Below are 57,671 nucleotides of genomic sequence, written 5' to 3' on the forward strand. Positions count from 1 at the left end.
AACTAATTGAGTCTTCAAATAAGAGCTGTTTATCTTTCGAAATTTCAATAATAGAAGAAATAAAAAGAACTAGTATTATCGTTCCAATTAATATGACTTTTTTGTTTAGATATAATACTTTTTTCTTTATAAACAACATCATAAATACGAGAACGATAACAGCCACCATAAGTAGTTTTTTCCAAAAGTGAACTGGTTCAAGTGAGAATCCATATAAAGCATGATACGCACTATGCGGGTTTGGCTCTCCTAGATTAAACCATTTATCAAGAGAAATATGGAAAAAACGATTAAAGGATTGCAAAAAAACATAATTAATTGGGATTAGTAAACAATAAACAAGTAATATAATAGGATAAATGATTTTCCCTCTTATTATGCTGCCAAGTAACATCCCTATCATGAAAGCAATAAAAAATGATCCACTCCAAAATAGACCTATATACTTAAAAACGGATAAAAAATAAAAATAATCAAAAATTGGTTGACCATAAAATAAAACAAGATAAGCTGTAAAAATTATGATTTGGCCTATTATTATATAAATAACTCCAACCAAACACTTTCCTATAATCAAAGTGACGTAACCATGATGAATTAAAGTTGTTAATTCACTCATACTACTTGATTCTTCAATTCTAACAATCCACATCCCTAATAATAGATACGCCAGCATACCAGACATCACCAACTGACTTGAAGTGGTTAACGCTGACGGGGGTGAAAAGGTTTCATATCGATATAAATAGAATGTATAAACAAAATAACAATTTATGAGTATAAAAAGGATTGGAATTAACCATGTTTTTAGAACTAATTTCCACGAAAAAATTGCCGATTGGATAATTTTTATTAAATTCATTTTTACACCTCTATGACAGTCAATTTCATTAATTGACAATATACTGGAAAAAGTTACAAAATAAAATATACCAATCTATTACATAATATAAAATAGAACAAATTCCCTGTTTTTATTTTACTATTTTACATTTTTATGGAATATTACTTTTTGGTGTAAAAGGAGGTGTCAAATAACTTAGAGCGTTTACTTTTTAATAACAATCAAAATTATATTAAAACCAAACTTTGAATAGGAGGCACCTATTTTATGATTAATTTATGGAATAATAATAATAAATCTAAAGAAGCACGTTATGCAGCAGGAATGAATTTTGATCTTGAAGAGATAGAACCCTTTTTAAATCATTTATCAAACTCAATTTTAGACTCAGGCTTGACTCAAAAAAGAAATCAACATGATTCTATCTGAAATAGATGAAATGATTGAGAACAATGAGATAAAAGAGTTTGGAACTTTTGACGTTATGTATAAAGGAAAGCCATCAAAAATAAGGGTTCAAGCTGAAATCCACATTGAAGATGAGGATAAAGAGTTAGTGTTATATATGTATAGTACAAAGAAATTGGTAGACGTTATAGAAAAGGAAATGCTAAAGGTGGAAGAGCAAAGGGAATTTTAAAGGTGGACCAATTTAAATTAGTAAATGGAAATCTATGAATTTAACTTTTGACTGTCAGGTTTTTCCTGGGCAGCTTTCCTTAGTTAACGTATCCGTTTAGCTCAAAAGTTCGTTCATTACTTAGACTAATTATTTACCAGAACTCAATATCACTACAACAATTTCTGGTCGATTAAAAATCCTGAATGGTATAATACTGTTTCCAAGTCCTCTATTTACAATCATTGTCGTATTATCTGATTTGTACTTCCCAGATGTATACTTTGGAAATAATCCTTGGTCAGGAGCAATTAAACCACCAACGAAAGGAATTCTAAATTGTCCACCGTGTGCGTGACCTGAGAAAACAACATCAAATCCATATTCACTATAAAGAGAGAATCTTTCTGGTCTATGTGATAATAGAATTTGATAATTAGTTTCTTCATTTATTCCCTTTATTGAATTCGTGATATTTTCCTCCATTTTTGCACCTTCTACATACGATTCATCTACATTGGCTGGATCATCAATTCCTATAAGTTGTATTTTTTCAGTTCCTATAGCAATTTCTTTTGCTGTATTTCGCATCACTTGTACACCGATGCTTTTTAGCTTCTCTTCTAATGTATTGAATTTCCCTGACCACCATTCGTGATTACCTGTCACATAATATACTGGTGCAATTTGAACCAATCTTTCCATCAAAATTAGACTAGGTTTCTCCTCATATCTGTCTGAATCTATTAAGTCACCTGTAAATACAATCAAATCTGGTTCTATCTTTTTCACTTTTTTAACTAAGTCACTTTGGTTGTTTCCAAAAGACTTACTATGTAGGTCGGATAATTGAACAATTTTATATCCATTAAAGTTATTTGGAAGTTTATCTGATTTAATGGTATATGTACTTGTTACAATTGAATTATTTTGAAAGTAAAAAAAGAAAATTAACAAAACTATTACAATAAAAAAGTATAGACTTTTCTTTTTAGGTATTTTCTTCAATATTTATCTCCTTTAATTTTATTAATCCATAAATTATTGATAAGCAATTTTCCATTTTTAGTTCAATAATAAAGTTCATTCCAAACACAAACTTCTGCATTAAATATCAAAAACTTGTTTGTACTCTAATTAAGCAGGCATTATTCAGGTTTTTGAACACTCTCGAGAAATCAAAATTCCCCCTTAATTTTTACAAGTCTTATCAGCATAATTATCTATACTCTTCCAATTTTTTTATCTCTATATTATCGAGTAATAATTCTTTAGTTCGTAATTCATAATCAGCTTTTGAATATGGACCTATTGTTTCTTGCGTTTTAATGTTAATAATCCAATATTTCATATTATCAGTTTCCGAGATTTCCTGTTGTATAGCTACAATATACCTATTGTCCCACCCAACATGGGTAACCTTTGTTGGAACAATCGGTGTCCCCCAAACATTGTCACCTTCATATGGGGAAATATTTACTTCATTTGCTGACAATCTATTAATAGATAAATTACCTGGAAGATCTATTTCATAGTCTGATGCACCAGCACAACCAGAACAAATACATAATAACAACAATAGACATACCCATATGTATTTTTTGCTAATCATATAATATACCACCTCAAAAATTCTCTTTTGACTAATACATATAATCATATTTTTCCAATTAGATATTTACTAAAACAAGCATATTTTCGAGGAGGAATTAAGGGTAACATAATAATGTTGGTTTCCGTTGTAGGAATGTCCTTAGTTTGGATATTTTCATCCATTATACCATTTTCTTCCTTATTATAAATATATTTATAGAAAAGCTCTTATAATTATCTTCATATACCTACCTTGTCTAACAAGCTTCAGTTCTTTATCAATTCAGAAAGGAAGGAAACTACAAAAGAATCTAATGAGCAGCTTGAATCTTACAATAAAATTCTTAAAGCAAAATATTTAGGGATTTCTAATGGAATACAAAAGCACTTGTACGAGGTAACAAATGGTAATGTAGCTCTTGGAAATTCAAATGTAAAATACACTTGACGTAAAGCAACCTTTACTTCACAATGAATGTAAAGGTTGCTTTACATAAAGGGGGGGAGGCCTGATTTTGAAAAACAATCTACCTGAATATAGGAAGAAAGCTAATTATTCTCAGGATAAGTTAGCAGAACTTTTACAAGTAAGCAGACAAACAATTATCTCGATAGAAAAGGGAAAATATAATCCTTCTTTGCCATTGGCCATAAAAATAGCAAGAATTTTTAATACTAATGTTGAATCAATTTTTTTGTTGGATAATGATTAATAAAATTTAATCAATTCATATTGGAGGGTTAAATAATGAAAATCACTTCACAAAGAAATTTTAATATTTTAGGTGTTTTGTTCGCGTTTATTTTTGCAGTGAGAGTCTTCATGGGTTTGTCTACGAATTCTTTATCTATAGTTGAACTTCTTTCATGGGGAACATTATCTTACTTATCTTTTGCGGCTGGGTATCTTTATCCACAATTTAAAGAAAAAGATGAAAGATCAGAATTAATTAAACAAAAAGGAATGCACTATTCCATGTTCTTTGTTTTAGTTTTTTTCATTGCCACATTACTGGGAAATCAATTTAATATCTTCGGCTTAGAATTAATTGAAATGATTCAAATAGTCATTGCTTTAACCATTATTACGATTTTTACATCTTGGATTATCATGGCGAAGAAATATTAATATAAGGAAGGGTCAATTTTTTAAAAATGGATTCTTTCTGGTTGGATTTTGGATGACATTAATAACAATCCCCCTAGTCATTGATTGTAGTCAATTTTTAATTTTATAAAATAGAATTATATCAATATAATATATTACTTATAGTTCCCTACACTCAATATATTAAAATCCCTTTTTAAAAAGCTACAACCTCTTATTCTTTTCAATCCACAATTAAGCTATATGAATATAAATTTAAGTCAATCTCTTCCTATTATTAAACTCTTACTAAAGACCCCTTCCTCACCGATCATTTCAACGTTTGAATTAAAATAAAAATTTTGCTCCGAAATCCTATATGGAACATTTTTAATGAAAAAAATAGCCGTTTTCCCACCTATTTTTCACATTTTTTCCAGAGTTAAATAGGAAAACCGAGTAAAGATAAGAAATCGGCATGAAAAAGACCCCGAAATCTGAAAAGTTTATTTTCAAAAATCGGGGTCTTAATAGGAAATGTTTATTTTCGGGCTACACCTTCAACACTAACTTCGCAACCGCCTCAACATGCGCCGTATGAGGAAACATATCAACCGGCTGAATATATTCCACGTGATAATCCCTTGATAAATAATCAATATCCTTTGCTAATGTTGATGGGTTACATGATACATAAACAAACTTTTTTGGCTTTACTTGTTTAATGGCATCTAATAGCTTTTTGTCACAGCCTGTTCTTGGTGGATCGACGACGATGACGTCTGGGCGCCAGCCTTCATTTACCCATTTTGGGAGCCAATGCTCGGCGCTTCCGGTAACATAGGTTGCATTGGTGATGCCGTGTTTTATTGCATTTTCGTTCGCATCAATGATGGCTGATTCGATCGTGTCCATGCCGCGAACTTCACTTGCACCAGCTGCAAGCCACATGCCGATTGTTCCTACACCACAGTAGGCATCAGCAATTTTTTCTTTTCCTGTCAGACCTGCTGCTTGCTTCACTTCATCGTATAATTTGACGGTTTGGACTGGGTTTAATTGAAAGAATGCACGTGCTGATAGCTCAAAGCTTAAATCTCCAAGTGTTTCCTGGATGACCTCTTCTCCGCTAAGATGAATTGTTTTTTCACCGAAAATTAATGATGTTTTATTGCCATTTATATTTTGAACAAGTGATTTAACCTCTGGCAATCTCTTTTGAATTTCCGCCATTAATAATTTTTTTCGCGGTACCTCTTTTTGTGTTGTAATTAACACGACCTGAACCTCTCCAGAGCTAAAGCCGGCACGAGTAACGATCGTACGAACAATTCCTTTTCGCTTTCGTTCATCATAGATCGGGATTTGCAGGTCCTCAAGAATTTGTTGCACCCCTTCTGATACTTTGTTTGTTAAAGGATGCTGGACCATACAGTTTTGAATGGGAATGAGCCGGTGTGAGTCTAATCCATAAAGGCCTGCGATGACCTTTCCATTCTGTTGCTGCCCCACCTGGAATTGGCTTTTGTTTCGGTAATTCCATGGTTCTGCCATTCCAATTGTGTCTCTAATGTCTAGCTTTTGTAGTGCAAGCTTTGTATGTCGTTCAAGTGATTGAATAACAATGTCACGCTTTTCCTTTAGCTGCTGGGCATAGGCTAAATGCTGAAGCTGACAGCCACCGCATTCCTCGTAAATTGGGCAAGGTGGCTTGACGCGGAAAGGAGATTGCTTTCTAATTTTCTTAACCTTTCCCTCTGCAAACTTTGGTTGGATTTTTGTCGCTTCAACTAATACCTCTTCACCAGGTAATGCACCAGGTACGAAGACAACCTGTCTTTTAAAGTAGCCGACACCTTCACCATTAATCCCTAAACGCTTAATTGTTAACGGGAAGGTTTGTCCCTTCTCTATTTTAATCGAATGATTTTTTTTCGTTTCTTTCATAGTAAAAAGCTCTCCATTTCTACTGGAACATTCATCTTTTAATCATACTAATAGTTCGTCCTAAAAGCTAGTAACGTTCATTCCTCTTCCTAGCATTTCCATAATCGCTAAAGAAAATGAGGCCAACTCATATCGAGTCAGCCTCATCTCATAACTTATTATTCAGCATTGGTCTTTCTTCTTACTATGAGGAATGCAATTGCACCAGTGATTAAAACAATAGCACCAATTAGTAACGTATTATATGTGCTTGTTGCTGTATCCGGTAATTTTTCACCAGTTGTTTCTTTTTCATTATGAACAGGCTCAACTGTTACATCCTCTGGAGCTTCTGTTCCTGGTGGGTCTGTCCCTGGTGTTTCCTCACCTGGTGGGTCTGTTCCTGGTGTCTCCTTACCTGGTGTTTCTGTTCCTGGCGTCTCCTCACCTGGTGGGTCTGTTCCTGGCGTCTCCTCACCTGGTGGGTCTGTTCCTGGCGTCTCCTCACCTGGTGGGTCTGTTCCTGGTGTTTCCTCACCTGGAGCCTCTGCTGGAATTTCTCCAGTTTCATAATAAGCTTTAATTTCTTCTGCTGTTAATACCTTTGCATCGTATACAAGTAATTCATCCATTAAGCCTTTATATGGGGTGTCCCAGTAGTTTACACCTAAGGCGAATACACCGTTCTCTGTTGTGAAGACGTCTGGGAAGTTTTCACCCGCAAACTTTTCTTCACCATTTACATAGATTTTTATACTACCGTTGTCTACTGAGAATGCAATATGTGACCATTCATTTGCTGGAATTTTCATACCTGTTCCCGCGTCATACCATGCTTCACCTGACCAGAGCATCGTATCATTTGCTACTCCGTCATGGCCCATTGGTAAAAAGCTAATCCATTTTGTGTTACTGCTCCCACCAAAGAATGAAGTTGTGTATTTATTCAATTCCTGCGGATTTAGCCATAATGATACCGTGTACTTATTACTAGAAATCAATCCATCTGGCAAACGAATTCCAGATGCACCGTCAAATACAGCTGCTTGTCCAACTTTTCCTTCTGCAAATGCACTTGTTCCACCTGTATTATCAATACGGTTACCAGTTACTGCACCGTCCGTCACATTTCCCGTGCTATCCTTTAAATTATCCTCAAATGCATAATGGGCAACGAGCTTACCTTCCTTTTGCGGTAAAACGACGACTGTAAATTGCTTCGTATCGGTCATTTCACCTTTAGTTATCGTTGCCGTAAGGGTTACTGTCACCGATTCCTTTCCAACAGGACGAGTTACTTTTCCATCTTCAGAAACGATTTCAGGATGTGATGATTGCCACGTAATTTGTGTCCCACGTAATCCTGTTGTTGGTAATGTTAAATGACTAATGACATTTGTTGTGTCTCCAAGACTTAAATCATTTTTAACCGCCGCAACAATTTCTGCATCTGATTGTGATGCTGTTTTACTTCCCCAAATCGCAATGCCTTCATTTGATAGTGCAGTAAATGTTAAAACATATTTTTCAGAGGTTGGATCCCATTGGCGAACAAACACACCTTTATATGTTTTACCATCAACCTGTAAAGTCGCTTCATTTTCACCAGATAAACTCCATTCACCTGTTACGTCACCAGAAATCGTTCCATCGTCATTTAACGTAACTAGCACTGATTGTTTAATTTCTGCTGAAATATCTTTTCCATGATTAATAAATTTATAGTCTCCGCTTATATCTGATGCTTCAACCCTTTCTAACGATTCGCCCGCATAACGATATGGCGAAACAACCGGCCAACCATCTTCATTCATATACATTTTATGTACACGAACCTGATGCATTTCACCTTTTTCAGGGAAACGAGTATGGAAAATTAAATATTGTTCGTCTGTTGCTTCATCATAGTAAACAGAATTATGACCTGGCGAAACATAGCCTGTCCCAATTCCAGTTCCAGCCTCACCAACTTCTCTTTTGAATAAGTGACTGCCCATTAATTTCACACCATATGGTTCGATTGACGCATCATCAAATATCGGAAGGTCTGGATTAGCCTTGACATTAATCATGTCATTGCCTTCTGCATCATAATATGGACCATCAGGATTTTCCGAACGAACAACACGCATGTTATAGCCGCCAGTTGAATCTAGTCCGCCAAATGATAGGTACATATAGTAATAATCCGTTTCTTTGCTATATTGGACATATGCTCCTTCAATACGACTATGGTTTCCACCGAGTAATTTTTTCCCATAGCCTTGGTTTGGCAATGGTTCACCTGTTTCAGGGTCCATTTCCATAATGAAAATACCACCAGAGTATGAACCGTACATCATCCAGAGCTTGCCATTTTTATCAAAGAATACATCTGGATCAACGGCATTTGGATGAATTCTTGCATCATAAATCGTTCCATCTGGGCTTACTTCATCCCACATCCCGGATTTCAGGAAGATTCCTTGATCTTTGTAAGGGCCTTCAATATTGTCTGCAACGGCAATCCCCATCGCTGAACGAGGAGAATCTCCTTTACAAGCGTTATAATACATATAAAACTTCCCATTTAATTCAATCACATCTGCTGCCCATAATGTATCAGATTCTGCCCAGTCAAAAGTTTCCTTTAATTCCTCAACAACGTTTTCAAATAACGGGTTATCGGGATTAACTAAGTTTGCTACTTCATCCCATTGCATAAAATCCTTTGTCTTTGCAGCTGCTAAGTGAGAGCCAAAAACATAGTACGTGTCACCTGTTTTAATGACTGACGGATCGTGGACAGATACATCTTTAAAAACAGGTGCTTCTGCTTGCTCGCTTGCTGCCCCATCATTTTCAATGGCGAACGCTAAATTTGGAACAAGAAGTACAAGTGTTAAAAATAAAGCTAAAAATCTACGAGATAATTTCTTTTTCATACTTTCATACCCCTCCTTTTTGTATGAAACGAAGTATTTACCCAAGAGTTGTATGCGCATTCATTATTTGGGATAAAAAGGGATGTACGTACAAAATTGAAGCTAACACCCTTGTAAATGTACGAAATCTAGTTTTCTATCTTTATCATACCCATGCAAAAAAATCGCTATATCCCGATGAAATGCGACAAACCTTAAGCTAAATACATACGTTTCTATTCATACATGGGTTAGAAAACTGCACATTTTTACAAAAATTCACTGAGAGGATGTTTTCCAAAAAGATGATAGGAAGAATTTTTTGTATTGTAAGCGCTTATCCTAACCAATATTTATCCTATTACACACGTTCGTACATGTCAATATGTTTTCTATCAATTCGGAACTTGTTTATCCAATCACATAAACATACGTACAAGTTGACACAAAAGAGAGTGATTTACAGCAAAAGCTCTCCCCCTCAAACCCAAACAATCAATATCTTTTAACTAGAGTTTGCTGGAGAGTCTTCCAATGTTAAGTCACTCTCTACGCATTCACTTATTCAATACTTCTCCACAAATAAAGCGATGCATAGCTTAAATAAGGATGCCATTGCTCACTGTACATGTCCATTTCTTCACTTGTAGGCTTCCTCTCTAGGTTAAAATGCTTTTGAATCGCCTTTTGTATCCCAATGTCTGCTTTAGGAAACAAATTAGGTCTTCCTAATCCAGTTAACAAAAGATTTTGTACAGTCCATGGACCAATCCCACGAATTTTTATTAGCTTTTTCATTACTTCATCATCAGATAAGCGTTCAACTTGCGATAAATCTAAGCTCCCTTCAGCAATAAGCCGAGATGTATCAATCACATATTCAGCCTTCCTCCTGCTGAATTGCATGTTCATTAGCTCCTCAACCTCTAAAGCAGCGACCGTTTCTGGTTTTGGATAAAACCAAACATCATCAATCTCATAACCAAATGCTTTAACAAATCGTTCTGTTAACGTATGAGCAAAAGATAAATTTAATTGCTGATGAATAAAGCATTTCATTAAACAACGATATAAATCAAATTCCAATACAAGCGGCGTCCCCTCATGCTGCTGAAAAATATCTGAAAGATTTGACGTTTTGAAATGATTATTTAGTTTATCTAACGGAAAATCCCATTGAAAAATTCTAATGAGCTCAGCTTTAGCTTGTTCTTTTATATCATTATCGTGTCCCTTTAGCTCAAAGCGTGGATTTTCTAAAGTACCAACAGCCTGCACTTCGATGACATGTCCTTTTTCATTTATAATAAGTGGAACCTTCACCGATTGTTGTTCCTGATTTACGTTATTTAACGGATCAAGTGATAGCCTGCTTATCACACTGCCGAAATGATATGGTCCGTCTGCTTCAATTATTTCCTTCCACATTTTTATTCACAGCCTTTATACTCTTTTTGCCAATTATAGCATGGTTTTGTTTTGTCAATTAGGTTAATTTCAATGTGAGGATTTGCTTCGTTTTTAATACTAATCTATTGTCTAAAAAATATCTCCCTTGGTTAAAGGGAGATTAAGTCAGGATTGTCGATTATTTTTTGAAGCATTAAGTCGTCTAAGCTTTTGAAGATGTAGCCTTGTTTCTGCAATTCAACAATGGCGTTGTCCAGTCCTTCGGCATTGTCCTTTGATACGGTATGGAGAAGGATAATCGCTCCAGGGTGGATTTGTTGCATAATGTTTTCGTACGAATATCTCCAGCCTCTTTGCGCGTCTATTTTCCAGTCAACAAAAGCGAGGGACCAGAAGACAGTTGTGTATCCTAAATCTTTGGACGTTTGCAGCACCCGTTCACTAAAAATACCTCTCGGCGGCCTTAAGTAGTTCATCCCTTTTTGGTCTGTTAATTCCTCCACTTTCAGGCGAACAGATTCTAGCTCTTCTTTTATTTCTTCATCACTTTCTTTTGTGAGGTCAGGATGATACCATGAATGGTTTCCGACGATATGACCTTCCTTCACCATCCGTTTTACTAATCCTGGTTCGGATTCAATATAATGACCTGTTACAAAAAATGTTGCTGGAACCTCTCGTTTTTTTAAAACGTCTAACACCTTGCTCGTATAGCCATTTTCATAGCCATTATCAAAGGTTAAGTAAATTTCCTTCTTCGTTGTATCTCCTATATAGAAGGAGCCGTACTTGCCAAGAATTTCGTCATATTCCTCTCCAGCAGAGGCTGGTTCGTGGTTTTTACTTTTTTTAAAGCCCCAATGAATTGGTTTATTTGATATCGCATATGCTTCGTTCGAAAATAAAAAAATTAGACAGCATAGGATTGTCATGATAGACAATTTTTTCATCATACTCTCTCCTCATGATCGTTATATATGTATAGTGTTTATTTATGAGAGCATTCCATACTGGAAAAAATTACATTAAGTCCCTTTTCTAAAATATAGTTGTTTTTAAGGTACTCCTTGGACGCTTGGGAAGCGATAATGCAGTGGAAAACAACTTCTAATAAAAGCATCAAAGTTTTACGAAAACTGCCTAAATAAAAAAAGCGTGCCTTTAAAATCAGGGAAATTCCTGATTCAGGCACACTTATTTCTTTTAAAACAAACGTTTATTTAAATACCGGATCCTTAAATTTAGAGAGCTTTTCTAATGATGATTTATCGACATCGGCGTGAAGGCTGTTTCCATGTGAATCCATTGTAACTACAGCTGTAAAGCCTTCAACCTTAAGATGCCACATTGCTTCCGGAATTCCAAATTGCATGAGGTCTACACCTTCTACTGATTTAATACAGTCAGCATAATATTGCGCAGCTCCTCCAATTGCATTTAAGTAGACACCACCGTGTTCTTGAAGCGCCTTTAACGTTTTTGGTCCCATTCCACCTTTTCCGATAACAGCGCGAATACCAAATCGCTTCATAATATCGCCTTGGTATGGCTCCTCACGAATACTTGTCGTTGGTCCTGCTGCTTTAACGTGATACTTTCCATCCTCATCCTTCATCATAACTGGTCCACAGTGATAAATGATTTGTCCATTAAGATCAACTGGGGAGTCGTTTTCTGATAAGTATTTATGGATTGCGTCTCTTCCCGTATACATCATTCCATTAATGCGAACGACGTCACCAACTTTTAACTCTCTAATTTGCTCCTCTGTAATTGGTGCTTCTAGGACAACTTCACGAACCGATTGCTGTTGCTCTTCAGTAGAAGTAGCCTCAGCTTGCCCAAAGTCAACCTCATCTCCGTCTTGATATAACCATTCGTTAATTGCTCCTGTTTCAGGATTTAAATATACACCTAAGCGGCGATAAGCCCAGCAATTGTAAGCAACTGATACGAAGAAGCTTGCTGGAATACGATTGATGACACCAATTTTACAACCTAGTAATGTTGTTTCTCCACCAAATCCCATTGTTCCAATTCCAAGCTCATTCGCATGCTCAAGAACATATTCCTCAAGCTTACGTAAATCTTCTCTTTCGTTCACATCATCGACACGTCTAAATAATTGCTCCTTTGCCAGCTCATAGCCGCTTGTTCGGTCGCCACCGATTCCGACCCCGATAAAGCCAGCACTACAGCCTTGTCCCTGTGCTTGGTAAACGGAGTGCATAATGCATTTTCTGATTCCATCAAGGTCTCGTCCCGCTCTTCCTAAGCCTTCAAGCTCACAAGGTAAGCTATATTGGATATTTTTATTTTCACAGCCACCGCCCTTTAAAATAAGGCGTGCATCAATATAATCCTTTTCCCATTGTTCAAATTTAATGACAGGTGTTCCATCACCTAAATTATCACCGCTGTTTTTCCCAGTAATCGAATCAACCGAATTAGGACGTAGCTTGCCATCCTTTGTTGCTTGAGCAATGGCCCGCTTAATATCTTCCTTCATCTTTAGCTGATTGGCACCAACCGGAACCTTTAATTTAAACGTTGGTAAACCAGTATCCTGACAGATCGGTGAAATATTATCGTCAGCCATTTTAATATTATTCGTAATGGTTGCAAGTGACATTGCAGAACGAGTGCCAGCACTTTCTCGCAATTTTGCCGCAGCGATTGCTCTTCGTACATCTTTTGGTAGATTGGTCGATGTTTCTACTATTAATTTGTACATGCTTTCGTAAAAGTTCTCCATCTCGATTCTCCCCTTATATCGTCTCTTAATGTATCTAAACTTTCGGTCTATTTCTTCAATTTTTATTATACTCCTTCAAAAAAAGATTGAAAAGGAATATCATAAGCGCTTTCAGTTTGAAGTCTGTACCGACTATTTTGCCCTGACATCCATCTTAGTCATGTGCCAAACTCGAAATAAAAATAGAAAAAAAGAGCAGACGCAAATGTCATGCTCCATTTCGATCCCAATCCTTTTTAAATTGTTCATGCTTGAATTCAAGCTCATCTAACATTTTTAATAAGCGGTCAATATCTTCAACATCTGTTGACTCGGGATCCATTGAATCAAGTACTTCTAAAAACATATTTAACCGACTTTTTAAATAAGATAGTTGTGAATCCTTATCTTGAACTGCATTACCCATTTTCATCTCTCCTCTTAAAGATATAGTTCATCCTAACGTATTTATTAATTTGGCTGTTTTCGCATTTTATTGCTGTTTATTTGTTATTCGTTTTGGTTGATTTCCGATAAATTTCCCGTTTTCCGCCGGGTGGGTGATGAGCCTCTTTGGTGCTCACATTTCCCACACATCCGCACCTACACTAAATCAACCTTTACAAAGCTTAGCTTATATACAACAATATTAAGAAAATTGCCTTTAATTTTAAAACAACTGACTAAAAAGCGCAATCCCTAATGTGCTTCAAGCAACTGGCTCCAATTGAATAGAAGATGATAGAGATGATAGAAGATGATATTTAATCAAATCACTTGTGACGCATGAGCTTAATGAGTTAGAAACGAAAACTAAGTACTTTCTTCCTTTAATATAAAGCTCCAATGGATGATAACAATGAACGTTCATGTTAGAATGGGTATGGAGCTGACAACTCTGTATAGTAAGCTAATCTGTTTTTAAAGATATTTAGCCTTATGTAAGGCTATTTTTATTTGTTAATAAAAGGAGTACCTCGAAAATGAATGTAACAAACACGTTAAAACCCATTACAACTTCATATGATCCGTGGGAAGCATATCTTGATGTCGAGCAATATGGAAAAATGGAGTTAACAAATATTGAATTTACCACAACAACACTTTGCAATATGCGGTGTGAGCATTGCGCTGTCGGTTACACACTACGTCCAAAGGACCCGAATGCTCTTCCAATTGATTTATTGTTAAAACGACTAGACGAGGTTCCAAAGCTTCGTTCCTTAAGTATTACAGGTGGGGAACCGATGCTATCGTTAAAATCTGTTGAAAATTACGTCATCCCACTTTTAAAGTATGCCCATGAACGTGGAGTGCGTACACAAATAAATTCAAATTTAACACTTGATTTAAATCGATATGAAAAAATTATCCCATACTTGGATGTATTACACATTTCTCATAACTGGGGTACGATCGATGAGTTTGTTGAGGTTGGTTTTGCCATGATGGACAGAAAGCCAACATATGCACAGAGAGCTACATTGTTTGAGCGAATGATCGAAAACAGTCGTGCACTTGTTAAAGCAGGTGTCATTGTTTCGGCTGAAACGATGCTTAACAAAAATACCCTTCCGTATATTGAAAAAATTCATAAGCAAATTGTTGAGGAAATGCATTGTCAGCGTCATGAAATTCACCCAATGTACCCAAGTGATTTCGCCAGTGCATTGGAAACATTATCACTTTCAGAGATCCGTTCAGCGATTCATCATTTATTAGATATACGCGATGAATCTGTTTGGATGCTATTTGGAACATTGCCATTTTACGCATGCAGCGATAATAAGGAAGATTTAGCGTTAATTAACCGTCTTCGTTCAAGCAAAAATGTTACGGTTCGAAACGATCCTGATGGTAGATCCCGTTTAAATGTTAATATTTTCGATGGAAATATCATTGTGACAGATTTTGGTGATGCTCCTCCTTTAGGGAATATTAAGGATAATACCCTTCAATCTGCCTATGATAAGTGGATGGATTCTTCCTTAGCAAAATCACTCAATTGTCATTGCCTTGCTGTGAACTGTCTTGGACCGAATATTCTCGTCAAAAATAGTTATTATAAAGATGTTGATTTCACAAAACGACAGTCGAATTTATAGGTGATAGTATGGAACAAATAAAAGCGATCCTTTCGATAAACATCGTCCAAATCATCATCGCTGCCATCGTTCTCTGGATTAGTGTTGCAATTATTAACAAATCGTTAAGCAAGTTCTTTCTCAGAACAGATTTTATTGAGGAACGAAAAGAAAAAACGATTGAAAGCTTAGTACGTTCATTATTGAAATATACTGCAACGATTTGCTTTATTTTATTTGTTATCTCTAAATACGTCGATAATTTCGAATCGATTCTTGCTGGAGCTGGAATTGCCGGGATCGTCATTGGCTTCGGGGCACAAAGCCTTATCAAGGATATTCTCGCCGGGTTATTTCTTATTTACGAAAAACAGCTTCATCAAGGTGATTTTGTGACAATTAATAACACCTTTAATGGCACTGTTGAAGAAATTGGCCTTCGTTCCCTAAAGGTAAGGGAATGGAGTGGAAAATTATTGACCATTTCTAACGGCGAGATTAAGCAAATTCAAAACTATAATATCGATCGGATGCGGGTAATTGAGCGGGTTGTTGTTAGGTACCAGGAGGATCCTAAAAAGGTATGGGATGCACTCGAAAAGGCCTGTAACCTTCTAAATGAACAATTTGGACATTGCTTAAAGGTTGACGAGGAAAATTGTCTTATCGAACCGTTCACAATCTATGGAATCACCTCGTTAAATGCAGGATTCCACGGCTATGAGTACACGATTACAGGACTGGTTGATGACAAAGAGTACTGGAATACAGCAAGAGAAGCACGAAAAATCATTGCACAGGTGCTCTTTGATGAAAAAATCGGACTCGCTGAGGAGCAAATTTCTGTTAAACATAGCCAATAACAAAACCGCCTTGAAAGCTCCGATGCTTTGTTTCTTATAAAAGATAACAAAAAAACAAGAACTGTTCCCGACTGGGATAACAGTTCTTGTTTTACTCTTTTCGTCATTCTCCAGCTATCACAACGACATCGACATTTTCTAACCATTTTTTCGGGTTAGTTCCATCTGGATTCGCAATCCAAACATCCATGTTCTCATCAAATAATGACTTCCCACGATACCAAATTAATTTGTTAGCTGTTTTGTTGTAAAACGGATGGTAATCTCCATGCCCTTGAGGTGGATGTGTCATTTGCTTTTGCTTTTTATTGCTAATGTGAACAAGATAAAGGGCTGGAAGCGGATGCTCGCTACTATTATTTGACCATTCCTTTTCGATGACCCTTGAAGTAACAATTGTCTCATTATTAAGCCAGGTAAAGTCAAGCTCTGCATAGTTTTGTGGGGTAAGGGTTCCTGATGCGGGCATTTCTTCAACCTTTAACCGCTTGTTCTTAAAACCAAAGACAATTCTTCCTCCGCCCGCAATATATGCAAGCATATCCTTTGAAGGAGCCCATTTCGGCTTTCCGACACCTAAAATGACCTCATCCAACACTTGAAATGACTTCCCATCATTTGATAAAACCGTAAGCATATTGCTGTCCATTGACCAGGACGCTGTTGGCGAGACAATGAAGGAAATCCATTTGCTGCTTGGTGAAAAGAGAAAGGAATTTGGGTAAATTGACAAAATATCCATATTCCCTTTTTTAATTTCCTTTGGGATCGTAAAAAACTCCTCTGCCTCTTCTAGCTTTATTTTGCTTAAATTACTAGGAAGCAGCTTTTTATAAATAACCGGGTTCGTCCATCCGTTTGGTAGTAGCTTTGCACTTGAAGCTAATATTATACCATCATCATTTGGTAGCCACTCGTAATCTGCGACACCTAACGCCACATTATAAAAACGCTCTAAATCTGACACATTTACTAGTTCCTCATCCATAAAAGCTATAATATTTTTTGTTGCTGCCCATTTAGGTGAATGACTATCATGATAGATTTTCCTTTGCATTCCATCATTTGGACGGTAAACCCAAAGCTCCCTATGAATTTCTTCGCCTTGCTTTGCTTCATTTTGATAAGAAATCCATTGTCTATCATGTGACCATTGTGGCATGCCAACTATATGACCTGTATTCGTAACCTTCTTTTCCTCACCATTTGTCCAAAGCCATAAATCACCATCCCGAATAAATGCTGCATCGATATTCTCTAAGCCTTGTCGATTTGCTGCAAAGCTTGTGTGAGGGAAAACTAGCAATACTGCGATAATAATAACGAGATGCTTCAACTCCCATCCCCCCTATATTTAATAAACATGAAAAAATCAATGCGTCTGAACGCACTGATTTTATTCATTATTTTGGATTATCAGCTGTCACAAAACCGAATGATACATGATCTTGAATCGGAATCCATGCCCCAATTCCTTGTGATGTGACATTTTTGACGACAATGCTTTTTTTATTTCCTTTTAAAACGAGATAAACCTCACCATACGTAACCTTACCCTTTTCATTAACAGCTGGTGCATAAGCATATAAGTAGCCTAATTTTTTAGGCTGCACATTATAAATCTGGTCTGCCTTTGTCCCTGCGCCAATAATCGTTTCAAAAGAGAGTGGTAAATTCGTTTTCTTCATTGCTTTTAACAGCATCATTTTTTTCACATGCTCGGCTTCCGGTACCTTTGCCGTTAGGCCACCTTTTACAGACTTTTGTGCCTCCTGCTTATAATGCATCTGAATTGGGCCCTTCCCACCACGATTGTCTTGAAAATTCGTGTTGATCTTTTGGTATTCCCAGTTTGTAGCGGTTTCTGTTGATTGATAATTTAACGCCCATTCTCCTAAATAAATTGTTGCTCGATAACCGATTGCTAAAGGTGCATCAGAAATAGTTGACTCGTTTAATATCCGAATTAAATCCGGGTTTTCAATCGGTACATCAGATGTATCAATAAGTGATTGAGTAAAATCACTAGGTTGTAAGTATGGTAAATCTTGTGTTGGATTTGGATATGTGTTTTCCTTCGTTATCTCCATAACGGTATTTGGAATTTTAATTTGCTTTTGCTTACCTTCTGCATAAGAAGCATGAGAAACACTAAATGAAAACAGTAAGACAAGAGAAATGAATATTAATTTTTTCATACCTTCTTCTCCTTTCATAAGCTATGATTAGTGTTTTCAAGATTGTTTTTGTTTATCCAAGCTTTTTAATAAATTTCATTAAAAGCGTTTACAAAAATAAGATAACGGTGTAAAATAAAGCTATCAGAAATGAGTCCCTAGATAGTTTGTTGCGCTGTTTTGCAAGCGTTACCAATTTCTCTAGTAATTTGTTTCGTCCTACAAAGAATGAATGAGGGTGACTCAAAAGGGTCTGACCCCTCCAACAAACAGATATATAGAAACTAACCTCATTTATTAGTCTATATATTATGTTTGAGGGGGGCTGAACCTTTAGTTTTGAGACACCCTCTCTTTTTTTATAACAAATAAAAGCCTATACCCATGATGAGATAGGCTGCTAGTAGCATCGCCCCCTCAAACCAGTTTGTGTCACCGTCATTCGTGATCATAATGGTTAAAAAGACAGCTGTTACCATTGCAATAAGTTCAGGTAACGTAAAAACTAAAGGCATCCTATCCTTAAAAAATAGTGAAATTAACACTAATAGTGGGGCAACAAACATTGAAACTTGCAATGTCGAGCCGATGGCAATTTCTACTGCTACATTCATTTTATTTTTATATGCCATAATAATGGCTGAAGCATGTTCAGCAGCATTCCCGACAATCGCAACGATAATAACCCCAATAAATAGCTCCGTCCAACCGAACTGCTCTCCCACTGTTTCAAATGTATGGACAAGATTTTCTGATACATAAGCAACTGCAATCGTCGAAAGCAATAAAATAATGATCGCCTTCATTTTTGACCATTCAGGTACCTCATGTGCTTCAGCTGTATCTGATTTATGCTGATAGACGCCTCGATGAGTCACAAGCTTAAAGAATAGTGCAGCTAAATAAAGAATAATAAGAATGATCGAAATTCCAATGCTTAATGATAATGTTTCTGCCTCATCCATTGTCATCGAAAAAACCTCTGGAATGACAAATGCAACAACAACGGCAAATATAAGCATTCCCGAATTATGGCGTGCATCATAAACATTAAATTCCTGCCGTTTATACTTTAACCCACCGATAAAAAAGCTTAAACCCGCTACTAGAAGCAGGTTTCCTATTACTGATCCAGTTAAGGAGGCTAACACAACCCCTAATAGCCCTGCCTTCAATGAAAATATTGAAATAATCAATTCTACTGCATTTCCAAACGTTGCATTTAATAATCCACCAATTCTTGGCCCGGCAACGATTGCTAAGCTCTCTGTCGCTCTGCCCATAAAACCTGCTAACGCAATAATTGTTAAGCAATAAATGACAAACATTAGAATTTGCGACCAATGAAAAAGGCTACCTGCTACTGATAGCGGTAATCCAATTAAAACAATAATAGTAAACAAACGATTAACCAAACTATTCACCATTCCCTTGCTTAGAATGTAAACTACTTTTTTTATAGGCTGTTCTCATAAACTTTGTTGCCTTATTATTAGGATTCGTTCTGATTGATTTCTGCTCAAGTGCCTCGCTTTTTGCAAGATGCATGGTTAGCCACCTAGCTGTAAACATCCGCTTTACATAAACCAATCCTACGCATCAAAGCAGAGGGTCTCATACTTACGCTCCAACCAACCTTTACAATGTTAAAAACAACAATATTTTAGAAAAGAGCCTGTTTGCCTTATTGTTATTGTATGATTCAGTTTTTATAGTTTAGTCTCCCAACTTAAACAAATTAATAAACCTATTTTTTGGAATTTCTATTTACGAAGGATAATGAAGAGGTCTTCTGTGGATTAAATTTGATGAAGGTCTGCTGAAAAGTGTAAACTAGCTCCCTCGGACAATGTTCGATGATTTAATATTTTCTCTTATGATAGTTTTTAATAGGAGCTAGCTTCATTGAACGTCGCATATCTCAAGCGATTTTTTTCTTCTTAAATCCGTAATAATACATGCTTAAAGGCCACCAGAGGATGCAAAAAATTGGATACACAGCCCAGATATGATCAGGCGTTGTAATAGCATTAACTGCAGCAAAAAATGCAATAACTAGCAAGCTCCCTGTAAGAGAAAACGCATAAAATGTTCTCGTTTTCCCATGATATAAAGCAAGCGGCCACCATAAAACAGCAAATGCAGGATAAATCGCCCACGGATGTTGAGGTGATAGGATAAGATTTAACATAATGTAATATCCTATAATACTAGCACTGCATAATATGGCCGTACTTACCTTTTGGCTATGTTTATCTAGAATAGCTAGAACCGGCCAGCACAAAAGTGGTGGTAATGCATATAAAAACCATGGATATTCGGGTGTTTGTATATAGTTTTCGGTAACTAAAAAGGCTATGATAATCAAGCTGTACACAATTGATAAAAGCTTATGATTCTTTTTCTTCGCACAAAAGATACCAATCGGCCAAAGCAATAAAGCAAATGTAGGATAAATGAACCAAGGATATGTCGTACTTAAACTATTTACCACGATGATAAAGATAATCGTCATCATACTTCCTGCAAGTGCAAATTGAAATGCTATATCCTTTTTCATTGATTAACACTCCTTTCTTCCTTATTCCGCTTCCAATAAAAGTACATCGATAACGGCCACCATAAGATGGCAAAGGTTGGGTAAACGAACCAAATTGTACTCGGTGTATAATAGAAATTAATAAAGACAAATAGTCCGATAATGAGCATGCTCCCCCATATCGAATAGCCAAGATTTAATTTTGCATATTTGTTTCCCTTTTTCGTTTTCTTTACACCAAGCTCCATTTTGATATCTCCAATATCACCAAATTCAACAATCGCTTTATTGATCGCATCCTCCTCGTCTTTTCCTTGTGCCATTAAATCCCAAACCTTTTCCTCTAAGTTTTCAAGGACTTCCTGCTGAATCGCTCTTTTCTCTTCACTATCATGTAGATCCTTAAATAGCTCCTCTACATGATTCTTTAATTTAATCACTCAAATCCCTCCATAAATAAATCGATAATTTCTTTCGTTTCCTTCCATTCCTTAACCATTTCCGTTAAATATGCTTTTCCAAGAGAAGTAATTCTGTAGTACTTTCTCTTTCCTCCTTGTGAGACATTTCCAAAATAAGACTCAATGAGTTCCTTTTTTTCTAAACGTTGAAAAACGGCATACAAGGTTGCTTCTTTAATTTGAAAACGATTTTCGGTACGTGAACTAATTTCTCTCGAGATTTCATACCCATATCTGTCTTTTTCTAAAATTAAGCGAAGAATCATGGAATCTAAATGTCCACGAATGATATCGCTTCTAATCATTATTACACATCCTTTACGACATTGCTCTATCTGATAGAGTAATCTTATCGTAAATTACTCTATCTGTCAAAGTAATTTTTGAAAATATATGGAAAACTTACGCCTATTTTTGGTAAACTCTGTTGCTTTGACTAAGTAGTGCTCGGTAGAAATCGAAAGTCTTGCAGGACCTTCTAGGATCAGAAACGGTAAATTAGAAAAAAACTGCAGCTTCATTGTTAGACGTTTCCTAACAACGAAGCTGCAGTACGATTTAAATAAGCTCCTTTTTTCGTTTATATAACATGGCGTTTAATTCTCCACCAAAAATAAGGATCATTCCCGATAAATAAAACCAAATCATCAAAACGATGATTCCACCGATACTTCCATATGTCGCACTGTAATTTGCAATGTTTCCAACATAATAGGAAAATGCCAATGATACGAGAATCCACCCAATTGTTGCAGCAAATGCCCCTGGAATTCCATCCTTTATATGAAGGCGCTTATTAGGTGCAAAGAAATAAAGTGCTGTAAAAACGATGAACAGGATGATCGCACTTAAAAACCAGCGAAGCGTATTCCAAAGCGTTAAAAACTCAGTTGATAAGCCGAAATGCGAAGAAATCAATAAGCCGATTTCTCTGCCGAATACCGGTAATAATAAGGCTAGTACAATGATAAATACCATTGCGATTGTTAAAAAAATCGCCATTAGTCTTGAGGCAAAGAACGATCTTGTTTCTTCAACACCATATGCCCTATTAAATGCTCGAACGATTGAATTGATTCCATTCGATGCAGACCAAAGTGTTGCAATTACCCCGAACGATAATAAACCGCCATTTTTTTGCTCAATAATTTGATTTAATGATTCCTCTATAATTGCAACAGATTCACCAGGGGCAAATTCACTTATCGTCCCAAGCACATCCTCCTGTGTTAACGGTAAGTATGCAATTAATGTGATAAGGAAAAGTAAAAATGGAAACAGGGACAATAGGAAAAAATATGCGAGCTGTGCAGATAACCCCGCCACCTCATCATGTAAAAATCGTTTTAATAGCTCCTTAAAAAATGACAAGATATCCACCTCTCGATTATTGTCGGTTATGGAATAAATTTGTCCTTTGTTTCTTGTAGCATATGTACAACATGTGGAGAAGATTCCTTCAACTCTTGAACCTTTTCATTAATAAACGTGATATCGTCTGATACCTCTTGCACCGTCTGACGTACATTATCAATTTTTTGCTTTACTTCAGATGTTAATTTTGAAGGCTGTTTTGCATACTCTTTTACTTTTAAACCAAGCGTTTTGCCTGATTGGATTACTCCTTGGCGAGTGTTTTTATCAAATAAAGAAACAGCAGCACCAACGAGAGCTCCGATAACAATCCCTTTAACCAATTTATTGTCTTTTCCCATTTCACATTCCTCCTTACTTGATTAAAGCCTTATAGACCTTTATATACCCCAAGAGAAGCACTATGTAAAATTGACGTTTTTATTTTAATAAGTCTTGCTTTATTTCCTTTAATAGGTTTTCACAGCCTTTTGTAACAAGGTCATACACTTCTGTAAAATTCCCCGTATAATATGGGTCAGGTACATCTTCTACATCAGACTCTTTCACATAATCAAGCAGTCGTTTTATTTTCCCTGATTGAGCATTTCCTGCCAGACGTTTAATATTCCCGATATTTTCTGCATCCATCCCAATGATATAGTCGAAATTATTTAGGTCTTCCTTGGTAATTTGTCTAGCTTTTAATCCGTCATATGAGATGTTATGTTTTGATAAAATCGTTCGTGTTCCTTCATGTGGCGGTTTTCCTGTATGCCAATTTCCTGTGCCCGCGGAATCAACCGTAATTTTCCCCTCTAAGCCTTCCTTAGCAATTAAATCCCTCATGATAGCTTCTGCCATCGGTGAACGGCAAATATTCCCTAAGCATACAAATAATATTTTTTTCATCTTAAATCCTCCTATTATCTCTACTCCTATAATAAAAGTTCTTTTCCCTTCTGACAATTATTGAAAATCCATCAATTTAAAGACATGTACGATACTAGTTTAGAATATTCTTTCTTAAGTGACTTTTAGGTACAATCTCCAATTATCACTTTACATCCTTACATGAATAAGCCCTTTCCTAAGTCACAAACAAATATAAGGGGGATGTTATGGAAAGTTTCGAAAAATTCATTGGCGATGTCAGTAGTTTTGTCTGGGGACCACCGTTACTCATTTTAATTGTCGGTACAGGGTTATATTTGACGCTTCGTTTAGGATTTCTTCAATTTCGCATGCTGCCTTATTCGTTAAAGCTAGCCTTCACAAAAAAGCAGGATTCAAAATCTGAAGGAGATATTTCACACTTTCAAGCGCTTATGACGGCGTTAGCCGCTACTGTTGGTACTGGAAATATTGTTGGGGTAGCGACCGCGGTCATTTTAGGAGGACCAGGGGCTGTTTTCTGGATGTGGATAACTGCTCTCGTTGGAATGGCGACTAAATATTCGGAGGCGATCCTTGCCGTAAAATACCGTGTAAAAGATAAAAACGGAGAAATGTCCGGCGGTCCGATGTATTATTTAGAGCGTGGTTTGAAGCAAAAATGGTTAGGCGTTTTATTTGCTATTTTCGGGGCAATTGCTGCCTTTGGAATCGGGAACATGGTTCAATCGAATTCTGTTTCAGGTGTGCTTAAGTCAACCTTTTCAGTGCCGACATATGTCACAGGCATTGTGATTACTATATTTACAGCCCTCGTCATTTTAGGTGGCATTAAATCAATAGGAAGAGTTACAGCTTATTTCGTTCCGATTATGGCCTTATTTTACCTCATTGCTGGCTTAATTGTTCTTATTATGAATGCAAGCCTTGTTCCAGAGGCAATCTCATTAATCTTTACAGACGCCTTTACTGGTGAAGCTGTTGCCGGAGGGGCACTTGGAGCTGTCATTCGTTGGGGAGTAGCTAGAGGAGTCTTCTCGAATGAAGCAGGTCTTGGCTCTGCACCGATTGCAGCTGCTGCAGCTAAATCAGATTATCCTGGCCGTCAAGCACTCGTTTCAATGACTCAGGTTTTTATTGATACAATTATCATTTGCTCGATTACAGGTATCACTGTTGTTATGGGCGATCTTTATTCAAGTGGTGCAGAAGGAAATGCCCTAACATCAATGACGTTTGAACATTTCCTTGGTCCAATCGGCTCCTATGTTGTAGCGATCGGTATGCTGCTCTTTGCATATTCAACAATTCTTGGCTGGTCATACTACGGAGAAAAATGCATTTCCTATCTTTTCAATGAATCTGCGATTAAATATTATCGATATGCCTTTGTTATCGCAGTATTTATCGGTTCAGTTACAACACTTGATATCGTATGGGGAATTGCCGATGTGATGAATGGACTAATGGCCATCCCTAACCTCATTGGTCTCCTCGGTTTATCCGGTGTCGTTGTTGCCGAAACAAAGAGATTTTTAGATGTTGCCAAAGCGGAAAAAGCGCAGGAAAAAAATCAAGCAAGCTCATAACTTGTCGAGGTTTTTGAATGTTTATTTCAAAATCATGTTACAATATCTATAATATGACCTGAACTGAGAAAGGAAGGGAAAAATGAATTTAACTGAAAAGTCTGTTGAAAATGTTGAATATATGATAGAGCAAATTAAAGAAAAATTACGTGTACTAAATTTTGGGGCAATTAAACCGTCCCATTTTAATGAAGAAATGTACGAAGAGCTTAAAGAAATTTACGAGCTTGTTATGAAAAAGAAAACATTTAGCCCAAATGAAATGCAAGCAATTGCTGAAGAATTAGGAAATTTACGAAAAGGCTAATTGTTCGATTCTGACCTCCCTCTTATCATCATATGTTTTTGATAAGAAGGAGGTTTTTTCTATGATAAAAATGTGGCTGTTTATCCTCTGTTTAATTGGATTGCTGTTCATTTCCATTCTACTCGTCCTTATGCTCCTAAAAATTGCCTTAAAAACAGAAGATACCTCACGAATTGACCCGATACCAAATGACGATGATTATGAGAAACATTGAAACAGACTACTTATGGGGGAAAGCATCCCCCCTTTTTTAAGTTCCTAGCGTCTTAGGTATTGCAGAGACTCGCACTTTTTTCCATATAACGTTCTGCACCAAAAAAGGATTTTCCCACTTTTTACTGAATACATAATGGAATAACATATAAAAGAAATGAGATGAATTAGATGGAAGTAATCATTAGACAAGCTACTAAAGAGGATGAGGCATTTCTTTGGGAAATGTTATATGAGGCTATTTATGTTCCTGACGGTGAAGATAAATTCGATAAATCATTATTGAAAACCTCTAAGCTGGCAAACTATGTTGAAAATTGGGGCAGAGACGGAGATTACGGTCTTATAGCTCTAAATGAACAAAATCAAAAAATAGGTGCTGTTTGGATTCGATTGTTTAATGAATTAACTAGAACCTATGGATATGTTGATGAACAAACGCCAATTTTAAGCATGGCCCTGCTACCAGAATACCGTGGCATTGGCATTGGAACAAAGCTTATGAAGGAAATCATCGCACTTGCAAAAGAAAAACAATTTCCGGCCATTTCATTGAGTGTTGCTCCAGAAAATTCAGCCCTATCCTTATATGAGAAATTTGGCTTTATAAAAATCGGTATCGATGGCACATCTTGGGACATGATTGCAAAACTAGAGCCTAAGTAGTCTGTGCTCCTTTCCTACTTAGGCAATACTTTCAATAAGACTTCATTTTTTCACTGCTAACGAATTGATCAATCATCTGAATAAACTCAATAACCTTCTTTTCATATCCAGCTGGATCAGTATTAAACGCCTCTGCGTGACCAGCCTTTGGAACGAGATATAGCTTTTTCGTTCCAGCCTTTCTTCTAAACATCTCTAATGTCATATCCAACGGGATAAACGTATCCTCTTTCCCGTGTATAAATAGTATCGGCGTCTTCGTTTTCTCTAAGCCTTTAATCGGAGAAATATCTGGAAAGCTCCAGCCATGCTTTAGCTTCACAATGAAATTGACAAAATCGATTAATGGATAGATTCCTAGCTTGAAATCCATTTTTAATCTTATTCTTAAAAGGGATTGAAAGTCGCTAAAGGAACAATCAGCAATACAAAATTTCACTCGCCGATCCCGTTTGCTTAGTTCCAAAGCAGATGCAGCCCCTAACGATTCCCCAAGCAAGCCGATAAAGGTATTGCCTCCAAACCGTTTTTCCAGATAGTCAATCCATGCCTTTAAATCATCCTTTTCATAGAAACCGTATGATGTATACTTCCCCCCACTTAACCCATGGTATCTATGATCACATAATAGAACATGAAATCCTCGTTTTTGAAACATTTTTACATATTTAAAGCTCCCAAATAATGACCATGTGATACCATGCGCAATAATGACAACCTTTTTTCCATTCTCTACAGGAAAAAACATTCCATGTAATTTATATCCGTAATAGGATGGAATAAATAGTTCTTCCTTTTTTATCGAGTTGAAAGTACGTTCGTCAATTTCACCTCTTTGAATGCCAATTTTGAATGTTTTCTCATATGATACCCTTCTTGGTGAAAGGAGAAGCCAGCTTGCAATAAAGGCAAAAACCACGCAAGCACTAATACAAGTCATAATCGAATAAAGCAGCCATTGTGGAATCACTCTCTCACCCCTCCTAGGCTTTTTTATATCGTATTACGAACTCCCCTTCGTTGTGAAAAATTTTTTCATAGTAGGATTGAAAAAGAGGGTGGCTCAAAACTAAAGATCAAGACCCCTCAAACACACTATATAAACTAATGATGAGACTAGTTTATATCAGTGTTTGTTGGAGGAGTAAGACCGTTTTGAGTCACCCTCAACGATTTATTTCGTAAGCTTTTCGTTGATTTTTTCCTTATAAAAAGCAGAGGCAGGTGCATCAAGTATCTTTCTCTTATTCAACAATTGCTCTAAGCGTAGCTCCTTCTCATGCTTTTTCTTTTTAAGCTTCACCCTTTCTTCTAGGTTATCACATGTTGCGAGTAAATCATCTAAAGACAATAGCTCTTCTTTGATTTTATCGACATCCTCAAGCATGTTTGCATTTTTCATAACTTTATAAGCGATCCGTAAATCCTCTGGGATATGTGATAAATCCTCCAGTTTCAAAGGCTTACCCTTTCCTGGCAAATCATCAAATTCCCCTTCCGCGATTGCCCGTTTAATTTTGTCTTCGGCTATAATTGAAAAAATATCCATATATAGTCACTCCCTCATGACAATTTATTATATTCAAAAATCAATTCTCTAAGTTATCCTATTGTATTTCGATTTTCGAAAGAGTATGATGGGACATTATATACTTGATTGAAGGTGCTGCGATGAGAATACGAGATTGGGATTTAAACCTTAAAATTCGTTTATTTGGTGAAGCGCTAATGAACATTACCTATTGGATGTTCTTTCCGTTTCTAACGATTTATTTTGCCAATGCATTTGGTAAAGAGCTTGCTGGATTACTATTGATTATTTCCCAATTATTTTCTGTTCTTGCAAATTTAATGGGAGGGCATTTCGCTGACAAATATGGTCGCAAAACAATGATGGTTCTTTCCTCATTTGGCCAAGGACTTTCCTTTATTTTATTTGCTTCTACGAATTCACCATGGCTAGATATGCCATTATTAGGATTCGTCTTCTTTTCTTTAGCAGGTGTTTTCGGAGCATTTTATTGGCCAGCATCCCAAGCAATGGTTACAGATGTAGTCGATGAAAAACATCGAAGTGGCGTGTTTGCTATATTCTATACATCTATTAATATAGCTGTTGTTATCGGACCTATTTTAGGAGCGATTTTCTATGTTCGTTATCCATTTGAGGTTCTCTGTATATCCGGAATCATTTGTTTACTGCTTTCCTATTTATTAAAAAGAAACACAAGAGAGACAGCTCCAGTGTATCAAACAGAGCAGGAAAATTCATCTGGAAAATGGTATGGCATGATTATTCAACAAATCAAGGATTACAAGATTATTTTTAACGATCGGGCATTTTTATTGTATATCATTGCAGGTGTATTAGTGGCTCTTACCTTTATGCAATTGGATATGCTTTTACCAGTTTATATAACTGAAATGGTTCAAAAACAAAATATGTTCCATTTCGGTGATTGGTCGCTAACATTGTCTGGGGAGCAGCTATTTGGTGTAGTTCTTTCAGAAAACGGTCTTTTAGTTGCCTTATTTACAATTATCGTGACGAAGTGGATGAATACATATAAGGAGAAAAATGTCTTCGTTGTATCATCAATCATCTATGGGATTGCGATCGCTACATTTGGTCTTTCAACATCCGTATGGGTTATGATCCTCGCGATGGGCTTGTTTACATTTGCCGAGCTTATGACAGCAGGGATTCAACAAACCTTCGTTTCAAAAATCTCTCCTGAGCATATGAGAGGACAATATTTTGCAGCAGCTAGTTTGAGAAACACGATCGGTCGAACAATCGCACCAGTTGCAATCCCGATGTCGTTATGGTTTGGCTATTTGCCGACTTTTGTTATGATAGGAATTCTAGCTCTTATTAGCGGCTATTTATATTATGTAATGTTTCAAATGGCTGAGCAAAAGCTGAATAACTATGTGAAAGCTAGTTAACTGGTTTCAAGGCAAAAAAACGAGGTTGGGACAAAAGATTTTCAACATAAAAAAATCCGAACTATAATTTGGAATTCTGCTTTAAACTTCGTGTCCTTTTTGTAAGTAGCAATACTTGTATACATTGTTGCTTTTTACTAGTAGTCGTTCTGGTTGATTTCCTCGTGCAGTACTCGCTTTCCGCGGGGTGGGTGGTGAGCCTCCTCGGTGTAAACCTGCTTAGGTCTCACCTCTCCCACGCATCCCGCAGGAGTCTCGCACTCACGCTCCAATCAACCTTAATAAAGTTTGCACAAAAAACCGACCTCTTCGTAAAGAGTCTTTTCTTTATAGTTTTTTGAAATAAGCAATGTTCGGTTTTCAAAGAAATATATTCGTTATGTCCCAGCCTCGTTTTGTATTCTTTAAAGATGATCGTACTAAATTCCAACCACGTTCTATTCTAATTTCATCTTCTTTTATCACCTTAAGAAATCTACCTTTTGTTCTATCTACTCATTCTGCTCCTCATCATGTTCAAACATATACTTAAGAATTGATAGTTTATTCGTCCAAAACTGTTCGTAATAGGAGAGCCACTGCTTTACTTCTGTTAACGGTTCAGGATGTAATTGATAGATCTTTTCTCTCCCTTTTCTTTCCCCGCGAACAAGCTCCGCCTCCGATAAAATCGTTAGATGCTTGACAATAGCTGTTCGACTCATTGGAAAGTGAGACGATATTTTCGAAATAGGTAATTCCTGTTCCGATAGTAATTGGAGAATTTTACGCCTTGTCGGGTCAGCGATCGCTTGAAAAACGTCATGTTTTTCTGCTGCTTGAGACATTTATCCTTCAACTGCCTTTTTCAGATTTTCATTTACAATGCCAACCCAGCCTTTGCTCATACGATCACGTATAACAGAGCTTTTTTCATTTGCTTTCGAAATTTTACTATCTGCTTCCTTCCAGCCACCGTGGATAAGGGTAAATTCCGTTTTATCTCCTAAATCTTTCAAAATAAATGTAACGATCCAACCGTCTGTATCCCATGCAAAAGAAAGTCGATTTGGTTCATCAATTTCTAACACTTTACAAGGTGATGGGCCAAACGGTGATTGAATATGGAATTCATGCCCTTCCTTTGCCTCAAAATCATTTGGCATAAACCAAGCAGCAATTCCTTCTGCTGTCGATACCTTTTCCCATACTTTTTGAATGGATGCATTTAATATAATGGTTTGTGTAATATCCTGTAATTGTTCATTTGAATTCATATGTCTGTTGTTCCTTTCATTCTTAAAATATAACCAAATGGTGTTATATTACATATCATATAACACCATTTGGTTTCATGTCAATGAACAAATTTCGTTTAGTTAAGATTTACCATCATTTCACTATGTACATGACCTTCTTTTTGACAACATAAAGACCAAATCAAATACGATTTGGTCAGCCACTCCATTATTTTAGAGAATTAAGTATTTAAATCGTTTAAACCAGGACTATGTTCATTAGGCATTTCTGGCATTACCGGTACTGGATAACCTTTTGGTGGCGGAACAACTTGTAATGTTCCATCATTCCTACTTGGAGATTCTCCTTGGAAAATTTGTCCGATGAGAGTATCATCTAATCTAAAGTTAAATTGCGCGTTATGGAAGCCCATTTCTACATATTTTCGACATTCAGGATACTTGTTAATATCATAGTTCGGAACAGGGAAAATTTTAGCCCAATCTACCCCTAATGTTTCCAACGCTTTCGCAAATGCATTTTGATGTGCATTGTCACGAACAATTAAAAATGCTAATGTTTCTCTAAACGTTTTATTTGAACTCATTTCATAAATTCTTGATTTTTGTAATACACCAGTCGATTCTAAAACAAGGTTATCTAATAAATCACTAATTAAGTTTCCATGGCTATAAACATAGTTTCCGCTCCATGGGTTCCCTGCAGCATCTACCGGAAGCGAGCTTTGTGCTCCCATAATAAAATGATGTGGATTCGCATGCTTGATTGCATCCTCAAGCGGTGCTCTAGTGCTTCCCTCTGCACCAACCGCATCTTCTCCTGCTCCATTTAAAAGCTGGTTAATCGTCGTTTGCACCAATTCAACATGGCTGATTTCCTCTAAGAAAACACCTCTAATTAAATCACGATATTGCTTTTGATTCCCGCGAAAGTTTGCGCTCTGGAAGAAGAATTGCATCATCGTTCTCATTTCTCCAAATCTTCCACCTAATGTTTCTTGAAGGACCTTTGCAGCTTCTGGATCAGGCTTGTCAGGAACAATCATATTGATTAAATCTTCTCTATAAAAATACAATTCATACCCTCCTAATGGATTCTCGATTCAAATTTCCCTTTTATCGTTTCCATACATATATTTTTTATCCACATCTCATGAACGAAAAAATGAGTATGCATAAAATAGGAGGGATGTTGTTCACCTTTTATACAACTTCTTTTATCGGAATAAATAAATCCACTTTCCCCTTGCCTTCGGGATCGTCGGCAGGGTTATTTTGATTGAATTCAAGGTTGTTTCTCGAATAATCAGCCTCATACTCACTATTAGTAGGCAGCCAAACTTCAAATACATATTGATAAGCAAACACTAATTTTTCGACCTGATCATAGAAGGGATACATCACATAAAGTCCACCATCTAGCTGTCTGAATTCGACCTCATTATGGCTTTCCTTTGCAAATCCTTCAGGGATTGTGACACATGCATCATGCCGACATTGATGCCCTTCAATAATATTCGGGTCATCTAAGGAGATCCCGATAAAATGCTGGTTAGGTGGAACTAAATCATTACGTATCGCCCAGTCTAATAATTTCCCCCAATGATCCTGTGGCTCAAAATAACTTCCAACTCTTCTAATATAGGCAATCTCATATTTCGGTAATTCTCTAATTTCAACAGTCATGATTCTATCCCCTTCCCTAATATGGAAATCTTTCACTTAATTAATTCTCCTCTATTCGATATTTTCCTTTAATGAAAATGAATCGGATTATTCTAATAGGTAATATTAAAGTTAAACTACAAGAAATAAGGAAAGTGGAGGGACTAAAATGGCAAGAAAGAAAGATAAATTCTTTACTCACTTAACAGGGATATCAGCCAATTTAAAGGAAAGTGCAAATTACTTTGCCGACTATAAATTGAAGAATGCGAATGACCTTAAAATCTTTTCTGAAAAAATGAAGGAATTTGAATCAAAGGGAGATACGTTAGTACATGAGGTGACAAAGGATCTACATAACGCTTTTATTACATCTATTGAACGAGAAGATATTCTGACGTTAACAATGAATTTAGATGATATTTTAGACGGTATCGAACATACAGCTTCATTATTTGAAATGTATTCTGTCTTGGAAGTTGATGAATATATGAATAAGTTTGTCGAAGCAATTAAGAAATGTGTAGATGAAATTGATAAGGCGATCGAGCTCCTTTCTGCAAAAAAATTGCTTGCTATAAGAGAACATGCGATTAAGGTTAGAGAGTTAGAATCAAAATGTGACGAATTGCTACGCAGTTCCATTAAACATTTATTTGAGGTAGAAAAGGATCCAATCAAAATCATTCAATATAAAGAAATTTATGAGGATTTAGAGGAAATAGCAGACTTTTGCCAAACAGTCGCTAATACGTTTGAATCAATTATTATGAAAAACGCATAGCGCTCCCACATACTACGACACAATCTAACTGTTAGTGGAGGTTCAAATGACAATTATTGTTATCATCCTTATACTTGCATTAATCTTTGAGTTCATTAATGGGTTTCATGATACAGCAAACGCGATTGCGATGTCTGTATCAACAAGAGCATTATCCCCTCGATTTGCGGTTATTTATGCTGGGGTCTTAAATTTCATCGGTGCTTTAGTATCACAAGCAGTTGCCAAATCAATCGGGGGAAAAATCGCTGATCCCTTTCAAATTGAAAACGGCTTATACATTGTGATCGCAGCGTTAATTGCAGCAATTTTTTGGAATCTTTTCACATGGTATTATGGGATTCCATCTTCATCCTCTCATACATTAATTGGTTCTGTCGCTGGAGCTGTTATTTTCGGCTCTGGGCTTAACTCAATTAATTGGCAAGGATTTACCGATATTATTCAAGCGCTCATTATTTCGCCATTTTTAGCCTTTGGCGTTGGTTTTGTTCTGATGAAAATATTAGCCCTTTTATTAAAAAATTTAAACCCTCATCGCGCAACACGTGGCTTACGCGGCTTTCAAATTGTTGCTTCAGGTTTAGCTGCCTATTCTCATGGCGGAAATGACGGGCAAAAAACGATGGGGATTATTGTTTTTGCTTTAGTTGCCGGTGGGTTCCAATCGACATTAGATGTACCATTTTGGGTTCAGGTTACGTGTGCTGCGACTATCGGGCTTGGAACAATGATTGGTGGGATGCGGATTATCAAAACAGTTGCAAAGAAAATCTTCAAGGTGCAGCCAATAAATGGATTTGCAGCTGATTTATCATCATTCGCAGTCTTACAAGGTGCGACGATGCTTGGCTTACCTGTATCGACGACACATGTGTCATCCTCTTCAATCTTAGGTGTTGGTTCAGCTAAGCGTTTCCGTGGTGTAAATTGGGGGGTCGCAATAAGAATTGTGACAACATGGGTCATTACCCTTCCAATATCAGCGTTAATCGCAGGGCTCATTATAACAATTATCAATTTTTTCTTATAGAACAAATAAAGTGTGGGACTGTCTGAAAGTGTCTCTTCCAACAAACAAAAAGGGGCTCGCCTCATTTTTTTAGGCAGCCCCTTCTATATGTTTTTTATCCTTGTTCGATTTCTTCAACGAGTAATGATAGCTCTTCCCAACGTTCCATCGTCTCTTCTAACTTTTTGTCAACCTCTTCTTGCTCCTTATACAGCTCTTGTACCTTTCCGAAATCACTTCCGGCATCAGCAATTTCCTGTTCAAGTTGTTCCTTCCTCTGCTCAAGTCCTGCAATCACATCTTCAATTTGCTCCCATTCCTGCTGCTCCTTGTAGCTTAACCGTTTCTTCTTCTCCTTTTTATGAGAAGGCTTTTCTTTAGGAGTTTCCTTTTCCTGCATCATTTCCTTAAGCCTTGCATCCTCCATATAATCCGTGTAGCTGCCTTGGAAACGGCGAATTTGTCCGTTTTGTTCAAACACGATTAAATGTTCGACAACGCGATCCAAGAAATATCTATCATGGGAAACAGTTAATACAACACCTGGAAATTGATCAAGATAATCCTCTAACACACTTAATGTTTGTGTATCAAGATCATTTGTCGGTTCATCAAGGAAAAGTACATTCGGTTCCTCCATTAACACCTTTAACAAATAAAGACGTCTTCTTTCTCCTCCAGACAATTTACGAATATATGTCCATTGAGCTGAGCGTGGGAATAGGAATCGTTCTAGCATTTGCTCAGCTGTTATAATCTGCCCGTCAAGCGTATGAACAATTTCAGCTGTTTCCTTAATATATTCCACAACGCGAAGATTCTCATCCATCTCCTCATGCTCTTGCGTATAAAAGCCAATTTTGACTGTTTCACCGACTTCAATCGTTCCTTGATCAGCAGGAATTCTCCCCGCAATAATATTTAATAGCGTTGATTTTCCGCTGCCATTCGGTCCAATGATCCCTAAACGTTCACCAGGTGTTACTAAATAGCTAAAGTCTGAAATTAATGTCTTTCCATCATACGATTTTGAAATATGCTCAAGCTCAATAACCTTTTTCCCTAGGCGCGTTGAGCCAATTGCAAAATCTAAATCCTTTTTAGCTGCAGGTCCCTTCTGTTCCTTAAGCTCTTCAAATCGGTCAATTCGCGCCTTCTGTTTTGTCGAACGCGCCTTTGCTCCACGTCTAATCCACGCAAGCTCTCGTCTTAATAGATTTTGTCTCTTTGTTTCAGCTTGCTCCGCATTCGTTTCGCGCTCTGCCTTTTTCTCTAAGAAAACCTCATAGTTCCCCGAATATGTGTAAAGCTTTCCTTGATCAAGCTCAAATATTTGATTTGTTACACGATTTAAGAAATAACGATCATGTGTAATCAAAAGGATTGAACCTCTATACCCAGCAAGAAACCCTTCAAGCCACTCAATCGTTTCATTATCTAAATGGTTTGTTGGCTCATCTAAAATTAATAAATCAGCTGGTTGAATAAGCGCCTTTGCAATTGCAACCCGTTTTTTTTGCCCACCTGATAAATGCGTTACTTGCTTAGAAAAATCAGTAATCCCTAGCTTTGTTAACACCGTTTTTGCTACCGTGTTCGCTTCCCACGCATCTTGCTCATCCATCTTTTGCTGCATTTGCATCAAATACTTTAGCTTTGCTTCATTTTCTGGATCTAACTCTAGCTCTGATAAGGCAAGCTCATACTCTCGCATTACCTTCATGATTTCGGCATCACCATAATAAATTTGCTCAAGAACTGTTAGTCCTTCCGTTAATTCCGGGTCCTGTGGTAAATACTCAACTCTCATCGAATTTGCATGGGTAATTTCCCCCTCATCCGCTGATTCAATCCGAGCGATTACCTTCAACAAAGTCGATTTCCCTGTTCCGTTAACCCCGATTAGGCCAATTCGTTGCTTTTCTTCAATCGTAAACGAAATATGATCGAACAAAACCTTGTCCCCATATGTTTTATATAAATTTTCAACTTGTAATATGCTCATTTTTTATCCAATCCTTCATTACAGTATGTTCCTATTGTAAAGCAAAATAGGGATCAAATGCTACGATAAGCGATTTACAAATATATCAAGTCATCTATTACAGTTTTTATAAATACAACCAAAGGCATGTTTTAAAGCATTTCCCCAAAATAATTGTATAAAAACAGTTAGAATCTTGTTGATTTTTCCATTTTCCCCATATACAATTTAACTGTACTAATAATATTAATACAGTTAATACAAAGGGGGTTACTCATGTTTCAATTAGATGTGAGGAGCAGAAAACCCATATATGAACAATTAGTAGACAAAATTAAAGAATTAATTATTAATCAAATTTTAAAGCCTGATGAACAATTACCATCAGTTCGAGTGCTCTCAAGTCAATTAACCGTTAACCCTAATACAATTCAACGCGCTTATCGCGAGCTAGAACAACAAGGCTATATTTATTCGATTAAAGGAAAAGGCAATTTTGTTTCAAAAATTAACATTGTATCAAATGAACAAAAATTAACAGAGCTAAAAATAGATATCCAAAAACTAATTGCAGAAGCCATTTACCTTGGACTAACAAAAGAAGACCTATATGAAATCTATGAAAAGGCACACCCGAATAAGAAAAGCGGAAGTGCCTCGTTCAGCCCCGACAAGCATAAGACGCAAATGAAATAAAGGTGTTCTTTACCCGAGGAGCAAAAATCAAAAAAATGGTAAATCCATCATTTAACATTTAAAACAAAAGGGGATAAACATATGATCGAAGTTCATTCCGTTAGTAAAAGTTATCAACAACACCATGCTGTTAACGACCTTTCATTAACAGTGAAAAAGGGCTCTATCTATGGATTACTCGGTTCAAATGGGGCTGGGAAAACTTCTTTACTAAAAATAATTGCTGGGATTAACCGCCAAGATTCCGGGACGATAAAAATTGAAAATCAAATCGCTTATGAAAATATCGCTGTAAAGAAACGGACGATTTTCATCCCAGATGTTCTTTACTTCTTTCCGCAAACAACGGTCAAGCAAATGGCTGCACAATATAAAGAATTTTATCCAAATTGGAATGAGCAACGCTTTGAACAATTGAAGCAAGCCTTTGCGATTGATGTCACTCGCAAGGTCAATCGCTTATCAAAAGGGATGAAGCGCCAGGTTGCTTTTTGGTTAGCACTTTCCGCTATGCCAGATTATCTCATATTAGATGAGCCAATTGATGGCCTTGATCCGGTCATGAGGAAAAAAATTAAAAACCTTTTATTTCAGGATGTAGCAGAACGTGAGATGACAGTCCTCATTTCCTCCCATAACCTTCGGGAAATTGAAGATTTATGTGATCATGTCGGAATTATGCATGAAGGGAAAATTATCGTTGAAAAGGAAATTGATGATTTAAAATCAGATACCCATAAAATTCAAATTGCCTTATCAGACCCAACACATGAAGAGCATTTGTTAAACCAATTACATATTCTCCATCAAGAAAAACGCGGCAGTGTGTTACTTTTAATCGTCAAAGGCAATGAAGACAAAATTAAAAAGGTTATTCAATCGACTGAGGTCATTCTTTTTGATTTATTACCGCTAACATTAGAAGAAATCTTTATCTATGAAATGGAGGATGTCGGCTATGAAATCGAAGAAATCCTTCTTTAATATGAGCATAATTAAACAAGACTTTAGACAAAATGGATGGATTGGCATTGCCTATTTATTATGCCTTCTTTTCGCTGTACCCTTAGAAATCCTGCAATTATCGTCACAGGAATATGTCATATTTAAGGATTATCAAAATTACTTTTTTATCAATACAGATTTACAAATCATCTTTTTATTTATAATTCCGGTTGCAGCAGGGCTACTTTTGTTTCGATATATTCAAAATGAAGCATCCGTTGATATGATCCATAGCCTGCCAATACGAAGAGAAGCCATCTTTTTTAACCACCTTATAAGTGGATTGTTATTATTGATTCTTCCTGTAATCATAACTTCGATTACAACCTTTTTTGTAACAAAATCTGTTAAGGAGTTTAATTCAATCTTAACAGGCTCTGAGCTTCTTTCATGGACAGGGATTTATTTACTTATGACCTGCTTATTATTTAGCATCACGATCACAATAGGTATGATGACTGGGATGAGTAGTGCGCAAGCGATTCTTACGTATATATTTTTGTTCCTCCCAGTTGGTTTAGTAACGTTGATCATTTATAATTTTTCCTTTTTACTATACGGCTTTTCTTCAGCTTTTATTGAGAAGAAAATTGAATATTTATCTTTATTCATTAGATATCTCAATATTAACAGTTATGATATGCCCTTTACTGCTAAGGAAATTTTGATCTATTCCTTAATTACAATAATCCTTATCTTCATCGGTCTCATGCTTTATAAGGCTCGTCATTTAGAAAGAGCAACAGATGTTATTGTCTTTCCATTGTTAAGACCTATTTTCAAATATGGAATGACTCTGTGCAGCATGCTATTAGGAGGTACTTATTTTTATAGTACGACGAACGGAGTATGGGGTTGGCTTATCTTTGGATATATTAGCGGTGCGTTCTTAGGCTATATCATCGCTGAAATGATTCTGCAAAAATCTTGGAGAATCTTTCATATCCGAGCCTTTACTGGGTTAATCGGCTTTAGTATTATCGTCATTATTATTTTAGGTGTAATAAAAACGGATTTACTAAATTTTGAAAAGAAAATTCCTAGTCTAGACGAGGTAAGTGAAGTTTATTTTGGAAATAGCTATCTATTAAACGATTTTCTTGATTATAAAGACTATGATATCTTTTCAAAATCAAAGGAGTATATTGAAGCTGTAAGAAATCTCCATCAATCGATTATTGAAGATAAAGAGTTTATTCTATCAAAACGCAATGACAGTTCTTTAAATTCACAAGACATGATAATCGCCTATCGCTTAGAAAATGGGAAGATTCTTTCTCGGGAATACAACCTCCCGTTACAGTTTCTAGAAGATGAGCTAAAGCCAATAATGGACTCTAAAGAATACAAGAAAAGTCTTCCTGAATTTTTACAATTGCAGAATGAAACTCGAAGTATAGAATTCGAATCAAATGATCCGATTGCAAAACAAATTGTCATTAATGATAAAAAAGAAATAAAAGAACTCAAACAAATACTAGAGGAAGAATTGCTTAATATGACAGTTGATGATTTCCTATCACCATCACCAGCATGGGGCTATATTACCTTAAACGGAACACAAATCTTTGAAAACTCTCCATTATCTGGTTACCCGATCGATTGGCTCAAATCATTTAATCATCTCTCCAGCTGGCTTGATAAACATGGATACTTATCAGATGCACATATTAACATAAACCATATTAAACAAGCCCAAGTAACAATGGTAGACGAAAACTTAGATGAGCTTGAAATCTATGACATTGAAGAAATTTATCCAATGGGAGAAACAGTCCATACGATTACTGACAAGGCAGTCTTAACTGAGCTACTTGAAAAGTCAATTGATTCTGTAGATTATCCGTCACAAAATAAGTACTATATTAAATTCACTTTAACAAATGGTACACATTGGTTTGTCACGATTGCTAACGATCGAGTACCAAAAGAGGTAAGCAATTTGTTTAATCAATAACACAAAGAGCTGCTCCCCCGAATCTATGAGGTGAGCAGCTCTTTTTTCGTTTATTTTTTGTTTGCTTGCTTTCCGCTTTTCTTTTGACTTTGATGTTCACTATTTCCTATTTGAAAGTCATTTCCTAGCTCAATATCATTTTTCCCTTGCTGTTTTTCAATTTGCTTATACGTCTGCTCCTTATTTTGCATTCCTTGATTTGACATACGCCTCACTCCTTAAATGGTTTTCATCCTTACTATGTACATCTTCTTCATTTCCATTCTTAAAATTTCACTGAAGCAATGCGAAAACAGCAAATCAAAAAAAGAGACTGCCTCAAAAATGTCTGTTTCCAGACTTTGAGGCAGCCTCTTTTATCTAGTTCTCTTTAATAAAAACGGCGCAGTGAAAATAACTCCAATTAAGTATAAAGCAACTGCAATGTATGCAGGCAATAAATGAATAAAAACGGTATAGTTAATAATAAAATGCGTAATAATTCCAGAAAGAAATGCAGGGATCGCTCCGATAGTAAATGTCCACCAAACCCACCCTTCTCCTTCACGAATCCCCCACAAGGCAAGCATCAATACGAGCAAACCTACACTTAGCAAGGCACTTCCAAATCCAGCGCGATCATGTGCAATGACAGGAATTAATTTTTCGTTAAATTCATTGATCGCTTCTGGAGTAAGACATAAATAAGATAGATCCGTTGGTACGAAGACATTTGATGCTCCAATAACTGAAATGACAACTCCGCCAAGAGCTAGAGAAAAACCTAATATGACAAACGCTAGCTGTCCGAATAAACTCATCCTCCAATAGCGACTATTAAAAAGGTTTGTACTTGATGGTGCTGCCATTGCATTTTTTGATTTCTTATATCCTAAAATAAAGAACGGTAATAAAATTAACCAAAACAATCCATGAAGCCAATCAAAGTAACCATACCCAATAAATAAAAGAATTCCTAGAAACCCAATAATACCTCCTATATTTACTGCCTTTCTTGCCCAATGAAGGCCATTTTGAATACCATATTTTGCAAGCTGCATATAAATAATTCCACCAGATATCATCGTTCCCGAAAGCGTCATCCTGTCATGTGCCATAAAGGATAAAATGCCAGGATTAAAACTGAAAATATCATTTCTCATCATCCCTAAAAACGATTCATCATATGGAAGGATAATTGATGTCATACTAAAAAACAATGCTATGAATCCAGCAATAGTGATAGCTAAACCGAACAACCAATACCAAATCCATCCGCAAACAAATACATGCTCCGTTTGAAATCGATTGCTATATACCTCATTGATTCGTTTCGGAAGGCCTGGTCCAGCAAATATATATTCAAAGTCTAACATGATAAGTGAGGCTCCGTTTTCTAGTAATCTAGTAGCATCTAAAGGCTCTTTAATTCCACCTGTCGTAATAATAGGAAGGTCGTCACTAAAGGATTTCCTTAATGCAACAAGCGCATCGATTAGCGAATGATGTGAACTGGTTTCCTCAAGAAGAATCCCATTTGGATTATATTGTTTCAACTCTTCAGCATTCGCTATACATTCTGCCGTACATGCAACTATTAACGGTTTACTTACACTGTCTCGTAATTGATTAAATTGATTAGCTGAAGCAAAAGCGTTGTCGTTTATAATAAAAGCATCACTATATGGCTGAAGTATTTCGCAAATTTGAGTTATTTCTTGAAAAGTTCCTTCTATCCTAATAAAAAGCGGAACCTTCTTCTTTTTAAGTGAGTTCAGCTTCTTCAAAACTGCCGATAGCTTAATTGATATGTTCGTATTTCCTTTAACCTGTTCCTGATAAACATAAAGTTCTTCCTTCTTATCTGTACCGCGGATTGAAACTGGTCCGATTTCAATAAAGCCAAAACCAAGATTTTGAAACGCTTTTAGCCCAGATAAATTAGGGTCGATTTTACCACATAATCCAACAGGAGAGGAAAACGTTATCCCGAAAAGTCGTTTTTCAAGATCTTTTGATGGTGCCATATGTCCAAGAAACTCGATAACCGCTTCACCTATCGCTGTAGAGGATATCATACTCATCCCCCGATGAATAAATTCCCGGCTAAACGAAGCTGGCAGCTTCTGAAGAATCGGCTTAAATATAGGATGATAAGACCAATCTGGCAACGTTCCCACTCCTCTCTTTCTTTTCTAATTTATATTAGCACAGTTCGCAGCAAATGGTAGCACTTGTAAATACCCTAAATATCTTTGAGACAGACAATATGACAATTCATTAAAAAACGATTTTTAGTGTACTAATTGTCTTACTTGGAAATTCGAATAGCAAGCGACTCTAAGTAAAACACATGGTTTTCTAAGCTGAAATCCGCCTCGTTTACAGACAAAACCCTTGAAGGTGTGTAATCCTCCAAGGGTTAGTTTTTAACTATTAATTTCCTTGCTTTTTATTCGCAACTTCTAATGCTCGGTTCGTTTCTTCTGCTGCTTGATCTAATGCCTCTTTCGGATCCATTCCTTGATAGAGATTTTCCATTGCCGTAACAACCTTTTGACGAGATTCAGGGAATACAGAAATTAATGCACCTTGAGTTGCTGTACTTTTCTTCGTCTCAGCAAGCTGATCAACAGTTACTTTTAATTGCGGATATTTTTCCCATTCTTCTTTAACGATATCTTGCTCATAGGCAGCAGGGTTAATTGCAAAATACCCTGATTTCACATGCCATTCAGCTTGTACCTCTGGTGTAGTTAAATATTTCATAAATTCCCATGCAGCCTTTTGCTTCTCTTCATCAATACCGCTAGACATCCAGATTGAAGCACCGCCGATAATGACACCTTCACGCTCTGAGTCATCAGGAATTGGTAAATATGATGCTCCTACTTCAAAGTCTGAGTTATCAACCATTGCTTTAATCCCAGCAGATGAATCGAGATACATCGCAATTTTTCCAGATTGAAAGGCAGCGCGCATATCATCCCAGTTTTGTCCTACATTATAATACGTTCCTTCTTTATACATTTCACTAATTAAATTGAAAACCTTTAAGCCCTTTTCGTCATTAAAGGTTGCTTTTTCCGCGTTTCCTTTTCTGCCGTTTTCATTATCTACATAATGACCGCCTTGCTCAGCAAGCATTTCTTCAAAGAACCAGCCATAATTTAAGATAGAGAAGCCGTATCTAGTCGTTTCTCCACCTTCTTTTTTCGTTAATTTTTTTGCCGCTTCTTTTAATTCACTATAAGTCATTGGAGCTTTTTCCGGATCTAATCCAGCCTCTTTAAACGCATCCTTATTGTAGATTAAAATTGGTGTTGATGAGTTGAAAGGCATCGAATATTGTTCACCATCAACTGTATAATAATTTGAAATATTCTCTTCCCATTGTGATGTATCATAGTTATCCTCATCAATAAATTTTTGCACTGGTTGAATTTTACCGCTATCAATCATATACTTTGTTCCAACCTCAAACACTTGCATAATTGTTGGCGCATCATCAGTTCCGGCAACTGAGTTAAACTTTGTTAAAGACTCTTCATATGTACCTTGGAAAATAGGCTTAACCTCAATATTATCTTGAGATTTATTAAAATCTGCAACAATATCATTTAAAAGCTTCTCAAGCTCTCCACTCATCGCATGCCAAAATACTACTTCCTGCTTCCCTGTGCTGCCAGTTTCCTCTCCATCACCTTTTACATCTGACTCAGAAGAATTCGAATTTGTACTAGTAGAGCACGCACCTAAAAGTAATAAAAATAACGCAGAAATGACGATTAACAATTTTTTCTTCACGGTAAATCCTCCTCGATTTGCATAAAATTATTTAATTGCACCTTGAGTTAACCCTTTTTGAAGACGTTTTTGCCCTAGAAACAACAAGATGAGTGTCGGAAGTATTACAACGACGACTGCTGCCATCACCACCCCCCATTCAGTAGAAATTTCTTGAGATTGCAATTGCTTTAAGCCAATTTGCACTGTACGAACACTCTCGTTATTCGTAACAAGCAATGGCCATAAATACATATTCCAAGTTGTTAAAAAGCTATAAATCCCTAACGTTATAAAACTAGTCTTCGAAACAGGCAACACGATATTCCAGAAAAATCGAAACCGACTAATCCCCGCTACCTGAGATGCTTCGAATAACTCCTTTGGGATTGTTTTAAATTGCTGCCGCATTAAAAACGTCCCAAAGGCTAGTGCAAAAAATGGTATTGTTAAGCTTGTATACTCGTTAATCCAGCCAAGCTTTTGAACTAACAAGAAGTTGGGAACCATCGTCGCTTCCCATGGAATCATCATCGTTGAAATAAACAAAAAGAAAATGAACTCTCTCCCTTTAAAGGGAATAAAGACAAACGCAAAAGCAGCTAAGCTTGAGACAATTAATTGACCAATCATCACAATTGCTGAAACGAAGAAGCTATTCCATAAATAGCGAATAAGCGGTACCTTCTCAAATGCTGTCATGTAGTTTGCGAATGTAAAGGAATCGGGAATTAAATTTCCCTTCAGCACCTCACCGCCTTGCATAAAGCTAATCATAAACGCATAAAAAATCGGAAACATCATAAACACAACGGAAATAATTAATAAGCAATATAAGATGACTTTCTTTAAAATGCTCACTGGTAATGAACCTTCCTTTCTCCTAGTTTAAATTGAAGAATCGTAATGACTAGAATACAGAAGAACAGGATGGTTGCTTGAGCACTTGCTGAGCCGACATTGTAATTAACAAAGGCATCCTTATAAATCGAGTAGACAATAACATTTGTTGATTCAATTGGGCCTCCCTTTGTCAAAATATCGATCTGTCCGAAGGTTTGGAAAGCATTAATCAATGATACCGTTATGATAAAGAAAAGCGTTGGTGATAGCATCGGAAGGGTAATCTTTCGTAATTTATACATGTAGCTCACCCCAGCGATATTAGCATTCTCGTAGAGGGTATCATCGATGTTTTGCAATCCTCCTAATAAAATGAGAAAGGCAAAACCTGTATTCATCCAAATTGTAGAAATCGAGACTGCTAGTAAAGCAAACTTCGGATCAAGCAGCCACTCTATATCTGATATGCCGAATATGCCAATGATTTTGTTTAATATTCCAATTGTCGGATTGTACATAAACATCCAAATAACGGATGAAGCTGCTACACTCATTCCCATTGTTGAAGAAAACAGCGTTCTAAAAATGCCGATTCCTCTTACCTTTTCATTTGCAATTAACGCTAAAAACAGCGCTAAAATGATACCTGCAGGAACTGTAAAAAGGACAAAAAGCAATGTCGCTTTAATACTATTTTGAAAGCTTTGGGATTGTAATAAGTACGTAAAGTTTTCAAGCCCCACAAATGAAACAGGCACCCCTTGTCCATCTGTTAAAAAGAAGCTTAAGTAAAGCGTTCTAAGCATTGGGTAGAAGAGAAAAAGACTAAACAAAATAATCGATGGCAGTAAATATAGAAGTCCTACAACAAAGTTTGGCCACTCTCTTTTCCTAGCAAAGTGTCGATCTGTTACCTTCACGTCTTGTGCAGATACGTCTGGCAAACTACTCATAGGACAGCCTCCTTAACCGCCTTGCGCTGTTCCGTTTTCGGCTGATGCCAAATACACCTTCCACTTTCCTTTTCAAATAGAAAGAGATCCTTTTCCTCAATGTACAAAGGTACCCGCTCACCGACATCAATATTCCACTGACCGTTCCATTTTGCAATCCATTGTCCTTTTCCAATTTCAAAGGTTAAAAGCGTTTCGGTGCCAAGTACCTCGACGTTCACAACATCGGCCATAAAGCTTAATTGACCATCCTTTGCGAGCTGAATATGCTCAGGGCGGACTCCTATTGTCACCTCATTTCCCTTTGAATAGGATTTGAGATTTTCACCGTTTATTGGCACTGAACGTTCATCGTCAAGAACGACTTTTCCTTCACTTAGGATGACATCTATTAGATTCATTGGTGGTGAGCCTATAAACGATGCAACAAAAGTATTTTCCGGGTGATTGTAAATCTCCAACGGCTTACCGATTTGTTGAATTTCTCCATTATGTAAAATCATCATTCTGTCTGCCATTGTCATCGCTTCCGTTTGATCATGTGTTACGTAAATCATCGTAATTCCTAATTTCCGCTGAATTTGCCGAATTTCCGAACGCATTTTGGCTCTTAGCTTCGCATCCAAATTCGACAACGGCTCATCCATTAGACAAATAGGGGCATGTGTAACAATTGCTCTCGCCAAAGCAACACGTTGTCTCTGCCCACCTGATAATTGTCTTGGCTTTCGATTTAATAGCTCGGACAACCCTAACATTTCAGCTGCTTCTAAGCACCGTTGCTGCTGCTCCTGCCTTGAGATTTTCTTCGTATGTAACCCAAAGGTAATATTTTGTTGCACACTTAAATGTGGATAAAGTGCATAATTTTGAAAAACCATTGAGAGATTTCGCGCACTTGGTGGCAATTTATTCGAAAATTGCTCTCCAATATACAATTCACCAGCCGAAACCTCCTCAAGACCTGCGATCATTCGCAGCATCGTACTCTTCCCACAACCAGAAGGACCTACTAGAACAAAAAACTCACCTGGTTCAATTGCTACATTTATATCCTTCATTACATTCGTCTTCCCATCATACGATTTGGAGACATTTTTTAGCTCAACGCGTTTCATGAAAGCTCCTCCTTTATAACAAGACTTTTTACTGAATATCCTTTTCAAGACTGCTTTATTATCTTTTCATTGAAAGCGTGGGCTGCTGCACCTTCCAAAGCCAAGGCCTCCCTGTCGATACAGCCACAGCTCCACTCTTTAATGCAGCATCGATATGGCGCTGCTCTTGAATTAGCCCACCAGTAATAATAGGTAGATTCGTTTCATCCTTTAGCTTTGCTATCATTTCGGGAATAAGTGCTGGCATGATTTCTAAAGCATGCGGCTGGATTTCAGCTACTGAATGTAGACCATTTTCCACCGCCTCTGTATCAACTAAAAAAAGCCTTTGAATCGTAATAAGCCCTTCCCTTTTCGCTAGTTGGATAAGCGAGCTTTTCGTTGTTACGATTCCTGTTGGATTAACAAATTTCGCGATAAACTTTAACCCTTCCCGGTCATAGCTAATACCAGGAATTTTTTCTATATGTAAAAAAACAAATCGATTATTCTTTTTTAGAAGCTCAACATATCGTTTAATAACACTTATATTTCCTGTTAGTAAAATCGCAGATTGTATGTTTGTTTCAAGAAACATGTCTAAGCTTTTCGGATCCTTTATAGATGCGATCAACCGATCTTCCTTCAATCGTCTCGTAAACTCCTGATAAACATTCATCCATGCTCACTCCTATTACATATTCACTTTGCAAGCTAATGCTCTGTTATTCACTTGCCAACTTCCGAAAGCGGAGGCACAAAGCGTTAATAAAGCCCTAGCTAAAAATAAAAAACCACAAAAAAACACAGGGGTAACGATCTCGTCATACTCCTAATTCTTTTGGTGGTTTCTCTTATTCACAACCTATTGCTATTCACTTGTCCTTCATTGCCTTATGTTACTTGTCGAATTTAAAGAGAATATAAAGAACATGTATAATTTTGTAAATTTATTGTTTTGATTTTGTAAAGATGCTTTTGGTAATGGCGCAAAGCATGCGATCGGTGTATATGTACATGAATTAGACAAACGATATTTAGAAGGGGTTATATCCACTCACCATATCACGGAAAAGAGTTACCCCTACATAGAATGACAAATATTTGAAACATTGAATTGAATCAACTATTATTAATGTAGTGATCAAAAATGATTCGTCCAAAATGGCATCTTTGAAAAGCTCACTTGAAATAAAAAAATGAATTAGGGAATTGATGGAGGGTACACTCATTGGCTTTTGCACTAACGACACTTATCATACTTATTATTGTAAATGCTTTTTTTGCAGCATCAGAAATGGCATTGGTTAGCCTAAATGATAACAAAGTAAAACGGATGGCTGAAGATGGAGATAAAAAGGCTAAAATGCTATATAAGCTCATATCTCAACCAAGCCAATTTTTAAGCACAATCCAAATCGGGATTACGTTAGCAGGATTTTTAGCGAGTGCGTTTGCTGCTGACTTCTTTGCTGGACCTTTAGCAGAGCTTTTATATAATTTAGGAGTTCCGTTATCCATGAATGTACTTGGCACAGCTTCAGTTGTTGTGATTACGATCCTTCTATCGTATTTCACACTTGTCTTCGGTGAGCTTGTTCCAAAGCAGCTGGCCTTACAAAAGTCTGAAACAATCTCAAATTTTGCAGTTACACCCCTTACTTGGTTATTTAAAATATGTCTGCCATTAGTTAAATTTTTGACCTTTTCAACAAATACTGTTGTTCGTTTATTCGGAGTTGATCCGAATGCAAAAAATGAAGAAGCAACAGAAGAGGAAATTCGCATGATGGTTGATGTTGGAGGTGAGCAAGGAACGATTCAAATCACAGAAAAACTTATGATCAACAACATCTTTGAGTTTAATGATAAAATCGTTTCAGACATTTTCACCCATCGAACAGACATGTCGGTTCTTTCAATTGACGCAACCTTGCAAGAAACGGTGAAATTAGTTAATTTAGAAAAATATACGAGATTCCCTGTTTATGAAGGTGATGTTGATAACATCGTCGGGATCTTACATGTAAAAGACTTATTCCAATTTATCGATCAGGACAATGATAACGAATTTGATTTAAAGAATTTAATTCGCAAGCCATACTTTGTCCTTGAAACACAAAGCATTGACGTATTATTTACCGTCATGCAAAAAAACAATGTTCATATCGCTATCGTTGTTGATGAGTATGGTGGAACAGAAGGATTAATTACAATTGAGGATGTTATCGAAGAAATTGTCGGCGAAATCTTTAGTGAGTCTGATGGTCCTGAGGATGAAGAAGTGAAGCAGCTGGCAACTAATAAATTTTCAATTTCAGGAATTACCCACCTCTACAAGCTTGAGGACATTTTACATATCGATTTTCCAACTGACGATTACGATACATTAAGTGGCTTCCTTATTGGTGAAATCGGCTATATTCCATCGAATGAGGCTCGTCCAGTCATTACATATAAAAATCTAGTATTTGAAGTAACTGAGGTATCAGAAAATCGGATTGAAAATGTTATTGTGACGATGTTAAACAAGGAACAAAATGAATTAATAGAAGAAAAGCAATAATAAGAAAGACTGTATCTCTATGTGAACTGATCATAGTCGATACAGTTTTTTTCTACACGTTCCCTTTATAGGGAATTACCATTTTCATGTTGTTAATTGTTGGATCATCTCAACTCGATTGCCAAAGGGATTCCTAAATTCAAGCCGTTCATAATTAGGTATTGGTACAGATTCTATCAACCTCACTCCATTTTCCGCTAAAACTCTTCTCCAATGTGAGAGATCATCTACTTGATAAGCGATGTGGGCTTTTGTTGCGAGCCTATCGACATTTTCCTCTGTTCCAACATGTACTTGCTCTTTTCCTACTTGCCAGCCAAAAACCTCCCCTGCCCTTTAAGGACTTCGGTTTTTCAATTTCGGGTAGTCCTAACAGATGACAATAGAAGTTCTTCCCCTCTTTTTCTCCACCTTTAGGAATTGTTATTTGCACGTGGTGTAAACCAATAATCATAGGTACTCCCCCTTAGCATTGATAAATCCTCTTGCTAACACTCTATATAAATCGTACACGAATCATAACTATAAATAAATTTGATTATTATTAACAAGATCGATAATCATTTCTTATCAACAAATTAAGGCAGGGAATAACCACCTGCCTCTATCATGCTACAGAGTAAATCTCCCCATTAAGACAGTGTGATAGTAGTTTCCGTCTGAGAGAAGCTTATCATTTTTTAATATTCCTTCTACTTCAAAGCCTTCTGATTCATATAGCTTAATCGCCTTTTTATTCGTTTCTAGAACAGCTAAATTCATTTTTTTAATATGATTGGCATCTGCCCAACGAATTGATTCCTTTAATAGATTTTTCCCAATACTAAAGCCCCAATAGCTTTTTAACACACATACACCGAATTCTACCTTGTGTGAAAGTCTTTTTAAACTGCTTCCTTCACATCGAGAAAACCCAACGATTTCTCCGTTTACTTCGGCAACTAAAAAAGAGATGATTGCTTGCTTCGCTGTCTTTTATGATCAGCTGCTTAAAGCCTTCTTCATCAATAAGTCCTTCTCCGCTTTCCCGATCGAGATATTCTGTTTCTCCATCAATCTGGACTCTTACCTCAGACAATTGTTTCGCATCGTTCATAGCAGCAGACCTTATCACATATTGTTGATCTTTAACATTAAATTCTTTATTTGAAATCTCCATATATGCCTCCATTTTGTCTTTATCCGGTAATTACGGCTTTATCGCTTTCCTTTTTTGCAGGTTCATGACAGCTGGAATGAATAAATAAATGGCATAAGCAAATGTCAACCATGCGGCAAATGCAATAACCTGTTGATAACTTAATTTCGGAAAAAGCAGCTGGTGATTTGCCAAAGAAAACGTATCTAAAGCTAAACCAAGCATAGTTCCGATGATACCAAACTTAATCGCCGCATTCTCCGATTTATCAACTAATAAATAGAGATGAGTAACAAGCCATAAAAGAAGTGCCGTTCCAATGAGTAATAAAAGCAAACTTATCAAAAACTCCTTTGTTCCAGGGGTAAATAATACACGGTCACCGAAAAATACGAAGAAAAGCGTTGCAAAAAGCCATATAAACAACCCCCAAATTGCAATTACAATATAACTTTTCATTCCGATTCCTCCTTGTTTTGTAAAGAACTAATTCCATTTACGAAATGTTCAAGCTCTGCATATGTTTTTTCAATTGGAAAATCCTTTTTCAATATAGCCTGTAGAGCAATTCCATCAACAAGTGCATTAAAGAAAATCCCCCATGTCTCAACGGAAACGCCTTTAATCGGTGATTCCGACCACAATTTTTCCAATTGCCTTGTAAGAATATCATTTTCTCTACCAATCATCTCTCCAAGCTGATGTCTAATTTTTTCATTCGTAAAGCCTGTCGATACTAATGTAATAAATAATTTATGGTAAAAGGAGTCGTACGAACAGCGACTTTTTGCTGACTCAATCGCCTCCTTTAAAACACCCTCATCAGTTTGTGATAAGCTATTCCAGGAATCCTCACAAATCTCTTGCACTAGCTCTAATATTAGCTGCTCCTTTGTACGAAAATGGTAATAAACCGTTCCTTGCGTTACTCCCGATTTTTCCGCTACAGCCCTTAATGTAAATTTCTCAATCCCACCTTCCACCAAACATTGCTTTGCACTTTGAAGAAGATCGTTTTTCGTAATAACATTTGGTTTAGCCATTTCACCACTCCTTCTTAGTTATTCAACTAACTAACTATTTATGTAAATTTTACCATGTTATCCATCCCTTATCAATTGTATGAATTCCATTTTTTATCACTTCTCTGCAATAGTTCGATATTACTTTCACCTAATACTTATAAATCACTCATCCTAAATAAATAGTTTCCCAACTATAAAGTATAACTTGATAAGTGGTAAATTATGCTTTATGATAAACTCAAAAGATTACTTACCTTTTGTAAAGTTAAGCTCTCCTTTTTTCTTTTAATCAAGGGGTAATCTTCATACCAAAGGAGATGGGAAACATGGGTGTGCAAAAAATATTTGTTAACTTACCTGTAAAAGATTTAGACAAATCAAAAGAATTTTTTTCAAAAATAGGATTTGAATTCAATCCTCAATTTACTAACGAGCTAGCAGCATGTATGGTGATTAATGATAGTATTTATGCGATGTTATTAGTAGAAAAGCGTTTTAAAGAATTTACGAAAAAAGAGATTGCAGATTCAACGAAAAGTACAGAAGTGATTATCGCATTATCTGTTGACAGTAAGGAGCAAGTAGATGAAATCGTTAACAAAGCTCTTGAAGCTGGTGGAACAGCTGCAACTGACAAACAGGACTATGGATTTATGTACCAATGGAGTTTTCAAGATATCGACGGCCATCTTTGGGAGCTTCTTTACATGGATGAAAGTGCAGTACAATAAAATTAGCCTAAAAAAACGTTTGGATTCTTTTCTTTCCAAACGTTTTTTAAATGGATTTACACTAGTGCTACTTAAATTCACCTCTAAGGAGATAAACAGTATCATACTCTTTAAGCTTATCTATATGTCTATCTACATCTTGATAAAATTCTGTAGACAACGATGACATGCCCTCAGCTCCTGGCTTTGATATACATATGCTAGAAAAGACCATCTCGTTTTTTATGCTTATTGATTGATTTGTTTCCCAAGAATATGACACACCATCAGGAGAAGCATTTGCAAGTGAATCAACAGCATTTGCGCTACTTGTTGAACGATTGCTTTCGACTCCTATATGAAACTCAAACTGATTTTGCTCGTCATCTGGTTGGGATGCTGTAAAAATAATCGTACCTTTTCCTTCAACTTCAGTCGTCATGAAGTTAATTTCTTCATTGACCAACTTTCCTAATTCGTATTTTTCTACCCAAAGCGATAATTGCTTATACTTCCGATTATCTAGTTGAAACTCAAATACAGAGGATTTATCTGATGTAATTGAAAGAATCGCCTCTTCTCTATTCGTTAAATTAGCTACAGAAATGGTATTTTCCGCCTTCGTTTCCTTTTGACTACAAGAAACGAGTGTAATAGCAATCGGAATAGCAAGTAGTAAAACGAAAATTCTTTTCATCCTTTTCTCCTTTATTTCCTTTTATCTCTCTAGTCTATTTGCCATCCACTTATGTGTCTTCACTTACTTGTCGATTCATTCATTTATTTATTTGTAAGTAAAGGCTGTTTTCATAAACTTTGTTGCCTTTAATTAGTTTCGTTATGATTGATTTCCGCTTAACAATGTTTATAACACCAATATTTTAAAAAGGGCTTAAGTTAATGATAATTAGCAGATTTAAAGAATATAAAAACCATATATTTCCTTTATAGAATAATATGAAAACAAGAAATTGTCATTACAATTTTTGCCAAAAAACAAATCCCTCCTACGAAAAACAGCATTTTGATTCATACTGTCTCTTGTAGAAGGGATGAAATCATCTCGCTTCAATTTTTATGTTGCATCTCAGAATAAAAGCCCTTTAATTGAAGTAATTCCTCATGTGTTCCTTTTTCAATAATCTTTCCTTCCTTTAAAACGAGAATTTGGTCTGCCTTTTTGATCGTATTGAGACGATGTGCAATGACAAAGGTAGTTCTTCCCTTCATTAGCCTTGCCAAAGCGTCTTGAATTCGCAGTTCAGTAATTGTATCAATGCTGCTAGTTGCTTCATCCAAAATTAAAATCGTTGGATTTGCTAGCATTGCCCTAGCGATAGCAAGCAGCTGCTTTTGTCCATGACTGATGCCATTACCATCATAGCTAATAATCGTTTTATATTGGTTCGGTAGCTTTTGAATAAAGAAGTGAGCATTTGCTAATTTAGCCGCTTCTATTACTTCTTCATCTGTTGCATCTAATCTTCCATAACGAATATTTTCCAGCACGGTGCCATGGAATAGGAATGTATCCTGTAGCACAAATGCCATCTGCTTTCGAAGTTCATCACGGTTCAACTGTCCAATAGGCAACCGATCAATGAAAATTTCTCCCTGATTTGCATCATAAAACCTTGAAATTAAATTAATTAGCGTTGTTTTCCCTGCACCTGTTGGTCCTACTAAAGCGATCGTTTCACCAGGAGAAGCATGGAAGCTAACATTTTCAATTGTTTGCTTGTCATCACCGTCATCGTAAGAAAAAGACACATTTGAAAACTCGACTTCTCCTTGTAATGACGGAACAACTCCATTAGCCTCGAATTCGTTTATTTCTTTCTCTTCATCAAGAATGTCAAAAACTCTTTCAGCCCCCGCGATTGCTGATAAAAGCGTATTAAATTGGTTTGCTAGATCGTTTAAAGGACGAGTAAATTGTCTCGCATATTCGGCAAATATAACAATGATTCCGATCGTGACCAAGCCATTTAACGCCAATAATCCCCCAATTGCAGCGACAATCGCGAAGCTTATATTGTTTAACATATTCATAACCTTTGGAATAAAGCCTGAAATTGTCTGTGCCCAAAAGCCCGAAAGTTTAAGCTGATTACTTTTCCCAACAAACTGAGAAATGACTTTTTCCTCTTGGGAATAGGCCTTTATCATCTTTTGTCCAGAAATAATCTCTTCGATATAACCATTTAATTCTCCTAAGTTTTGTTGCTGCTGCTTAAACAGCTTTCCGGTCCGCTTTGTAATCCACTTCATCCCAATGACCATTAAAGGAATAATGATCATTGTCACAAGAGTAAGCAGTGGACTAAGAATAACCATCACTGTGACAGTACCAATTAAGGTTAAAACACTTGATATAACCTGAATAAATGAGCTATTTAATGTCGAGCTGACATTTTCAATATCATTTGTTACACGACTCATTAATTCCCCATGCTGTCTTTTATCAAAGAAAGCAATCGGAAGCTGATGAAATTGTCTAAATAAATCTGATCTCATTCGATTAACGGTAAATTGTGAGACACTAATCATCCAGTAATTTTGTAAAAATAACGAAAGCGAATGAAAGGCAAAAACAACGGTTAAACTGACCAACAACAGAAATAACCCGTTTATTTCCTTCGTCACAATGAAGTGATCAATTGTATGTCCAATTAAATATGGTCCTAATAAGCCTAAGCCAGAGCTTAAGACAACCATAAGGAGAACTAAGCAAAGCAGCATTCGCTTTTCAGATAAGTAAACCCACAATCGTTTTAACGTTGATAGATTCACTTTTTTCCTGTCTTTCTTCGCTTCTATACCTGCTTGATTGTTTATTTTTAATCGCTCATATTTAAAAGGACTAGTTAGTTGCTTTAACATGTCGAACCTCCTCCATCATTTGTGATTGACAAATTTTCCCGTAAAGAGGAGATGTTTTCAGCAGCTGTTCATGTGTACCCTCTGCAATTAGAATCCCATCATCAAGAAGTAAAATTTTATCCGCCTGCTGTGCTGTGCTTACCTTTTGCGTAATAAGCAATGTTGTACATGAGTAATTCCGCAAGGCTTCTAATAATTTTCTTTCCGTCTTAACATCCAATGCACTTGTACTATCATCAAGCAGAAGCAGTTTAGGCTTTCTTACTAATGCACGGGCAACAGAAAGACGCTGCTTTTGCCCACCTGATAAATTAACACCCTTTTGACCAATTTTTGTTTCATATTGATGTGGAAGCTTTTCGATCGTTTCATGGATTTGAGCCGCCTTTGTTGCTTCAATGATTTCGGCTAATGATGCATCCTCTTTTCCCCACGAAATATTTTCCTTCACCGTTCCAGTAAATAAAATCGCCTCCTGTGGTACATAGCCAATTTGCCGACGCAGGCTTTTGCTATCCATTTCAGCAATTGCTATCCCATCAATGAAAATGTCACCATCATTTACATCATATAAACGTGGTAACAGCTGAAAGAGAGATGATTTTCCTGAGCCTGTTCCACCCATGATGGCAATCGTCGAGCCAGCAGGTGCTGTAAAGGAAATGTCTTTCAGGACAACTTCTTTTGTTCCTGGATACGTAAACGAAACATGTTCAAAGCTTACCTTTCCATCTGTTATCTTACATTTATTTTCTGCGGCTTCATATTTCTCCTCGATATGTAACACTTCAGAAATCCGGGCTGCAGACGCCCGCGAGCGTGATAAAAACATAACGATAAACGAAAACATGGATAAGGCCGACGTCACCCTTAACCCATAATTTACGAGAGCCACAACCTCACCAACCTGAATATTCCCGTTTACCACTTGGGCATGACCAAACCATAAAATAACGAGAATGGCGATATTCATGACAAATAGAAGAACTGGCATTGAGGTTTCAATGAGCCGTAAAGTTGTAATCGTCTTATCTCTTAATTCATCCGTTGCTTTTGTGAACCGTTTGATTTCATGATCACGTCTTACATATGCTTTGATCAATCTCATCCCAACTAAGTTTTCTCGTAAAACACCATTAACAAAGTCAAGCTTTGCCTGAACCTTATTAAATAATGCACTACCTTTTCTCATAATCCAAATAAGAGTCAGGATAATCATCGGAATAACGAAAACAAACACGCTTGCTAACAGAGGATTAACGATAAATGACATAATCACTGCACCAATCACAAGTAATGGCGCTCTTAACATAATTCTCAGTCCCATAAATAAGGTGTTTTGCAGCTGGGTAATATCATTAGTCATCCGCGTAATGAGGGAAGAAGTCGGAAAACGGCTTAATTGCTCAAAAGAAAATCGCTGTACCTTTTCAAAAAGTTGTTTCCGAATATCAAATCCAAAGCTTTGACTGACATGTGAAGCATAAAAGGAATTAATAATACCAGATGCAAAAGCAAGAAGGGAAATTCCAAGCATCACTCCCCCCCACAGCAAAACAACATGAAGGTCCTTATTTACGATTCCTTCATCAATTATTTTTGCCATTAGCAATGGATGAATAAGCTCAACCGCTAATTCTATTAGCATTAAACTTAGTGCAATGGCCATCGGCATTCGATATGGATGTAAAAATGAACGAATTTTCACCATCAGTTTCCTCCAAGTCTGGCATTTAGAATACTCTTAATTATCTAAAGAACGTAATGATAAGTTTTAAGCATTATTTACAAACCAAGAAAGGGTTTTCAATTTTAATGTTCTTTTAAAATATATAGTTTAGTTTACCAATAAAACAATCGTCTGCCGAGTAGAATGACTTATAAGTTCAACACTCCTCCTACTATATTATTTCATCCTCTTCCCCTTTTGTAAGTTTTATATGATATACTCTTTTCGAATCTTGATATCGGATTTCGATATTGGTTTTCGATTATGAAAGGCGGTGATAAATCGTTGGATGATAAAGTACTTAGAAAGCTATTTTTAGGATTTATCCATATTCATATTCTCCATCATGCAAAGGAACACCCGATTTATGGCCTTTGGATGCTTGAGGAATTAAAGGAGCACGGTTATAGCATTAGCGCTGGTACGCTCTATCCAATCCTTCACACGATGGAAACAGATGGACTGCTTATTCGTGAGGATAAAAATATTGATGGAAAAATAAGAAAGTATTATACAACAACAGCTAAAGGTGAGAGTGTTTTAGAAGAAGCTAGAAAGAAAGCCTATGAACTTTTTAAGGAAATAAAAGAGTAAAGGAGCTTGAAGATGAAACAAAAAACAACCTTAGCAACATTATGGGAAATCCTCCTTGTTTCAACTAGGCTTGGCTTAACCTCATTTGGTGGTCCTGTCGCACATCTTGGCTATTTTCACGAGGAATATATTCGCCGAAGAAAATGGCTCGATGAAAAGAGCTATGCTGATTTAGTAGCACTTTGTCAATTCCTCCCTGGGCCAGCAAGTAGCCAAGTTGGCATTGGGATCGGCGTTATGAAAGGAGGACTGCTTGGCGGAATCACGTCCTTTATTGGTTTTACCCTCCCATCTGTCATTGCCCTTATTTTATTTGCTATTCTGCTTCAAGGCTTACATATTAGTACTTCAGGCTTTATCCATGGATTAAAAATCGTTGCTGTTGCTGTTGTTGCTCATGCAATTATTGGAATGGCACAAAAATTAACACCTGATTTAAAAAGAAAAGCGATCGCTCTCATTGCATTGGTTGGCACGCTTTTATGGCAATCAGCCTTGACCCAGGTAGGAGTCATTCTTATTGCAGCTTTTGTAGGGTATCTATTCTATAAAAATGAACAGGTCAGCAATGAAAAAACGGTTCAATTTCCGATTTCAAAAAGGTTTGCAATCATCTGTTTAGCCCTGTTTTTTGGCATATTAATTGCACTGCCGATTATGAACGATCTTACATCGTTAAGCTGGATCGCCATGTTCGATAGCTTTTATCGTTCAGGATCATTAGTGTTTGGAGGGGGACACGTCGTCTTACCATTATTAGAAAAGGAATTTGTCCCAACTGGATGGATGTCAGAGGAAGCCTTTCTTGCCGGCTAT

General features: G+C 36.6%; 58 protein-coding genes and 3 pseudogenes (1 of these 61 running past the window's edge). 20 read left to right on the forward strand and 41 right to left on the reverse strand.

Annotated elements, in window-relative coordinates:
* Window positions 1-862: hypothetical protein (locus HU235_RS05180; protein ID WP_174879515.1), on the reverse strand; the 862-nt coding region annotated here is incomplete at its 3' end.
* Window positions 863-1,111: 249 nt separating this feature from the next.
* Here HU235_RS05180 and HU235_RS05185 point away from each other — a divergent pair.
* Both HU235_RS05185 and HU235_RS05190 read left to right on the forward strand, forming a co-directional pair.
* Window positions 1,112-1,273: a hypothetical protein gene (locus tag HU235_RS05185; protein WP_174879516.1), complete on the forward strand. Its 162-nt coding sequence runs from the start codon at window positions 1,112-1,114 to the stop codon at window positions 1,271-1,273.
* A complete protein-coding gene (locus tag HU235_RS05190) occupies window positions 1,260-1,484 on the forward strand; it encodes a hypothetical protein (protein WP_174879517.1) in 225 nt (74 codons plus the stop codon). The genes HU235_RS05185 and HU235_RS05190 overlap by 14 nt, the downstream gene beginning before the upstream one ends.
* A 129-nt stretch (window positions 1,485-1,613) precedes the next feature.
* On the opposite strand, the gene HU235_RS05195 is transcribed toward HU235_RS05190, so the two are convergent.
* Both HU235_RS05195 and HU235_RS05200 read right to left on the reverse strand, forming a co-directional pair.
* Entirely contained in the window at window positions 1,614-2,474 is an 861-nt protein-coding gene (locus HU235_RS05195) for a metallophosphoesterase (RefSeq protein ID WP_370877267.1), read from the reverse strand.
* A 208-nt stretch (window positions 2,475-2,682) separates the two neighbouring features.
* Window positions 2,683-3,075: a DUF3997 domain-containing protein gene (locus tag HU235_RS05200; protein ID WP_174879519.1), complete on the reverse strand. Its 393-nt coding sequence runs from the start codon at window positions 3,073-3,075 to the stop codon at window positions 2,683-2,685.
* Window positions 3,076-3,571: 496 nt separating this feature from the next.
* On the opposite strand from HU235_RS05200, the gene HU235_RS05210 reads away from it, so the two are divergent.
* Complete coding sequence (locus tag HU235_RS05210) at window positions 3,572-3,769, forward strand: helix-turn-helix transcriptional regulator (protein WP_174879521.1); 198 nt, start codon at window positions 3,572-3,574, stop codon at window positions 3,767-3,769.
* A gap of 35 nt (window positions 3,770-3,804) precedes the next feature.
* Window positions 3,805-4,185, forward strand: coding sequence for a hypothetical protein (locus HU235_RS05215; protein WP_174879522.1), 381 nt, complete (start codon window positions 3,805-3,807; stop codon window positions 4,183-4,185).
* Between the two features lie 510 nt (window positions 4,186-4,695).
* On the opposite strand, the gene rlmD is transcribed toward HU235_RS05215, so the two are convergent.
* The 7 genes and pseudogenes from rlmD to HU235_RS05245 all read right to left on the reverse strand — a co-directional run bounded on the left by rlmD (window position 4,696) and on the right by HU235_RS05245 (window position 13,543).
* Window positions 4,696-6,090, reverse strand: a complete 1,395-nt coding sequence (gene rlmD / locus HU235_RS05220) for a 23S rRNA (uracil(1939)-C(5))-methyltransferase RlmD (RefSeq protein WP_174879523.1) — start codon at window positions 6,088-6,090, stop codon at window positions 4,696-4,698.
* Between the two features lie 158 nt (window positions 6,091-6,248).
* Entirely contained in the window at window positions 6,249-6,653 is a 405-nt protein-coding gene (locus tag HU235_RS25460; RefSeq protein WP_411828258.1) for an LPXTG cell wall anchor domain-containing protein, read from the reverse strand.
* Window positions 6,651-8,993, reverse strand: a pseudogene (locus HU235_RS05225) (family 43 glycosylhydrolase); the annotation flags it as partial. The gene HU235_RS25460 and the pseudogene HU235_RS05225, both read right to left, overlap by 3 nt.
* Before the next feature lie 540 nt (window positions 8,994-9,533).
* Window positions 9,534-10,400: a DNA-3-methyladenine glycosylase family protein gene (locus HU235_RS05230; RefSeq protein ID WP_174879525.1), complete on the reverse strand. Its 867-nt coding sequence runs from the start codon at window positions 10,398-10,400 to the stop codon at window positions 9,534-9,536.
* A 131-nt stretch (window positions 10,401-10,531) separates the two neighbouring features.
* A complete protein-coding gene (pdaA, locus tag HU235_RS05235; protein ID WP_174879526.1) occupies window positions 10,532-11,332 on the reverse strand; it encodes a delta-lactam-biosynthetic de-N-acetylase in 801 nt (266 codons plus the stop codon).
* 266 nt (window positions 11,333-11,598) lie between these two features.
* On the reverse strand, window positions 11,599-13,137 hold the full coding sequence (locus HU235_RS05240; RefSeq protein WP_174879527.1) for a fumarate hydratase: 1,539 nt from the start codon (window positions 13,135-13,137) through the stop codon (window positions 11,599-11,601).
* 208 nt (window positions 13,138-13,345) lie between these two features.
* Entirely contained in the window at window positions 13,346-13,543 is a 198-nt protein-coding gene (locus tag HU235_RS05245; protein ID WP_095299195.1) for an SE1561 family protein, read from the reverse strand.
* A gap of 556 nt (window positions 13,544-14,099) precedes the next feature.
* Here HU235_RS05245 and yfkAB point away from each other — a divergent pair.
* Together yfkAB and HU235_RS05255 are read left to right on the forward strand one after the other, a co-directional pair.
* Complete coding sequence (gene yfkAB / locus HU235_RS05250) at window positions 14,100-15,221, forward strand: radical SAM/CxCxxxxC motif protein YfkAB (protein WP_174879528.1); 1,122 nt, start codon at window positions 14,100-14,102, stop codon at window positions 15,219-15,221.
* 8 nt (window positions 15,222-15,229) lie between these two features.
* Complete coding sequence (locus tag HU235_RS05255) at window positions 15,230-16,063, forward strand: mechanosensitive ion channel family protein (protein ID WP_174879529.1); 834 nt, start codon at window positions 15,230-15,232, stop codon at window positions 16,061-16,063.
* Between the two features lie 103 nt (window positions 16,064-16,166).
* On the opposite strand, the gene HU235_RS05260 is transcribed toward HU235_RS05255, so the two are convergent.
* The 10 genes from HU235_RS05260 to HU235_RS05300 all read right to left on the reverse strand — a co-directional run bounded on the left by HU235_RS05260 (window position 16,167) and on the right by HU235_RS05300 (window position 23,505).
* Window positions 16,167-17,399 (reverse strand): TolB family protein, encoded by a 1,233-nt coding sequence (locus HU235_RS05260; RefSeq protein ID WP_174879530.1) that lies wholly within the window; start codon window positions 17,397-17,399, stop codon window positions 16,167-16,169.
* Window positions 17,400-17,466: 67 nt separating this feature from the next.
* Window positions 17,467-18,261 (reverse strand): YfkD famly protein, encoded by a 795-nt coding sequence (locus HU235_RS05265; RefSeq protein WP_174879531.1) that lies wholly within the window; start codon window positions 18,259-18,261, stop codon window positions 17,467-17,469.
* A gap of 338 nt (window positions 18,262-18,599) precedes the next feature.
* Window positions 18,600-19,655: a calcium/proton exchanger gene (cax, locus tag HU235_RS05270; protein WP_141231483.1), complete on the reverse strand. Its 1,056-nt coding sequence runs from the start codon at window positions 19,653-19,655 to the stop codon at window positions 18,600-18,602.
* A gap of 1 nt (window position 19,656) precedes the next feature.
* A complete protein-coding gene (locus HU235_RS25270) occupies window positions 19,657-19,788 on the reverse strand; it encodes a hypothetical protein (protein ID WP_267905706.1) in 132 nt (43 codons plus the stop codon).
* 373 nt (window positions 19,789-20,161) lie between these two features.
* Entirely contained in the window at window positions 20,162-20,800 is a 639-nt protein-coding gene (locus tag HU235_RS05275) for a hypothetical protein (RefSeq protein ID WP_095299185.1), read from the reverse strand.
* Window positions 20,797-21,219, reverse strand: coding sequence for a permease prefix domain 1-containing protein (locus tag HU235_RS05280; RefSeq protein ID WP_095299184.1), 423 nt, complete (start codon window positions 21,217-21,219; stop codon window positions 20,797-20,799). The genes HU235_RS05275 and HU235_RS05280 overlap by 4 nt, the downstream gene beginning before the upstream one ends.
* Entirely contained in the window at window positions 21,216-21,545 is a 330-nt protein-coding gene (locus HU235_RS05285; protein WP_095299182.1) for a PadR family transcriptional regulator, read from the reverse strand. The genes HU235_RS05280 and HU235_RS05285 overlap by 4 nt, the downstream gene beginning before the upstream one ends.
* Window positions 21,546-21,798: 253 nt before the next feature.
* The gene (locus tag HU235_RS05290; RefSeq protein ID WP_233452138.1) at window positions 21,799-22,611 is read right to left on the reverse strand and encodes a YihY/virulence factor BrkB family protein; all 813 of its coding nucleotides are present in this window, start codon (window positions 22,609-22,611) and stop codon (window positions 21,799-21,801) included.
* 26 nt (window positions 22,612-22,637) lie between these two features.
* Complete coding sequence (locus HU235_RS05295; RefSeq protein ID WP_095300575.1) at window positions 22,638-22,955, reverse strand: YtxH domain-containing protein; 318 nt, start codon at window positions 22,953-22,955, stop codon at window positions 22,638-22,640.
* 79 nt (window positions 22,956-23,034) lie between these two features.
* A complete protein-coding gene (locus tag HU235_RS05300; RefSeq protein WP_174879532.1) occupies window positions 23,035-23,505 on the reverse strand; it encodes a low molecular weight protein-tyrosine-phosphatase in 471 nt (156 codons plus the stop codon).
* A 209-nt stretch (window positions 23,506-23,714) separates the two neighbouring features.
* Between HU235_RS05300 and HU235_RS05305 the strand changes: the two genes are divergently transcribed.
* The 4 genes from HU235_RS05305 to HU235_RS05320 all read left to right on the forward strand — a co-directional run bounded on the left by HU235_RS05305 (window position 23,715) and on the right by HU235_RS05320 (window position 26,262).
* A complete protein-coding gene (locus HU235_RS05305; protein ID WP_174879533.1) occupies window positions 23,715-25,076 on the forward strand; it encodes an alanine/glycine:cation symporter family protein in 1,362 nt (453 codons plus the stop codon).
* Window positions 25,077-25,158: 82 nt separating this feature from the next.
* Complete coding sequence (locus HU235_RS05310) at window positions 25,159-25,383, forward strand: DUF1128 domain-containing protein (protein WP_095300572.1); 225 nt, start codon at window positions 25,159-25,161, stop codon at window positions 25,381-25,383.
* Between the two features lie 61 nt (window positions 25,384-25,444).
* Window positions 25,445-25,597, forward strand: a complete 153-nt coding sequence (locus HU235_RS05315) for a hypothetical protein (protein ID WP_174879534.1) — start codon at window positions 25,445-25,447, stop codon at window positions 25,595-25,597.
* A 170-nt stretch (window positions 25,598-25,767) separates the two neighbouring features.
* Window positions 25,768-26,262: a GNAT family N-acetyltransferase gene (locus HU235_RS05320; protein WP_095300571.1), complete on the forward strand. Its 495-nt coding sequence runs from the start codon at window positions 25,768-25,770 to the stop codon at window positions 26,260-26,262.
* Between the two features lie 31 nt (window positions 26,263-26,293).
* Here the strand turns inward: HU235_RS05320 and HU235_RS05325 are convergent, their stop codons facing one another.
* Entirely contained in the window at window positions 26,294-27,232 is a 939-nt protein-coding gene (locus HU235_RS05325; protein ID WP_233452139.1) for an alpha/beta hydrolase, read from the reverse strand.
* 204 nt (window positions 27,233-27,436) lie between these two features.
* Window positions 27,437-27,811, reverse strand: a complete 375-nt coding sequence (locus tag HU235_RS05330) for a DnaJ family domain-containing protein (protein ID WP_174879535.1) — start codon at window positions 27,809-27,811, stop codon at window positions 27,437-27,439.
* 122 nt (window positions 27,812-27,933) lie between these two features.
* Here HU235_RS05330 and HU235_RS05335 point away from each other — a divergent pair, with 122 nt between their 5' ends.
* The gene (locus HU235_RS05335; protein ID WP_174879536.1) at window positions 27,934-29,211 is read left to right on the forward strand and encodes an MDR family MFS transporter; all 1,278 of its coding nucleotides are present in this window, start codon (window positions 27,934-27,936) and stop codon (window positions 29,209-29,211) included.
* 491 nt (window positions 29,212-29,702) lie between these two features.
* Here the strand turns inward: HU235_RS05335 and HU235_RS05340 are convergent, their stop codons facing one another.
* From HU235_RS05340 to HU235_RS05355, 4 genes are all read right to left on the reverse strand, one after another.
* Window positions 29,703-30,038: an ArsR/SmtB family transcription factor gene (locus tag HU235_RS05340; protein ID WP_145583883.1), complete on the reverse strand. Its 336-nt coding sequence runs from the start codon at window positions 30,036-30,038 to the stop codon at window positions 29,703-29,705.
* Window positions 30,039-30,467, reverse strand: a complete 429-nt coding sequence (locus HU235_RS05345; protein ID WP_174879537.1) for an SRPBCC family protein — start codon at window positions 30,465-30,467, stop codon at window positions 30,039-30,041. It abuts the gene before it with no gap.
* A 203-nt stretch (window positions 30,468-30,670) separates the two neighbouring features.
* Window positions 30,671-31,525 (reverse strand): manganese catalase family protein, encoded by an 855-nt coding sequence (locus HU235_RS05350; protein ID WP_095300566.1) that lies wholly within the window; start codon window positions 31,523-31,525, stop codon window positions 30,671-30,673.
* 127 nt (window positions 31,526-31,652) lie between these two features.
* Complete coding sequence (locus HU235_RS05355) at window positions 31,653-32,135, reverse strand: AraC family transcriptional regulator (RefSeq protein WP_095300565.1); 483 nt, start codon at window positions 32,133-32,135, stop codon at window positions 31,653-31,655.
* 148 nt (window positions 32,136-32,283) lie between these two features.
* Here HU235_RS05355 and HU235_RS05360 point away from each other — a divergent pair, with 148 nt between their 5' ends.
* Together HU235_RS05360 and HU235_RS05365 are read left to right on the forward strand one after the other, a co-directional pair.
* A complete protein-coding gene (locus HU235_RS05360; protein WP_095300564.1) occupies window positions 32,284-32,898 on the forward strand; it encodes a DUF47 domain-containing protein in 615 nt (204 codons plus the stop codon).
* Window positions 32,899-32,944: 46 nt separating this feature from the next.
* Window positions 32,945-33,931, forward strand: a complete 987-nt coding sequence (locus tag HU235_RS05365) for an inorganic phosphate transporter (RefSeq protein WP_095300563.1) — start codon at window positions 32,945-32,947, stop codon at window positions 33,929-33,931.
* Window positions 33,932-34,025: 94 nt separating this feature from the next.
* Here HU235_RS05365 and HU235_RS05370 read toward each other — a convergent pair whose 3' ends face one another.
* Window positions 34,026-35,915, reverse strand: coding sequence for an ABC-F family ATP-binding cassette domain-containing protein (locus HU235_RS05370; protein WP_174879538.1), 1,890 nt, complete (start codon window positions 35,913-35,915; stop codon window positions 34,026-34,028).
* A gap of 255 nt (window positions 35,916-36,170) precedes the next feature.
* Between HU235_RS05370 and HU235_RS05375 the strand changes: the two genes are divergently transcribed.
* From HU235_RS05375 to HU235_RS05385, 3 genes are all read left to right on the forward strand, one after another.
* Window positions 36,171-36,590 (forward strand): GntR family transcriptional regulator, encoded by a 420-nt coding sequence (locus HU235_RS05375; protein WP_095300561.1) that lies wholly within the window; start codon window positions 36,171-36,173, stop codon window positions 36,588-36,590.
* An 81-nt stretch (window positions 36,591-36,671) separates the two neighbouring features.
* Window positions 36,672-37,574, forward strand: coding sequence for an ABC transporter ATP-binding protein (locus HU235_RS05380; RefSeq protein WP_174879539.1), 903 nt, complete (start codon window positions 36,672-36,674; stop codon window positions 37,572-37,574).
* On the forward strand, window positions 37,549-39,552 hold the full coding sequence (locus HU235_RS05385; RefSeq protein WP_174879540.1) for a DUF6449 domain-containing protein: 2,004 nt from the start codon (window positions 37,549-37,551) through the stop codon (window positions 39,550-39,552). Before HU235_RS05380 ends, HU235_RS05385 begins: the two co-directional genes overlap by 26 nt.
* Window positions 39,553-39,602: 50 nt before the next feature.
* Here HU235_RS05385 and HU235_RS05390 read toward each other — a convergent pair whose 3' ends face one another.
* The 7 genes from HU235_RS05390 to HU235_RS05420 all read right to left on the reverse strand — a co-directional run bounded on the left by HU235_RS05390 (window position 39,603) and on the right by HU235_RS05420 (window position 46,889).
* Window positions 39,603-39,758 (reverse strand): hypothetical protein, encoded by a 156-nt coding sequence (locus tag HU235_RS05390; protein WP_170944351.1) that lies wholly within the window; start codon window positions 39,756-39,758, stop codon window positions 39,603-39,605.
* Between the two features lie 150 nt (window positions 39,759-39,908).
* Complete coding sequence (locus tag HU235_RS05395; RefSeq protein WP_174879541.1) at window positions 39,909-41,702, reverse strand: dihydroorotate dehydrogenase; 1,794 nt, start codon at window positions 41,700-41,702, stop codon at window positions 39,909-39,911.
* Window positions 41,703-41,967: 265 nt separating this feature from the next.
* On the reverse strand, window positions 41,968-43,338 hold the full coding sequence (locus tag HU235_RS05400) for an ABC transporter substrate-binding protein (protein ID WP_174879542.1): 1,371 nt from the start codon (window positions 43,336-43,338) through the stop codon (window positions 41,968-41,970).
* A gap of 27 nt (window positions 43,339-43,365) precedes the next feature.
* On the reverse strand, window positions 43,366-44,121 hold the full coding sequence (locus HU235_RS05405) for a carbohydrate ABC transporter permease (protein WP_370877266.1): 756 nt from the start codon (window positions 44,119-44,121) through the stop codon (window positions 43,366-43,368).
* 53 nt (window positions 44,122-44,174) lie between these two features.
* Window positions 44,175-45,113, reverse strand: a complete 939-nt coding sequence (locus HU235_RS05410; RefSeq protein WP_145581049.1) for a carbohydrate ABC transporter permease — start codon at window positions 45,111-45,113, stop codon at window positions 44,175-44,177.
* The gene (locus HU235_RS05415; protein WP_174879543.1) at window positions 45,110-46,231 is read right to left on the reverse strand and encodes an ABC transporter ATP-binding protein; all 1,122 of its coding nucleotides are present in this window, start codon (window positions 46,229-46,231) and stop codon (window positions 45,110-45,112) included. Before HU235_RS05415 ends, HU235_RS05410 begins: the two co-directional genes overlap by 4 nt.
* 58 nt (window positions 46,232-46,289) lie before the next feature.
* Window positions 46,290-46,889 (reverse strand): glycerol-3-phosphate responsive antiterminator, encoded by a 600-nt coding sequence (locus tag HU235_RS05420; RefSeq protein ID WP_095300551.1) that lies wholly within the window; start codon window positions 46,887-46,889, stop codon window positions 46,290-46,292.
* Window positions 46,890-47,441: 552 nt separating this feature from the next.
* On the opposite strand from HU235_RS05420, the gene HU235_RS05425 reads away from it, so the two are divergent.
* Window positions 47,442-48,776: a hemolysin family protein gene (locus tag HU235_RS05425; protein ID WP_095300549.1), complete on the forward strand. Its 1,335-nt coding sequence runs from the start codon at window positions 47,442-47,444 to the stop codon at window positions 48,774-48,776.
* A gap of 84 nt (window positions 48,777-48,860) precedes the next feature.
* Here the strand turns inward: HU235_RS05425 and HU235_RS05430 are convergent.
* The 4 genes and pseudogenes from HU235_RS05430 to HU235_RS05445 form a co-directional block, all read right to left on the reverse strand.
* Window positions 48,861-49,230, reverse strand: a pseudogene (locus HU235_RS05430) (VOC family protein).
* A gap of 158 nt (window positions 49,231-49,388) precedes the next feature.
* Window positions 49,389-49,935, reverse strand: a pseudogene (locus tag HU235_RS05435) (GNAT family N-acetyltransferase).
* A gap of 30 nt (window positions 49,936-49,965) precedes the next feature.
* A complete protein-coding gene (locus HU235_RS05440; RefSeq protein WP_174879544.1) occupies window positions 49,966-50,373 on the reverse strand; it encodes a DUF5367 family protein in 408 nt (135 codons plus the stop codon).
* Window positions 50,370-50,957, reverse strand: coding sequence for a TetR/AcrR family transcriptional regulator (locus HU235_RS05445; RefSeq protein ID WP_095300541.1), 588 nt, complete (start codon window positions 50,955-50,957; stop codon window positions 50,370-50,372). Before HU235_RS05445 ends, HU235_RS05440 begins: the two co-directional genes overlap by 4 nt.
* Window positions 50,958-51,265: 308 nt before the next feature.
* Here HU235_RS05445 and HU235_RS05450 point away from each other — a divergent pair, with 308 nt between their 5' ends.
* Entirely contained in the window at window positions 51,266-51,670 is a 405-nt protein-coding gene (locus tag HU235_RS05450; RefSeq protein ID WP_145581054.1) for a VOC family protein, read from the forward strand.
* Window positions 51,671-51,737: 67 nt separating this feature from the next.
* Here the strand turns inward: HU235_RS05450 and HU235_RS05455 are convergent, their stop codons facing one another.
* The 3 genes from HU235_RS05455 to HU235_RS05465 all read right to left on the reverse strand — a co-directional run bounded on the left by HU235_RS05455 (window position 51,738) and on the right by HU235_RS05465 (window position 56,243).
* Window positions 51,738-52,346, reverse strand: a complete 609-nt coding sequence (locus HU235_RS05455) for a hypothetical protein (RefSeq protein ID WP_174879545.1) — start codon at window positions 52,344-52,346, stop codon at window positions 51,738-51,740.
* 371 nt (window positions 52,347-52,717) lie between these two features.
* Window positions 52,718-54,532 carry an ABC transporter ATP-binding protein gene (locus HU235_RS05460; protein ID WP_145581056.1) on the reverse strand — a complete coding sequence of 605 codons (1,815 nt, stop codon included), beginning with the start codon at window positions 54,530-54,532 and terminating at the stop codon, window positions 52,718-52,720.
* Entirely contained in the window at window positions 54,513-56,243 is a 1,731-nt protein-coding gene (locus HU235_RS05465; RefSeq protein ID WP_174879546.1) for an ABC transporter ATP-binding protein, read from the reverse strand. Before HU235_RS05465 ends, HU235_RS05460 begins: the two co-directional genes overlap by 20 nt.
* A gap of 303 nt (window positions 56,244-56,546) precedes the next feature.
* Between HU235_RS05465 and HU235_RS05470 the strand changes: the two genes are divergently transcribed.
* Window positions 56,547-56,855, forward strand: a complete 309-nt coding sequence (locus tag HU235_RS05470) for a PadR family transcriptional regulator (protein WP_174879547.1) — start codon at window positions 56,547-56,549, stop codon at window positions 56,853-56,855.
* 12 nt (window positions 56,856-56,867) lie between these two features.
* Window positions 56,868-57,671, forward strand: partial view of a chromate transporter gene (locus HU235_RS05475; RefSeq protein ID WP_174879548.1) — the 5' portion only. The gene runs 384 nt beyond the window's last position; 804 of the gene's 1,188 nt are visible here — the first part of the coding sequence; it begins with the start codon at window positions 56,868-56,870; the stop codon falls past the right edge of the window.

The sequence above is a fragment of the Metabacillus niabensis genome, assembly GCF_902829255.1.
GTDB classification, from domain to species: Bacteria; Bacillota; Bacilli; order Bacillales; family Bacillaceae; genus Metabacillus; species Metabacillus niabensis.

What these genes read in the sequence shown, in the direction of transcription:
- yfkAB (WP_174879528.1), top strand. Translation starts at nt 14,100, where the DNA reads ATGAATGTAACAAACACGTTAAAACCCATTACAACTTCATATGATCCG.
- HU235_RS05455 (WP_174879545.1), bottom strand. Translation starts at nt 52,346, where the DNA reads ATGAAAAGAATTTTCGTTTTACTACTTGCTATTCCGATTGCTATTACA.
- HU235_RS05345 (WP_174879537.1), bottom strand. Translation starts at nt 30,467, where the DNA reads ATGAATTCAAATGAACAATTACAGGATATTACACAAACCATTATATTA.
- HU235_RS05380 (WP_174879539.1), top strand. Translation starts at nt 36,672, where the DNA reads ATGATCGAAGTTCATTCCGTTAGTAAAAGTTATCAACAACACCATGCT.
- HU235_RS05340 (WP_145583883.1), bottom strand. Translation starts at nt 30,038, where the DNA reads ATGTCTCAAGCAGCAGAAAAACATGACGTTTTTCAAGCGATCGCTGAC.
- HU235_RS05390 (WP_170944351.1), bottom strand. Translation starts at nt 39,758, where the DNA reads ATGTCAAATCAAGGAATGCAAAATAAGGAGCAGACGTATAAGCAAATT.
- rlmD (WP_174879523.1), bottom strand. Translation starts at nt 6,090, where the DNA reads ATGAAAGAAACGAAAAAAAATCATTCGATTAAAATAGAGAAGGGACAA.
- HU235_RS25270 (WP_267905706.1), bottom strand. Translation starts at nt 19,788, where the DNA reads ATGCATCTTGCAAAAAGCGAGGCACTTGAGCAGAAATCAATCAGAACG.
- HU235_RS05440 (WP_174879544.1), bottom strand. Translation starts at nt 50,373, where the DNA reads ATGAAAAGTTATATTGTAATTGCAATTTGGGGGTTGTTTATATGGCTT.
- HU235_RS05465 (WP_174879546.1), bottom strand. Translation starts at nt 56,243, where the DNA reads ATGGTGAAAATTCGTTCATTTTTACATCCATATCGAATGCCGATGGCC.
- HU235_RS05420 (WP_095300551.1), bottom strand. Translation starts at nt 46,889, where the DNA reads ATGAATGTTTATCAGGAGTTTACGAGACGATTGAAGGAAGATCGGTTG.
- HU235_RS05355 (WP_095300565.1), bottom strand. Translation starts at nt 32,135, where the DNA reads ATGACTGTTGAAATTAGAGAATTACCGAAATATGAGATTGCCTATATT.
- HU235_RS05305 (WP_174879533.1), top strand. Translation starts at nt 23,715, where the DNA reads ATGGAAAGTTTCGAAAAATTCATTGGCGATGTCAGTAGTTTTGTCTGG.
- HU235_RS05335 (WP_174879536.1), top strand. Translation starts at nt 27,934, where the DNA reads ATGAGAATACGAGATTGGGATTTAAACCTTAAAATTCGTTTATTTGGT.
- HU235_RS05245 (WP_095299195.1), bottom strand. Translation starts at nt 13,543, where the DNA reads ATGGGTAATGCAGTTCAAGATAAGGATTCACAACTATCTTATTTAAAA.
- HU235_RS05295 (WP_095300575.1), bottom strand. Translation starts at nt 22,955, where the DNA reads ATGGGAAAAGACAATAAATTGGTTAAAGGGATTGTTATCGGAGCTCTC.
- HU235_RS05255 (WP_174879529.1), top strand. Translation starts at nt 15,230, where the DNA reads ATGGAACAAATAAAAGCGATCCTTTCGATAAACATCGTCCAAATCATC.
- HU235_RS05310 (WP_095300572.1), top strand. Translation starts at nt 25,159, where the DNA reads ATGAATTTAACTGAAAAGTCTGTTGAAAATGTTGAATATATGATAGAG.
- HU235_RS05200 (WP_174879519.1), bottom strand. Translation starts at nt 3,075, where the DNA reads ATGATTAGCAAAAAATACATATGGGTATGTCTATTGTTGTTATTATGT.
- HU235_RS05450 (WP_145581054.1), top strand. Translation starts at nt 51,266, where the DNA reads ATGGGTGTGCAAAAAATATTTGTTAACTTACCTGTAAAAGATTTAGAC.
- HU235_RS05275 (WP_095299185.1), bottom strand. Translation starts at nt 20,800, where the DNA reads ATGAAAAAGGATATAGCATTTCAATTTGCACTTGCAGGAAGTATGATG.
- HU235_RS05385 (WP_174879540.1), top strand. Translation starts at nt 37,549, where the DNA reads ATGAAATCGAAGAAATCCTTCTTTAATATGAGCATAATTAAACAAGAC.
- HU235_RS05375 (WP_095300561.1), top strand. Translation starts at nt 36,171, where the DNA reads ATGTTTCAATTAGATGTGAGGAGCAGAAAACCCATATATGAACAATTA.
- HU235_RS05365 (WP_095300563.1), top strand. Translation starts at nt 32,945, where the DNA reads ATGACAATTATTGTTATCATCCTTATACTTGCATTAATCTTTGAGTTC.
- HU235_RS05445 (WP_095300541.1), bottom strand. Translation starts at nt 50,957, where the DNA reads ATGGCTAAACCAAATGTTATTACGAAAAACGATCTTCTTCAAAGTGCA.
- HU235_RS05320 (WP_095300571.1), top strand. Translation starts at nt 25,768, where the DNA reads ATGGAAGTAATCATTAGACAAGCTACTAAAGAGGATGAGGCATTTCTT.
- HU235_RS05405 (WP_370877266.1), bottom strand. Translation starts at nt 44,121, where the DNA reads ATGATGTTTCCGATTTTTTATGCGTTTATGATTAGCTTTATGCAAGGC.
- HU235_RS05300 (WP_174879532.1), bottom strand. Translation starts at nt 23,505, where the DNA reads ATGAAAAAAATATTATTTGTATGCTTAGGGAATATTTGCCGTTCACCG.
- HU235_RS05240 (WP_174879527.1), bottom strand. Translation starts at nt 13,137, where the DNA reads ATGGAGAACTTTTACGAAAGCATGTACAAATTAATAGTAGAAACATCG.
- HU235_RS05190 (WP_174879517.1), top strand. Translation starts at nt 1,260, where the DNA reads ATGATTCTATCTGAAATAGATGAAATGATTGAGAACAATGAGATAAAA.
- HU235_RS05185 (WP_174879516.1), top strand. Translation starts at nt 1,112, where the DNA reads ATGATTAATTTATGGAATAATAATAATAAATCTAAAGAAGCACGTTAT.
- pdaA (WP_174879526.1), bottom strand. Translation starts at nt 11,332, where the DNA reads ATGAAAAAATTGTCTATCATGACAATCCTATGCTGTCTAATTTTTTTA.
- HU235_RS05460 (WP_145581056.1), bottom strand. Translation starts at nt 54,532, where the DNA reads ATGTTAAAGCAACTAACTAGTCCTTTTAAATATGAGCGATTAAAAATA.
- HU235_RS05285 (WP_095299182.1), bottom strand. Translation starts at nt 21,545, where the DNA reads ATGATTAGAAGCGATATCATTCGTGGACATTTAGATTCCATGATTCTT.
- HU235_RS05215 (WP_174879522.1), top strand. Translation starts at nt 3,805, where the DNA reads ATGAAAATCACTTCACAAAGAAATTTTAATATTTTAGGTGTTTTGTTC.
- HU235_RS05265 (WP_174879531.1), bottom strand. Translation starts at nt 18,261, where the DNA reads ATGAAAAAATTAATATTCATTTCTCTTGTCTTACTGTTTTCATTTAGT.
- HU235_RS05370 (WP_174879538.1), bottom strand. Translation starts at nt 35,915, where the DNA reads ATGAGCATATTACAAGTTGAAAATTTATATAAAACATATGGGGACAAG.
- HU235_RS05360 (WP_095300564.1), top strand. Translation starts at nt 32,284, where the DNA reads ATGGCAAGAAAGAAAGATAAATTCTTTACTCACTTAACAGGGATATCA.
- HU235_RS05415 (WP_174879543.1), bottom strand. Translation starts at nt 46,231, where the DNA reads ATGAAACGCGTTGAGCTAAAAAATGTCTCCAAATCGTATGATGGGAAG.
- HU235_RS05410 (WP_145581049.1), bottom strand. Translation starts at nt 45,113, where the DNA reads ATGAGTAGTTTGCCAGACGTATCTGCACAAGACGTGAAGGTAACAGAT.
- HU235_RS05315 (WP_174879534.1), top strand. Translation starts at nt 25,445, where the DNA reads ATGATAAAAATGTGGCTGTTTATCCTCTGTTTAATTGGATTGCTGTTC.
- HU235_RS05330 (WP_174879535.1), bottom strand. Translation starts at nt 27,811, where the DNA reads ATGGATATTTTTTCAATTATAGCCGAAGACAAAATTAAACGGGCAATC.
- HU235_RS05230 (WP_174879525.1), bottom strand. Translation starts at nt 10,400, where the DNA reads ATGTGGAAGGAAATAATTGAAGCAGACGGACCATATCATTTCGGCAGT.